The sequence below is a fragment of the Bradyrhizobium sp. TM233 genome (genome assembly GCF_036247965.1).
GTDB classification, from domain to species: domain Bacteria; phylum Pseudomonadota; class Alphaproteobacteria; order Rhizobiales; family Xanthobacteraceae; genus Bradyrhizobium; species Bradyrhizobium ottawaense.
Window position 1 is genome coordinate 54,459 of the sequence record NZ_BTIG01000002.1, and the last position, 56,539, is coordinate 110,997.

47 protein-coding genes (1 of these 47 running past the window's edge) are annotated in these 56,539 nt (G+C 65.6%); 27 read left to right on the forward strand and 20 right to left on the reverse strand.

What is annotated here, in order from left to right; all coding sequences use genetic code 11:
• The 17 genes from AABA86_RS06200 to ligA form a co-directional block, all read left to right on the forward strand.
• Positions 1 to 1,362, forward strand: partial view of a peptidoglycan D,D-transpeptidase FtsI family protein gene (locus tag AABA86_RS06200; protein WP_338306191.1) — the 3' portion only. Its footprint begins 381 nt before the window's first position; 1,362 of the gene's 1,743 nt are visible here — the last part of the coding sequence; the start codon falls outside the window, past its left edge; its stop codon occupies positions 1,360 to 1,362.
• A gap of 80 nt (positions 1,363 to 1,442) precedes the next feature.
• Positions 1,443 to 2,903 (forward strand): UDP-N-acetylmuramoyl-L-alanyl-D-glutamate--2,6-diaminopimelate ligase, encoded by a 1,461-nt coding sequence (locus AABA86_RS06205; protein WP_338306192.1) that lies wholly within the window; start codon positions 1,443 to 1,445, stop codon positions 2,901 to 2,903.
• Positions 2,900 to 4,279, forward strand: coding sequence for a UDP-N-acetylmuramoyl-tripeptide--D-alanyl-D-alanine ligase (locus AABA86_RS06210; protein ID WP_338306193.1), 1,380 nt, complete (start codon positions 2,900 to 2,902; stop codon positions 4,277 to 4,279). The genes AABA86_RS06205 and AABA86_RS06210 overlap by 4 nt, the downstream gene beginning before the upstream one ends.
• A gap of 179 nt (positions 4,280 to 4,458) precedes the next feature.
• Positions 4,459 to 5,562, forward strand: coding sequence for a phospho-N-acetylmuramoyl-pentapeptide-transferase (mraY, locus tag AABA86_RS06215; protein WP_018318673.1), 1,104 nt, complete (start codon positions 4,459 to 4,461; stop codon positions 5,560 to 5,562).
• A gap of 7 nt (positions 5,563 to 5,569) precedes the next feature.
• Positions 5,570 to 6,967: a UDP-N-acetylmuramoyl-L-alanine--D-glutamate ligase gene (gene murD / locus AABA86_RS06220; protein ID WP_338306194.1), complete on the forward strand. Its 1,398-nt coding sequence runs from the start codon at positions 5,570 to 5,572 to the stop codon at positions 6,965 to 6,967.
• Between the two features lie 237 nt (positions 6,968 to 7,204).
• A complete protein-coding gene (ftsW, locus tag AABA86_RS06225) occupies positions 7,205 to 8,356 on the forward strand; it encodes a putative lipid II flippase FtsW (RefSeq protein WP_338306195.1) in 1,152 nt (383 codons plus the stop codon).
• A gap of 207 nt (positions 8,357 to 8,563) precedes the next feature.
• Positions 8,564 to 9,664 (forward strand): undecaprenyldiphospho-muramoylpentapeptide beta-N-acetylglucosaminyltransferase, encoded by a 1,101-nt coding sequence (murG, locus tag AABA86_RS06230; RefSeq protein WP_338306196.1) that lies wholly within the window; start codon positions 8,564 to 8,566, stop codon positions 9,662 to 9,664.
• A 124-nt stretch (positions 9,665 to 9,788) separates the two neighbouring features.
• A complete protein-coding gene (murC, locus tag AABA86_RS06235) occupies positions 9,789 to 11,192 on the forward strand; it encodes a UDP-N-acetylmuramate--L-alanine ligase (RefSeq protein ID WP_338306197.1) in 1,404 nt (467 codons plus the stop codon).
• Positions 11,193 to 11,373: 181 nt separating this feature from the next.
• The gene (gene murB, locus AABA86_RS06240; protein ID WP_338306198.1) at positions 11,374 to 12,294 is read left to right on the forward strand and encodes a UDP-N-acetylmuramate dehydrogenase; all 921 of its coding nucleotides are present in this window, start codon (positions 11,374 to 11,376) and stop codon (positions 12,292 to 12,294) included.
• A gap of 104 nt (positions 12,295 to 12,398) precedes the next feature.
• Positions 12,399 to 13,385, forward strand: coding sequence for a D-alanine--D-alanine ligase family protein (locus AABA86_RS06245; protein ID WP_338306199.1), 987 nt, complete (start codon positions 12,399 to 12,401; stop codon positions 13,383 to 13,385).
• Positions 13,386 to 13,734: 349 nt separating this feature from the next.
• A complete protein-coding gene (locus tag AABA86_RS06250) occupies positions 13,735 to 14,757 on the forward strand; it encodes a cell division protein FtsQ/DivIB (protein WP_212249957.1) in 1,023 nt (340 codons plus the stop codon).
• Entirely contained in the window at positions 14,754 to 16,076 is a 1,323-nt protein-coding gene (gene ftsA, locus AABA86_RS06255) for a cell division protein FtsA (RefSeq protein WP_338306200.1), read from the forward strand. Before AABA86_RS06250 ends, ftsA begins: the two co-directional genes overlap by 4 nt.
• Positions 16,077 to 16,163: 87 nt before the next feature.
• Complete coding sequence (gene ftsZ / locus AABA86_RS06260) at positions 16,164 to 17,954, forward strand: cell division protein FtsZ (protein WP_338306201.1); 1,791 nt, start codon at positions 16,164 to 16,166, stop codon at positions 17,952 to 17,954.
• 363 nt (positions 17,955 to 18,317) lie between these two features.
• Complete coding sequence (lpxC, locus tag AABA86_RS06265) at positions 18,318 to 19,280, forward strand: UDP-3-O-acyl-N-acetylglucosamine deacetylase (protein ID WP_212249951.1); 963 nt, start codon at positions 18,318 to 18,320, stop codon at positions 19,278 to 19,280.
• A 245-nt stretch (positions 19,281 to 19,525) separates the two neighbouring features.
• A complete protein-coding gene (locus AABA86_RS06270) occupies positions 19,526 to 20,416 on the forward strand; it encodes an outer membrane protein assembly factor BamD (RefSeq protein WP_212249948.1) in 891 nt (296 codons plus the stop codon).
• A gap of 13 nt (positions 20,417 to 20,429) precedes the next feature.
• Complete coding sequence (recN, locus tag AABA86_RS06275) at positions 20,430 to 22,100, forward strand: DNA repair protein RecN (RefSeq protein WP_338306202.1); 1,671 nt, start codon at positions 20,430 to 20,432, stop codon at positions 22,098 to 22,100.
• A 161-nt stretch (positions 22,101 to 22,261) separates the two neighbouring features.
• On the forward strand, positions 22,262 to 24,415 hold the full coding sequence (ligA, locus tag AABA86_RS06280; protein ID WP_338306203.1) for an NAD-dependent DNA ligase LigA: 2,154 nt from the start codon (positions 22,262 to 22,264) through the stop codon (positions 24,413 to 24,415).
• Between the two features lie 116 nt (positions 24,416 to 24,531).
• Here ligA and AABA86_RS06285 read toward each other — a convergent pair whose 3' ends face one another.
• Both AABA86_RS06285 and AABA86_RS06290 read right to left on the reverse strand, forming a co-directional pair.
• Positions 24,532 to 25,806 carry a multidrug effflux MFS transporter gene (locus tag AABA86_RS06285; protein WP_338306204.1) on the reverse strand — a complete coding sequence of 425 codons (1,275 nt, stop codon included), beginning with the start codon at positions 25,804 to 25,806 and terminating at the stop codon, positions 24,532 to 24,534.
• A gap of 304 nt (positions 25,807 to 26,110) precedes the next feature.
• Entirely contained in the window at positions 26,111 to 27,937 is a 1,827-nt protein-coding gene (locus AABA86_RS06290; RefSeq protein ID WP_338306205.1) for an aminopeptidase P family protein, read from the reverse strand.
• Between the two features lie 186 nt (positions 27,938 to 28,123).
• Here AABA86_RS06290 and AABA86_RS06295 point away from each other — a divergent pair, with 186 nt between their 5' ends.
• A complete protein-coding gene (locus AABA86_RS06295; RefSeq protein ID WP_028145518.1) occupies positions 28,124 to 28,303 on the forward strand; it encodes a hypothetical protein in 180 nt (59 codons plus the stop codon).
• Between the two features lie 94 nt (positions 28,304 to 28,397).
• Here AABA86_RS06295 and AABA86_RS06300 read toward each other — a convergent pair whose 3' ends face one another.
• Positions 28,398 to 29,285 (reverse strand): 50S ribosomal protein L11 methyltransferase, encoded by an 888-nt coding sequence (locus AABA86_RS06300; protein ID WP_338306206.1) that lies wholly within the window; start codon positions 29,283 to 29,285, stop codon positions 28,398 to 28,400.
• A gap of 162 nt (positions 29,286 to 29,447) precedes the next feature.
• Between AABA86_RS06300 and AABA86_RS06305 the strand changes: the two genes are divergently transcribed.
• A complete protein-coding gene (locus AABA86_RS06305) occupies positions 29,448 to 29,603 on the forward strand; it encodes a Flp family type IVb pilin (protein ID WP_094893896.1) in 156 nt (51 codons plus the stop codon).
• Between the two features lie 287 nt (positions 29,604 to 29,890).
• On the opposite strand, the gene AABA86_RS06310 is transcribed toward AABA86_RS06305, so the two are convergent.
• Positions 29,891 to 31,501: a phytoene desaturase family protein gene (locus AABA86_RS06310; RefSeq protein WP_338306207.1), complete on the reverse strand. Its 1,611-nt coding sequence runs from the start codon at positions 31,499 to 31,501 to the stop codon at positions 29,891 to 29,893.
• Between the two features lie 229 nt (positions 31,502 to 31,730).
• Between AABA86_RS06310 and AABA86_RS06315 the strand changes: the two genes are divergently transcribed.
• Entirely contained in the window at positions 31,731 to 34,010 is a 2,280-nt protein-coding gene (locus AABA86_RS06315) for a spermidine synthase (RefSeq protein WP_338306208.1), read from the forward strand.
• Between the two features lie 169 nt (positions 34,011 to 34,179).
• Here the strand turns inward: AABA86_RS06315 and AABA86_RS06320 are convergent, their stop codons facing one another.
• A complete protein-coding gene (locus tag AABA86_RS06320; RefSeq protein ID WP_338306209.1) occupies positions 34,180 to 35,175 on the reverse strand; it encodes a glycerophosphodiester phosphodiesterase in 996 nt (331 codons plus the stop codon).
• A 130-nt stretch (positions 35,176 to 35,305) separates the two neighbouring features.
• Here AABA86_RS06320 and AABA86_RS06325 point away from each other — a divergent pair, with 130 nt between their 5' ends.
• Positions 35,306 to 36,568 (forward strand): hypothetical protein, encoded by a 1,263-nt coding sequence (locus AABA86_RS06325; protein ID WP_338306210.1) that lies wholly within the window; start codon positions 35,306 to 35,308, stop codon positions 36,566 to 36,568.
• A gap of 2 nt (positions 36,569 to 36,570) precedes the next feature.
• Here the strand turns inward: AABA86_RS06325 and AABA86_RS06330 are convergent, their stop codons facing one another.
• Complete coding sequence (locus AABA86_RS06330) at positions 36,571 to 37,368, reverse strand: L,D-transpeptidase (protein WP_445083403.1); 798 nt, start codon at positions 37,366 to 37,368, stop codon at positions 36,571 to 36,573.
• Between the two features lie 303 nt (positions 37,369 to 37,671).
• Between AABA86_RS06330 and AABA86_RS06335 the strand changes: the two genes are divergently transcribed.
• Positions 37,672 to 37,995: a hypothetical protein gene (locus tag AABA86_RS06335; protein ID WP_212249930.1), complete on the forward strand. Its 324-nt coding sequence runs from the start codon at positions 37,672 to 37,674 to the stop codon at positions 37,993 to 37,995.
• Between the two features lie 55 nt (positions 37,996 to 38,050).
• Here the strand turns inward: AABA86_RS06335 and AABA86_RS06340 are convergent, their stop codons facing one another.
• Both AABA86_RS06340 and AABA86_RS06345 read right to left on the reverse strand, forming a co-directional pair.
• Entirely contained in the window at positions 38,051 to 38,812 is a 762-nt protein-coding gene (locus AABA86_RS06340; protein ID WP_338306212.1) for an ABC transporter permease, read from the reverse strand.
• On the reverse strand, positions 38,809 to 39,732 hold the full coding sequence (locus AABA86_RS06345) for an ABC transporter ATP-binding protein (RefSeq protein ID WP_212249927.1): 924 nt from the start codon (positions 39,730 to 39,732) through the stop codon (positions 38,809 to 38,811). The genes AABA86_RS06340 and AABA86_RS06345 overlap by 4 nt, the downstream gene beginning before the upstream one ends.
• Before the next feature lie 286 nt (positions 39,733 to 40,018).
• Between AABA86_RS06345 and AABA86_RS06350 the strand changes: the two genes are divergently transcribed.
• Positions 40,019 to 40,738, forward strand: coding sequence for a hypothetical protein (locus AABA86_RS06350; protein WP_338306213.1), 720 nt, complete (start codon positions 40,019 to 40,021; stop codon positions 40,736 to 40,738).
• Between the two features lie 28 nt (positions 40,739 to 40,766).
• Here AABA86_RS06350 and AABA86_RS06355 read toward each other — a convergent pair whose 3' ends face one another.
• Both AABA86_RS06355 and AABA86_RS06360 read right to left on the reverse strand, forming a co-directional pair.
• Entirely contained in the window at positions 40,767 to 41,945 is a 1,179-nt protein-coding gene (locus AABA86_RS06355; protein WP_338306214.1) for a cytochrome P450, read from the reverse strand.
• A 14-nt stretch (positions 41,946 to 41,959) separates the two neighbouring features.
• Positions 41,960 to 43,168, reverse strand: coding sequence for an ABC transporter substrate-binding protein (locus AABA86_RS06360; RefSeq protein ID WP_338306215.1), 1,209 nt, complete (start codon positions 43,166 to 43,168; stop codon positions 41,960 to 41,962).
• 101 nt (positions 43,169 to 43,269) lie between these two features.
• Here AABA86_RS06360 and AABA86_RS06365 point away from each other — a divergent pair, with 101 nt between their 5' ends.
• Positions 43,270 to 43,764, forward strand: a complete 495-nt coding sequence (locus AABA86_RS06365) for a MarR family winged helix-turn-helix transcriptional regulator (protein WP_338306216.1) — start codon at positions 43,270 to 43,272, stop codon at positions 43,762 to 43,764.
• A gap of 180 nt (positions 43,765 to 43,944) precedes the next feature.
• Positions 43,945 to 44,883 (forward strand): LysM peptidoglycan-binding domain-containing protein, encoded by a 939-nt coding sequence (locus AABA86_RS06370; RefSeq protein ID WP_338306217.1) that lies wholly within the window; start codon positions 43,945 to 43,947, stop codon positions 44,881 to 44,883.
• Positions 44,884 to 44,933: 50 nt separating this feature from the next.
• Here the strand turns inward: AABA86_RS06370 and AABA86_RS06375 are convergent, their stop codons facing one another.
• Positions 44,934 to 46,007, reverse strand: coding sequence for a tartrate dehydrogenase (locus AABA86_RS06375; protein WP_338306218.1), 1,074 nt, complete (start codon positions 46,005 to 46,007; stop codon positions 44,934 to 44,936).
• Positions 46,008 to 46,153: 146 nt separating this feature from the next.
• Between AABA86_RS06375 and AABA86_RS06380 the strand changes: the two genes are divergently transcribed.
• Both AABA86_RS06380 and AABA86_RS06385 read left to right on the forward strand, forming a co-directional pair.
• Entirely contained in the window at positions 46,154 to 47,071 is a 918-nt protein-coding gene (locus AABA86_RS06380) for a LysR substrate-binding domain-containing protein (protein ID WP_338306219.1), read from the forward strand.
• 37 nt (positions 47,072 to 47,108) lie between these two features.
• Positions 47,109 to 47,933: an aspartate dehydrogenase gene (locus AABA86_RS06385; protein WP_338306220.1), complete on the forward strand. Its 825-nt coding sequence runs from the start codon at positions 47,109 to 47,111 to the stop codon at positions 47,931 to 47,933.
• Between the two features lie 4 nt (positions 47,934 to 47,937).
• Here the strand turns inward: AABA86_RS06385 and AABA86_RS06390 are convergent, their stop codons facing one another.
• The 9 genes from AABA86_RS06390 to AABA86_RS06430 all read right to left on the reverse strand — a co-directional run bounded on the left by AABA86_RS06390 (position 47,938) and on the right by AABA86_RS06430 (position 56,392).
• The gene (locus tag AABA86_RS06390; RefSeq protein WP_338306221.1) at positions 47,938 to 49,242 is read right to left on the reverse strand and encodes a PQQ-dependent sugar dehydrogenase; all 1,305 of its coding nucleotides are present in this window, start codon (positions 49,240 to 49,242) and stop codon (positions 47,938 to 47,940) included.
• 391 nt (positions 49,243 to 49,633) lie between these two features.
• Complete coding sequence (locus AABA86_RS06395) at positions 49,634 to 50,260, reverse strand: methyltransferase family protein (protein ID WP_212249914.1); 627 nt, start codon at positions 50,258 to 50,260, stop codon at positions 49,634 to 49,636.
• A 27-nt stretch (positions 50,261 to 50,287) separates the two neighbouring features.
• Positions 50,288 to 51,319, reverse strand: a complete 1,032-nt coding sequence (locus AABA86_RS06400; protein WP_212249913.1) for an NAD-dependent epimerase/dehydratase family protein — start codon at positions 51,317 to 51,319, stop codon at positions 50,288 to 50,290.
• Positions 51,320 to 51,347: 28 nt separating this feature from the next.
• Positions 51,348 to 51,866, reverse strand: coding sequence for an Mpo1 family 2-hydroxy fatty acid dioxygenase (locus tag AABA86_RS06405; RefSeq protein WP_212249912.1), 519 nt, complete (start codon positions 51,864 to 51,866; stop codon positions 51,348 to 51,350).
• 172 nt (positions 51,867 to 52,038) lie between these two features.
• Entirely contained in the window at positions 52,039 to 52,710 is a 672-nt protein-coding gene (locus AABA86_RS06410) for an OmpA family protein (RefSeq protein WP_212249911.1), read from the reverse strand.
• A complete protein-coding gene (locus AABA86_RS06415; RefSeq protein ID WP_212250091.1) occupies positions 52,710 to 53,123 on the reverse strand; it encodes a hypothetical protein in 414 nt (137 codons plus the stop codon). The genes AABA86_RS06410 and AABA86_RS06415 overlap by 1 nt, the downstream gene beginning before the upstream one ends.
• Positions 53,124 to 53,211: 88 nt before the next feature.
• A complete protein-coding gene (locus AABA86_RS06420) occupies positions 53,212 to 53,502 on the reverse strand; it encodes a type II toxin-antitoxin system HicB family antitoxin (protein ID WP_212249910.1) in 291 nt (96 codons plus the stop codon).
• A gap of 7 nt (positions 53,503 to 53,509) precedes the next feature.
• The gene (locus AABA86_RS06425) at positions 53,510 to 53,704 is read right to left on the reverse strand and encodes a type II toxin-antitoxin system HicA family toxin (RefSeq protein ID WP_212249909.1); all 195 of its coding nucleotides are present in this window, start codon (positions 53,702 to 53,704) and stop codon (positions 53,510 to 53,512) included.
• Between the two features lie 75 nt (positions 53,705 to 53,779).
• On the reverse strand, positions 53,780 to 56,392 hold the full coding sequence (locus AABA86_RS06430; RefSeq protein ID WP_338306222.1) for an ATP-dependent helicase: 2,613 nt from the start codon (positions 56,390 to 56,392) through the stop codon (positions 53,780 to 53,782).
• Positions 56,393 to 56,539 lie beyond the last annotated feature (147 nt).

Here is a 56,539-nt window from a genome sequence, read left to right on the forward strand (position 1 = left end):
GAGGTGCGCGAGCGCCTGAGGACGCGCAAGGGCTTCGTCTGGCTCAAGCGCGAGGTCACGGCCAAGCAGCAGCAGGCCATCCACAAGCTCGGCATTCCCGGCATCGGCTTCCTGCGCGAGAACAAGCGCGTCTATCCGACCGGCAACGAGGTCGCCCACCTCATCGGTCTGGTCAACATCGACAACCAGGGCATCGCCGGCATGGAGAAGTGGCTCGACAATCAGGGCCTCGCCGATCTCCATCGCGCCGGCTTTGCCACCGACCGGCTGCAGAAGCCGATCGAGCTTTCGATCGATCTGCGCGTCGAGCACGCGCTGCGCGACGAGCTGTTGAAGGCCAAGGAGAAGTACCACACCAAGGCCGCCTCCGGCATCGTCTCCAACGTCAAGACCGGCGAGATCGTGGCAATGGTCTCGCTTCCGGATTTCGATCCCAACAATCCGAAGGAAGCGCATGACCCCGACCGCATCAATCGCCTGACCACCGGCGTCTACGAGATGGGCTCGACCTTCAAGGCGTTCACGCTGGCGATGGCGCTCGATTCCGGCAAGATCAATTTGAACACGTCGTGGGATGCCCGTGGAAACCTGCACTACGGCAAGTTCACCATCCACGACAGCCATCCGCTCGGGCGTTTCATCAACACCAAGGAAGTGTTCACCTTCTCGTCCAACATCGGCGCCGCGCGGATCGCGCTCGGTCAGGGCGTCGAGGCGCACAAGGCGTTCCTGGCCAAGATGGGCCAGCTGACGCGGCTGCGCACCGAGCTGCCGGAGAGCGCGGCTCCTTTGATCCCGCGCCGGTGGGGTGAGCTGAACACGGTCACCATCGCGTTCGGCCAGGGCATGTCGGTGGCGCCACTGCAGGCGGTGATGGGCATCAACGCGCTGGTGAACGGCGGCTATCTGATTCCGCCGACCTTCATGAAGCGCAGCGAATCCGAAGCGGCGGCGATGGCCAAGCGCGTGATCAAGACGGAGACCAGCGACAAGATGCGGTTCCTGATGCGGCTCAACGCCGAAATCGGCACCGCCAAGACCGCTGACGTCAAGGGCTACTATGTCGGCGGCAAGACCGGCACGTCCGAAAAGGTCATCAACGGCCGCTATGCCAAGAAGCGCGTGCTCAACTCCTTCACCGCCATCATGCCCTGCGACGATCCGAAATATCAGATCCTGATCATGCTGGACGAGCCGCAGGCGATTCCTGAAACGAAGGGCTTCATCACCTCGGGCTGGAACACGGTGCCGACCGGCGGCAAGGTGATCGAGCGGATCGCGCCGCTTCTGGGCGTCGAGCCGCGGTTCGACCTGCCGCCTGCGGAGCGCCTTATTCTTGCAGCATCCAGGACAACCCAGTAATCAATCGGGTGGGCCGTAGCCGCTGCTGAGTCGGGGATTTTCCTCAAGATTCGGCTTTCCGGTACGGCGACTGGAAGACCATGAAGCTGCGCGACCTCTTAGGCAATGATGCCGCGATCGAGCCCGCCGTCGCGGCGCTCGAGGCGACGGGCATTGCGCTCGACAGCCGCGTGGTCAAGGCCGGCGATCTCTTCTTCGCACTCGCGGGCAGCAAGACCGACGGCGCACGCTTCATTGATGCCGCGGCGGCCGCAGGCGCGGTGGCCGTCGTCGGCGACCATGCGCCTGATGGCGGCGGCAAGGTGCCGTTCGTCACGGTTGCCAATCCACGCCGCGCGCTGGCGCTGGCCGCGGCAAGATTCTTCCCGTCGCAGCCCGCGACCATTGCCGCGGTGACCGGCACCAGCGGCAAGACCTCGGTCGCAGCCTTCACACGCCAGATCTGGGAGCGGCTGGGGCATGCCTCCGCCAGCATCGGCACCATCGGCCTGGTCTCGCCCAAGCGCACCGTCTATGGCTCGCTGACGACGCCGGATCCGATCGCGCTGCACCGGCAGCTCGATGAGATCGCGCGCGAGGGCGTGACCCATCTCGCCTTCGAAGCGTCCTCGCACGGGCTCGACCAGTATCGCCTCGATGGCGTACGCGTCGCCGCCGGCGGCTTCACCAATCTCTCCCGCGATCACATGGACTACCATCCGACCGTCGCGCATTATCTTGCAGCGAAACTCCGCCTGTTCCGGGAACTCGTGTCCCCGGGCGGTGTCGCGGTGATCTCGGCCGATCACGATTGCTCGGCGGAAGCGATCGATGCCGCGAAGTCGCGCGGCCTGCGCGTGATGGCGGTCGGTCGCAACGGCGACGGGGCAGGCGAGGGTATTCGTCTCACTGAGGCCGTGGTCGAAGGCTTCTCGCAAAGGCTGACAGTCGAACATCGCGGCAAGCGCTATGCGATCCGGCTGCCGCTGGTCGGCGAATTCCAGATCGAGAACGCGCTGGTGTCGGCTGGCCTTGCGATCGGGACCGGCAGCGATGCTGCCAATGTGTTCGCAAGCCTCGAACATCTCGAAGGCGCCAAGGGACGACTCGAGCGCGTCGGCGAGCGCAACGGCGCGCCGATCTTCGTCGACTATGCGCACAAGCCCGATGCGCTCGCCAAGGCGCTGCAGGCGCTACGGCCCTATGCGAAACGAAAGCTGGTCGTCGTGTTCGGCGCAGGTGGCGACCGTGATGCCGGCAAACGTCCGATCATGGGCGAGATCGCGGCCGAGAACGCCGACGGAATCATTATCACCGACGACAATCCGCGCAGCGAGAAGCCGGAAGCGATCCGCGCCGCGATCCTTGCCACCGCCAAGGGCGCCCGCGAGATCGGCGACCGCGCTGCGGCGATCCGCGCCGCGGTCGAGGAATTGCAGGAGGGCGATGCGCTGCTCGTCGCCGGCAAGGGGCATGAGACCGGGCAGATCGTCGGCGGAGAGGTTTTGCCCTTCAGTGATCACGAGGCGGTTGCCGCCGCATTAGCGTCGAGGGTTGCATGAGCGCGCCGATATGGACGGTTGCCGAAGTGGCGCACGCACTGGGTGCGGACGGATCGTTCCCGGACACGCCGATCGACTTCGTCACCCAGGACAGCCGGCTGGTGAAGCCGGGCAGCCTGTTCGTCGCGCTCAGCGGTACGCCGAGCGGCGGCTTCATCTCGGCCTTCGCCAGTGCGCGCGACGGCTGGGAGTTCGCCGACAAGGCGGAAGCTTCCGGCGCGGTTGCGATGATCGTGCCGCACGAGATCGCGGGCATCCGCATTCCCCAGATCGTCGTGAAGGACACGCTGATCAACGGCCTCTGGGGCCTCGCACGCGCCGCCCGCGCCCGCTTCCGCGGGCCTGTGATCGGGCTCACCGGCAGCGCCGGCAAGACCAGCACCAAGGAATTCCTGGCGGCCTATCCGAATGCCTATGCTAGCCCGTCCAGCTTCAACAATTTCTGGGGCGTGCCGCTGACGCTGTGCAATGCCAGGCCCGATGCCAGCCTCTGGGTCGTCGAGATGGGCATGAACCAGACGGGCGAGATCGCGCGGCTCAGCGAATTGACGCGGCCCACCGTCGCACTCGTTGTCAATGTCCAGCCGGTGCATCTGGAAAAGCTCGGCTCGCTCGAAGCCATCCGCCGCGAGAAGGTGTCGATCGCGCTCGGCCTGCCCGACGACGGCGTGTTGGTGCTGCCCGCCGGGCTGAAGGCATCCGAATGGAAGGGGAAGGTGGTGCGCTTCGGCGAGCATGCCGAGGTGCATGAGGTCACGCACGCGCCGCATGGCGAGAGCTGGCAGGTCGTGGCCATGATCGGCAAGAAGCAGATCGCCTTCAGCCTGACGCCGGGCGCGCCGCACCGCGTGCAGAACGCGCTGGCCGCGCTCGCCGCCATCCGTGCGGCAAATCTCGATGCGTCGACGCTGGCGATCAAGCTCGACCGGGTCGGCATCATGACCGGCCGCGGCGTCGAGCAGGCGGTCGGCGGTATCACCGTGATCGACGACAGTTTCAACGGCAATCCGGCCAGCGTGGCCGCTGCGCTGCAGAGCCTGCAGGCGCGCAATGTGACCGGCGGCCGCCGCGTCGCGGTGCTCGGTGACATGCTGGAGCTGGGCGATGATGCACCAGGCTATCACACCGGCCTTGCCAAGCATCTCGACGGGATTGACGGGATCTACTGCGTCGGCCCTCTGATGCGCCACCTCTATGATGTGCTCCCGGCCGGCAAGGGCCTCGGCTGGCACGACGATCCCGCCACCTTAAAGCCGAGTGAGGTCGCGAACCTGCTGAAGGCAGGCGACGTCGTGGTTGTCAAGGGCAGCAAGAAGATGTTCTGGGTCAACAAGTTTGTGCCGGGCCTGGTGGCCGCCTTGCAGGCAAAGGCGTAAACTGCTTGGAAGGCGCCGTTCCCGAATCCCACCCCTTTGCGGAGCGAAGCCGTCCGGTTTACCGGAGGTCGCGACCCATGATGAAGACCAGCGAATGCGCGTGAGGCACGTTGAGGCCAAGGTAAAGACCAAGATCAAGGCCGAGACCGCGTGTGCAAAGGCGCCATAGGACCGTCTGAATGTTTTACTGGCTGATAGAGCTCTCCAACACATTTCCGGGCTTCGGTGCCGTTCGCACCTTCCTGAACGTCTTCCGCTACATCACCTTCCGCACCGGCGGCGCCGTCGTCACCGGCGCGCTGTTCGTGTTCCTGTTCGGGCCCTGGATCATCGATCACTTGCGCATCCGTCAGGGCAAGGGTCAGCCGATCCGGACCGACGGTCCGCAATCGCATCTCGCCAAGAAGGGCACGCCCACCATGGGCGGGCTGATGATCCTGTCCGGCCTCACGGTCGGCACGGTGCTGTGGGCCAATCCGCTCAACCCCTATGTCTGGATCGTGCTGGCGGTGACGCTCGGCTTCGGCTTCGTCGGTTTCTATGACGACTACCTCAAGGTGACCAAGCAGACCACGACCGGGTTCGGCAGCAAGCTTCGGCTGCTGATCGAGGCGGCGATCGCGCTGGTGGCCTGCTATGCGCTGGTGCGGCTGAACCGCGATCCCGCATCGACCGCGCTGACGATTCCGTTCCTCAAGGACACTGTGCTGCATTTCGGCTGGTTCTTCGTCATCTTCGGCGCCTTCGTCATCGTCGGCTCCGGCAATGCGGTGAACCTCACCGACGGGCTCGACGGCCTCGCCATCGTTCCCGTGATGATCGCGACCGCGAGCTTCGCGATGATCGCCTATCTCGCCGGCAACGCCGTGTTCGCCGAATATCTGCAGATCAAATATGTCGCCGGCACCGGCGAGCTCGCGGTGCTCTGCGGCGCGCTGCTGGGCGCCGGCCTCGGCTTCCTCTGGTTCAACGCGCCGCCGGCCTCGATCTTCATGGGCGACACCGGCTCGCTCGCGCTCGGCGGCATGCTGGGTGCCATCGCGGTCGCGGTGAAGCACGAGATCGTGCTCGCGGTGATCGGCGGCCTGTTCGTGCTCGAGGCGGTCTCCGTCATCGTGCAGGTCGTGTCGTTCAAGCTGACGGGCAAGCGCATCTTCCGGATGGCGCCGATTCATCACCATTTCGAGCAGCTCGGCTGGACCGAGCCGCAGATCGTGATCCGCTTCTGGATCATCTCGGTGATGCTGGCGCTTGCCGGCCTGTCCACGCTGAAGCTGCGGTGATCAATCGATGATCCCCGTCACGTCCTTTGCCGGCAAGACCGTCGCGGTGTTCGGCCTCGGCGGCTCGGGGCTCGCCTCCTGCCACGCGCTGAAGGCCGGCGGCGCCGAGGTGATCGCCGCCGACGACAGTGCCGAGAACGTCGCCAAGGCCGCGCAGGCCGGCTTCATCACCGCAGATTTGCGCAACGTGTCCTGGGCGAATTTCGCAGCCCTCGTGCTCGCGCCCGGCGTGCCGCTGACCCATCCGGTGCCGCACTGGAGCGTGCTGAAAGCGCGCGAGGCAGGCGTTGAGGTGATCGGCGACATCGAGCTGTTCTGCCGCGAGCGGCGACGCCATGCGCCGGATGCGCCGTTCGTCGCCATCACCGGCACCAACGGCAAGTCCACCACGACGGCGCTGATCGCGCATCTCACAAAAGTGGCCGGCTACGACACCCAGATGGGCGGCAATATCGGCACCGCGATCCTGTCGCTGGAGCCGCCGCGCATGGGCCGCGTCCACGTCATCGAGATGTCGTCCTACCAAATCGACCTCACGCCCTCGCTCGATCCCTCCGTCGGCATTTTGCTCAATGTCAGCGAGGACCACATCGATCGTCACGGCACCATCGCGCACTACGCTGCGGTGAAGGGGCGCCTCGTTGCAGGCGTGCAAGGGGGCGGCACTGCGATCGTCGGCGTCGACGACGGGTTCTGCCGCGACATCGCCGACCGGCTCGACCGCGCCGGCAAGACCGTGGTGCGCATCTCCGTCAAGAACCCGCTGGCGTCGGGCATTCATGTCGAGCACGGCAATATCGTGCGCACCTCGGGCGGCGCCCGCAGCGAGATCGCCGCGCTCGGCGGCATTGGCTCGCTGCGCGGCCAGCACAACGCGCAGAACGCGGCTTGCGCCGCCGCAGCTGCGCTCGCAATGGGCATCAGCCAGGATGTGCTGCAGAACGGCCTGCGCAGCTTTCCCGGCCTTGCGCATCGCATGGAGCAGGTCGGCCGCCGTGGCAACGTGCTGTTCGTCAATGACTCCAAGGGTACCAACGCCGACGCCACCGCGCATGCGCTGTCGTCCTTCGCCGACATCTTCTGGATCGCCGGCGGCAAGCCGAAGGCCGGCGGCATCACTGGCCTGACCGGCTACTTCCCGCGCATCCGAAAAGCCTATCTGATCGGCGAAGCCGCGCAGGAGTTTTCGGGAACGCTGGGCCCAGTCGCGCACGAGATCAGCCAGACGCTGGACGTCGCCGTCGAGCACGCCGCGCGCGATGCGGAAGCATCGGGTTTGCAGGACGCGGTCGTGCTGCTGTCGCCGGCCTGCGCCTCCTTCGACCAGTACCGCAACTTCGAAATCCGCGGCACCAAGTTCCGCGAACTGGTGCAGGCGCTGCCGGGCGTGAAGCCGGTGGTGTAGGGCGCGTCAGTCCCCAATCTCCGCTGTCGTCGCCCGGCTTGACCGGGCGACCCAGTATTCCAGAGACCGCGCTTGAGCCGAGGGGCCGCGGCGTACTGGATGCCCCGGTCAAGCCGGGGCATGACAGTGAGTTGTGTGGCGGCGGGCGATCATCGCAAAACATCTCCACTTCCTTAACCCCCCGGTAACCAACCTGGGCGACCAATGGACCGACCTCTGTCCGAAAGCGGCCGCCCCATGCTCTCCCGTGAAGAACGCACCCCCTTTTCCGAGTGGTGGTGGACCGTCGACAAGCCGCTGATGGGCGCCATCCTGGCGCTGATGCTGACCGGGGTGATCCTGTCGCTCGCGGCGAGCCCGCCGGTTGCGACCCGCATCGGGCTCGATCCCTTCCATTTCTTCAGCCGCCACGTGATGTTCCTCCTCCCGTCCTGCCTGGTGCTGCTCGGGGTCTCCTTCCTGTCGCCGCGCGCGATCCGCCGCTCGGCGCTGATCATCTTCGCGGCCAGCATCATCCTGATCGTGCTGACACTCGCGATCGGGCCCGAAGTGAAGGGCTCGCGGCGCTGGATCACGCTGCTCGGCGTCAACATCCAGGCCTCCGAAATCGCAAAGCCGTCGTTCGTCGTCATCGCGGCCTGGCTGTTCGCGGAATCGACCAAGCGGCCGGAGATGCCGGCGACCTCGATGGCCTTGGTGCTGCTTCTGATGCTGGTGTCGCTGCTGGTGATGGAGCCGGATTTCGGCCAGACCATGCTGATCCTGATGGTGTGGGGCTCGCTGTTCTTCATCGCGGGCATGCGCATGATCTGGGTATTCGGCCTTGCGGGCGCGGCCGCCGCCGGCCTGTTCAGCGCCTATCTCTTCGTCCCGCACGTGGCCGGACGCATCAAGCGCTTCATGAACCCGGCCTCGGGCGACACCTTCCAGGTCGATACCGCCATGGAGGCCTTCTACAACGGCGGCTGGTTCGGGCTCGGACCGGGCGAGGGAATCGCCAAGCGCAGCCTGCCGGACAGTCACACCGACTTCGTGTTCGCGGTCGCGGCCGAAGAGTTCGGCATCATCCTGTGTCTTGCGATGCTGACGCTGTTTGCCTTCGTCGTCATCCGCACGCTGTCGCGCGCCTACGCCACCGAGGACATGTTCTCGCGCTTCGCCGCCTCGGGCCTTGCGATCCTGTTCGGCGTGCAGGCCGCGATCAACATGTCGGTGAACCTCCAGCTCATCCCCGCCAAGGGCATGACGCTGCCGTTCATCTCCTATGGCGGCTCCTCGATCGTGTCGCTCGCCTATGGTGTCGGCATGATGCTGGCGCTGACGCGGCTGCGCCCGCGCACCGAGGTCGAAGCCAGCGGCCACGCCGACGCGATGCGGAGCTACGCGTAACGGCTCTCGTGTCCCGGACCAGCTCCGCGAAGCGGAGCGCAGAGCCGGGACCCAGAATGCGCACCAATGGGCCCCGGTTCAGCAGCGCACCACGCTGAACTGGACGATGCTTCGCATCGCCAGGAGCGCGCTGCGCTGCGCCCGGGGCACGAACACCTTCGTAGCCGGCTCGCAATGACGGAAAACTCCCTGTAAAACTCCCCCACCATGGACAATTCCCCTCTGATTCTTCTCGCCGCGGGCGGCACCGGCGGCCATCTGTTTCCGGCCGAGGCGCTCGGCGTCGAATTGATCCGGCGCGGCTTTCGCGTTCGTCTCATCACGGACGAGCGCGCGCTGCGCTACAGCGGGTTGTTCACCAAGGACATGATCGACGTCGTCGCGAGCGAGACCGCGCGGGGCCGCAACCCGCTCCAGCTCGCCTATGCCGGCCTCACGCTCGCCGCCGGCACGCTGTCCGCCTACGCCCTGATCAAGCGCTTGAAGCCTGTCGCCGTCGTCGGCTTCGGCGGCTATCCGACGCTGCCGCCGCTGGTCGCTGCGAAATTCGCCGGGGTGCCCGGCATCATCCACGACGCCAACGCCGTGCTCGGCCGCGCCAACCGGTTCCTGTCGAGCCGCGTGCGCGCCATCGCGACGTCGCTGCCCGGCGTGCTTGATCGCGATCCGGCGCTCTCTGGAAAGACCACGACGGTCGGCACGCCGATGCGGCCGGCGGTGCTCGCCGCGGCTGCCGTGCCTTACGCCGCGCCCGAGGTGAACGGACCGCTGCGCCTGCTCGTCGTCGGCGGCAGCCAGGGCGCACGCATCATGGCGGACGTCGTGCCGGGCGCGATCGAGCGGCTCGAGCCTGCGCTGTGGGGCCGGCTCGTCCTCACTCAGCAGGTGCGCGACGAGGACATGGCGCGTGTGCGCGCGGTCTATGACAAGCTCAAGATCAAGGTGGAGCTGGCGCCGTTCTTCACCGATTTGCCGGCACGGCTCGCTTCAAATCATCTCGTGGTATCGCGCTCCGGCGCCGGCACGGTCGCCGAGCTCGCGGCGATTGGCCGGCCCTCGATCCTGGTGCCGCTGCCTGGCTCGATCGACCAGGACCAGTTCGCCAATGCCGGCGTGCTGGTCAAGGTGGATGGCGCGATCCGCATCCCGCAGGCCGAGTTCACCTCCGACCGGTTGGCGTCCGAAATCTCCGCTTTCGCCGCCGAGCCTGCGCGCCTTGCCGCCATGGCGCAGGCCGCCCGCGGTGCCGGCCGGCTCGACGCCGCCGAGCGACTGGCCGATCTGGTGGTCAAGGTCGCGGGAATCTGACGCGAAAAAGCCCTTGTCTTCGCCTTCTAAAGCGGGGCATCCAGTAGGAAAGGCGCGCGGCTGATTTGGCCGCGACCTTCGCCAGACGCCGCCTGCGCAAGGCGGCGAGGTCAGGGAACACAGCATGAGACTGCCGCGCGAGATCGGACCCATCCACTTCGTCGGGATCGGCGGGATCGGCATGAGCGGCATCGCCGAGGTGCTGGTCAATCTCGGCTATGCCGTGCAGGGCTCGGACGCTTCCGACAATTACAATCTCGACCGCCTCCGCAAGAAGGGCGCAAAAGTCTCGGTCGGCCACAAGGCCGATAATGTCGACGGTGCCGAGGTCGTGGTCGTGTCCACCGCGATCAAGCGCGACAATCCGGAACTGATGGCGGCGCGCGAACGGCGCATTCCCGTGGTGCGCCGCGCCGAGATGCTGGCCGAGCTGATGCGGCTGAAGAGCTGCGTCGCGATCGCCGGCACCCATGGTAAGACCACGACGACCACGATGGTCGCGACACTGCTCGATGCCGGCGGGCTCGATCCCACCGTCATCAATGGCGGCATCATCAATGCCTATGGCTCCAACGCGCGCCTTGGCGCGGGCGACTGGATGGTGGTGGAAGCCGACGAGAGCGACGGCACGTTCCTGAAGCTGCCGACGGATGTCGCGATCGTCACCAATGTCGACCCCGAGCATCTCGATCACTTCAAGACCTTCGAGGCCGTGCAGGACGCCTTCCGCCATTTCGTCGAGAATTTGCCGTTTTACGGCTTTTCCGTGATGTGCATCGATCATCCCGTGGTGCAGAGCCTCGTCGGCAAGATCGAGGACCGCCGCATCATCACGTACGGCGAAAATCCGCAGGCCGATGTGCGGCTGGTCGATCTGACCCCGATGGGCGGCGGATCGAAGTTCAAGGTCGCGTTCCGCGATCGCAAGACGGGCGCCGTGCACGAGATCGCCGACCTCATGCTGCCGATGCCGGGACGCCACAACGCCTCCAACGCGACGGCCGCGATTGCGGTCGCGCGCGAGCTCGGCGTGTCCGACGAGGCGATCCGCAAGGCGATCGCCGGCTTCGGCGGCGTCAAGCGCCGCTTCACCAAGACCGGCGAATGGAACGGCGTCACCGTGATCGACGATTACGGTCATCACCCCGTGGAAATCGCGGCGGTGTTGAAGGCGGCGCGCGATTCCTACACTGGCAAGATCATCGCCGTGGTGCAGCCGCATCGCTACACCCGCCTGCAATCGCTGTTCGAGGAATTCTGCACCTGCTTCAATGATGCCGATGCGGTTGTTGTCGCCGACGTCTATGCCGCCGGCGAAGCGCCGATCGACGGCATCGACCGCGACCATTTCGTCGTTGGCCTGCGCGCCCACGGCCATCGCGAGGTGGTCCCGCTGCCGGCGGCCTCGGAGCTTGCGGGCATCGTCAAGGGATTGGCGAAGTCCGGCGATCTCGTCGTGTGCTTAGGTGCCGGCAACATCACGCAATGGGCGTATGCGCTGCCGGACCAATTGAAGGCGCTGGGGTGAGGCCTCTGATGAGAGTCTCACAGGCAGCCACACGGCAAACTGCGCTCCCTCCCCCCTTGCGGGGGAGGGCGGGGGAGAGGAGTGGCCCCGGGCGAGCTCTGAGTTCGTGGCTATCCCATTCCCTCCCCCGCAAGGGGGGAGGGAATGGAGAGATTGTGCCTTCTTCACTTGAGGAAGTGGCATGAGCTTTCCCGACATCACGCCCGAGCTCAAAGCCGCGATGCCGGAGTTGCGCGGTCGGCTGCTGGCGAACCAGTCGCTGGCCGAGCTGACCTGGTTTCGCGTCGGCGGCCCTGCCCAGGTGCTGTTCACGCCGGCGGATGAAGATGATCTTGCCTACTTCCTCGCGCATCTCGCCGCCGACATTCCCGTCTATGTCGTTGGCGTCGGCTCCAATTTGATCGTGCGCGACGGCGGCATTGCCGGCGTGGTGATCCGTCTCGCGCCGCGCGCCTTTGGCGAGGCGATTGCGAGCGGCGATGTCGTCACCGCCGGTGCTGCCACGCTCGACAAGCGCGTGGCGGAAGTGGCGGCCTCCGCCAATATCGGCGGGCTCGAATTCTACTTCGGCATTCCCGGCACGATCGGCGGCGCGCTGCGCATGAATGCCGGCGCCAATGGCGGCGAGACCAAGGACGTGCTGATCGAGGCGCGCGGTGTCGGGCGCGACGGCACGAAGCACACCTTCTCCAATGCCGACATGAAGTTCGTCTACCGCAACAGCGGCGTCGATCCCTCCATCATCTTCACCTCTGCGCGCTTTCGCGGCGAGATCAAGGATGCTGATGCGATCCGCGCGCGCATGGCGGAGGTGCAGACGCATCGCGAGACCGCGCAGCCGATCCGCGAAAAGACCGGCGGCTCGACCTTCAAGAATCCGCCCGGCCATTCCGCCTGGAAGCTGGTGGATGGCGCCGGCTGCCGCGGCTTGCGCGTCGGCGGCGCACAGGTCTCCGAGATGCACTGCAATTTCCTGATCAACACGGGCGATGCCACCGCGCACGACATCGAGACGCTGGGCGAGACCGTGCGCGAACGCGTGAAGGCAAATTCCGGAATTGAGCTACACTGGGAAATCAAGCGGATCGGGGTTTCCCCATAGGTGTCGTTCCGGGGCGGTGCGAAGCGCCGAACCCGGAACCTCGAGATTCCGGGTTCGCGCTTTGCGCGCTCCGGAATGACAAAAGACAGAGGCGACGAGAGACCATGCGCATCACCATCCTCTTCGGCGGCTCCAACCGCGAGCGTCTGGTTTCGGTCGCCTCGGCCCAGGCCCTGCATCAGGCATTGCCCGAGGCCGATCTGTGGTGGTGGGACGTCGAGGACAAGGTGCATGTCGTGCAGTCCAAGCAGCTGCTCGAACATGCCCGCCCCTTCGAGGACGAGTTCGAGCCCGGCACATCAGGCATCCCGTTGGAGCAGGCGCTCGACCAGGCCAGGGCCGAGGATCGGGTGCTGGTGCTCGGTCTGCATGGCGGGCGCGCCGAGAACGGCGAATTGCAGGCGATGTGCGAAGCGCGCGGGGTGCCGTTCACCGGCTCTGGCTCGGCCTCCTCGCATCTGGCCTTCGACAAGATCGCGGCCAAGCATTTCGCCGCGCTCGGCGGCGTGACGTCGCCGGCAAACATAGCGCTCGACGACATCGACGAGGCCTTCGCCGAATACGGAAGGCTGATCGCAAAGCCGGCGCGTGACGGCTCGAGCTATGGCCTGATCTTCGTCAACGCCAAGCAGGACCTCGTCGCCGTCCGCAACGCGGCGAAGCACGAGGAATACGTCATCGAGCCCTATATCGCCGGCGTCGAGGCGACCTGCGGCGTGCTGGAGCGCACCGATGGCTCGATCATCGCGCTGCCGCCGATCGAGATCATTCCGGGCGAGGGCAGCTTCGACTACGCCGCAAAATATTTGTTGAAGTCGACCCAGGAGATCTGCCCCGGGCGTTTCGCGCCCGAGATCACCGCCGCGCTGAAGGCGCAGGCGATGCTGGCGCACCGCGCGATGTCCTGCACCGGCTATTCCCGGTCGGACTTCATCGTCTCGGACAGGGGCCTCGTCTATCTCGAGACCAACACGCTGCCCGGGCTGACCAAGTCCTCGCTCTACCCCAAGGCGCTGAAAGCCGAGGGTATTGAGTTCGTCGACTTCCTGCGGGGCCAAGTGGAGCTCGCCGGGCGGGGCGTGCGGAAATAATTAGGACTGGTTAACGGCCGGAAGGGCGAAACGGGCCGATTTGGTGCCCAAAACCGGTAAAATGCCGGACATCGCGGCATAAATGCCTCACATAGCGGGGCAAAATGCGCCGGACGTTAACGAACTTTACCTTTTGTTTACCAGGACGTCCGAAGGTTAACGCTGGCGGCGCATATGGCGCTTTGGCTGCCGGCGGGTGAGCTGTCGCGGGTGATGTCACCTCCAGCGAACGCTTTGAAGGGGAGAGGCTTCTTCTGCTGAAGACCAGCACCCGGCCCGGCACGTCGAAGACGTCATGTTCGCCAGGATCCGCGCGATGTCGCGGGCAAACTGTTGACGAGCTCGTGCAATGGATGGAGCAGGAAGCCTCACCCGGTCGCTTTTCAGATCGCTGAGGCCCCAAGCCGACCTGAAGGCGGCCGCTGTCGGAGCGGTCGTGCTTCTGCGCGAGTGGCTCCAGGACAAGCGCCAGGAAAGACTTCATGCCGCGCGTGCTGCCGCCAAGATCAAGGCCAAGGCCGTCGTCGAGCGCGAGCCTCCGCCGCGCGTGGTCGCGCTGATCGAGCGCTATCTGCCGCGCAGGGTCGGGATCAGCATGACCGTGCTGCTGCTGATCGGAAGCTGCGGTTTCGGCATCGTCAAGGGCGGCCACCTCCAGGATTTCATCACCGCGGTCAGCGATGCCCGCAACGCGCTGGCCAATTCCGCCGGCTTCCGCATCACCTCCGTCGTGATCAACGGCCGCAAGCAGCTCAGCCAGGACGAGATCCTGGCGATCGGCGGCGTCAGCGGCCGTTCCTCGCTACTGTTCCTCGATGCTGACGCGGTGCGCGACAAGCTCAAGGCCAATCCGTGGATCGCCGATGCGACCGTGCTGAAGCTCTATCCGGGCCAGCTCATGATCGAGCTCACCGAGCGCAAGGCGTTCGCGCTGTGGCAGGAGGCCGGCCGGCTCTCCGTCATCGCCGATGACGGCGCCGTGCTCGAACCCTATGTTTCTCGGCGCTTCCTGTCGCTGCCGCTCGTGGTCGGCAAGGGCGCCGAGACCCAGGCTCGCGATTTCCTCGCTTTGCTAGCGCGCTATCCGCAGGTCAACTCGATCACCAAGGCCGCGATCTTCGTCGGCGAGCGCCGCTGGAACCTGAGGCTCAAGGACGGCCTCGACATCCGCCTGCCCGAGCAGGACGTCGGCAACGCGCTGGCGATGCTGTCCAAGCTCGACAAGGAGGACAGGCTGTTCTCGCGCGACATCGTCGCCGTCGACATGCGCCTGCCCGATCGCCTGGTGGTGCAGCTGTCCGAGGACGCCGCCAAGGCGCGCGAGGAGCTGTTCAAGGACAAGAAGAAAAAGAAGGCCGGGGACGCCGCATGACCGGTCTTGATCGCACCCAGACGCCGAAGACGCGCCCGATGCCGCACAAGCGCGGCGGCCTCGTCGCCTGCCTCGACATCGGCACCAGCAAGATCGCCTGCATGATCGCGCGGCTGAAGCCGTCGGCGCCGAGCGAGGCGCTGCGCGGCCGCACCCATGCAGTCGAATTGATCGGATACAGCCAGATCCAGTCGCGCGGCATGAAGGCCGGCGCGGTGATCGACCTTACCGAATGCGAGCAGGCCGTGCGCCAGGCCGTCGCGCTCGCGGAGAAAATGGCCAAGGTGCGGGTCGAGTCCGTGCTGCTCTCGGTCTCCGGCGGCCGGCTTTCCGGCCAGCTGGTCGAGGCCGCCGCCGACATCCGTGGTGGCGCCGTGACGCAGGCCGATGTCAGCCGCGTCACCTCCACCGGCATGCGCCATGCCACCGGCGAAGGCCGCACCGTGCTGCACGCACTGCCGGTCGGCTATACGCTCGACGGCGTCAAGGGCATCCGCGATCCCCGCGGCATGGTCGCCCATCAGTTCGGTGTCGACATGAACGTCGTCACCTGCGACGCCACCGTGGCGCGGAACCTGATGCTGGCGGTGGAACGCTGCCACATCAATGTCGAAGCCATGGCGGCGAGCCCTTACGTCGCCGGATTGTCGGTGCTGACCGACGACGAGGCCGATCTCGGCGCGGCCGTTGTCGAGATGGGTGCCGGCACCACGACGATTGCCGTTTATTCGGGCGGCCGTTTCGTTCATGCGGCGGGTTTTGCGGTCGGCGGGCAACACATCACGATGGATCTGGCGCGCGGACTCTCCGCGACCATTGCCGATGCCGAGCGAATCAAGACGTTATACGGGACCGTCATCACCGGCGGATCGGACTCGCGTGAGCTGATGTCTGTGCCGACAGCCGGTGACGAGCAGGATCTGCCGCAGATCGTCTCCCGCGCCACCATCGCCAACATCGTCAAGCACCGTGCCGAGGAAGTCTTCGAAATGGTTCGGGACAAGCTGAAGGATTCGCCCTTCGCCTCAGAGCCCAACGGCCGGGTCGTGCTCTCGGGCGGCGCCTCGCAGCTGACCGGCCTCGTCGAACTCGGCACCCAGATTCTCGGCCGGCCCGTGCGGGTCGGACGTCCGCTCGGCTTCGGCCGGCTGCCCAACGAGGCGAAGAACGCCGCGTTCGCGGTGCCCGCCGGACTCCTCGTCTACCCGCAATATGTTCACCACGAACATGTCGAACCGCGGCATACGCGGCAGCAGGTCAGGACAGGGACCGGCGGCTATTTCGGAAAGGTCGGACGATGGCTACGCGAGGGCTTCTGATGATTCATTTCCGCAATTCCCGACTTTCACCAACTCCCGCGGCCGCCGGCCGGGGCGAACCCACGCGCACGTGATCGAGAGGCAAACATGACCATCAGCATCAACGTTCCTGATATTCACGAGTTGAAGCCCCGGATCACCGTGTTCGGCGTCGGCGGCGCCGGTGGCAACGCCGTCAACAACATGATCACGGCGGGCCTCCAGGGCGTCGACTTCGTGGTCGCCAACACCGATGCGCAGGCGCTGACGATGTCGAAGGCGCAGCGCATCGTGCAGATGGGCACTGCGGTCACGCAAGGCCTCGGCGCCGGCTCGCAGCCGAACGTCGGCGCGGCGGCGGCGGAAGAGGTGATCGACGAGCTGCGCGACCATCTCTCGGGCGCCAACATGGTGTTCGTCACCGCGGGCATGGGCGGCGGCACCGGCACCGGTGCAGCTCCCGTGATCGCCAAGACCGCGCGCGACATGGGCATCCTCACCGTCGGCGTCGTGACCAAGCCCTTCCACTTCGAGGGCGGCCGCCGCATGCGCACGGCCGAAGCCGGCATCAACGAGCTTCACAAGGTCGTGGATACGCTCCTGATCATCCCGAACCAGAACCTGTTCCGGGTCGCCAACGAGAAGACCACCTTCGCCGACGCCTTTGCGATGGCCGACCAGGTGCTGTACTCGGGCGTTGCCTGCATCACCGACCTGATGGTCAAGGAAGGCCTGATCAACCTCGACTTCGCCGACGTGAGGGCGGTGATGAAGGAGATGGGCAAGGCGATGATGGGCACCGGCGAAGCTTCCGGTGACAAGCGCGCGCTGACCGCCGCTGAGGCTGCGATCGCCAACCCGCTGATCGACGACAGCTCGATGAAGGGCGCCAAGGGCCTGCTGATCTCGATCACCGGCGGCAAGGACCTCACGCTGTTCGAGGTCGACGAAGCCGCGACCCGTATCCGCGAGGAAGTCGACCAGGACGCCAACATCATCGTCGGCGCCACCTTCGACGAGGCGCTCGACGGCCTGATCCGCGTCTCCGTCGTCGCCACCGGCATCGAGCAGGCCGCGATCGCCCGCAACACCCAGGCCAGCAGCGCTCCGGTCGCGAACGCCGCGCCGCAGGCTCCCGCAGTCCCGGCCGTCGCCGCCGAGAGCCGTCTTGCCGACCTGACCGCGCGGCTCCGCGCCGACAATCAGCGTATGGCTGAGCGCGCCCAGAAGCTGGAAGGCCAGATTCCGGCCGCAACCCCGGTCGCTGCCGCGCCGATGGCGCCCCGTCCGAATGTCGAGCGCGCCGCGCTCGCCGCCATCGCCGCCGCCGTTGCGGAGGTCCCGCAGGCGCCCGCGCCGATGCAGACCTATGGCGACGTCACCGTGCGCCCGATCGCGCAGAAGCCGACGCTGTTTCCGGAGCCCGACATGGCCCCGGTCGCGATGCAGGAGCCGATGACGCCGGAAAACTTCATCCCGCCGCAGGCCGAGCGTGCGCCGGTCCGTGCGCCGCGGATGCCGCGCCTCGATGAGCTGCCGATGCCGGCCCAGGCCGAGATTCGCCAGGCCCGCGGCGAGGTCGAGGAGGAGACCCCGCAGAAGAGCCGCCTGTCGCTGCTGCAGCGCCTCGCCAATGTCGGCCTCGGCCGTCGTGACGAGGAAAGCGAGCCGCCGGTCGCGGCCCGCACCGCCGGTCCCGCCATGCCGCCGTTGCCCGAGCGCCGGCAGCAGAAGACCGTAGCTCAGCAGATCGCATCAAGTGAGCCGGTATCCGAGTATGCCCGTCGTCCTGCGCCGCAAGGGTTGGATATGCACGGCCGTCCGGCGCCTGTTGCGCCGGCGCCACAGGGTGACGACCATCTCGATATCCCGGCCTTCCTGCGGCGGCAGGCGACCTGAGGATTGTTACAATAAGGCAGACGAAAAAAGGTCCCGGCAACAAGCTTGCCGGGACCTTTCCTTTTGTCCCGTGCATGTCCGGATTGCGCAGACAAGCAACTGATTTTAAATCATTAATTACGTGTTTGGGTGTTCAGTCAAACTGCCGGTAGCGGCCCAAAACCTCGGCGCAATTTGGTTAAGCCTTGGCGCGAATACGGCAGGTTTGGGGTAACAATCGGTAAAAAAGCGTGAGTTGGCGCTGTTTGGGGCAGTGACTATGGTTTGGCGTGACTTGGGGATACGGATTCGCAGGGTCTCGGCAGTGGCCGGCCAAGTGGGTCTAGTATAAGTCGCAGTGGGTCATAGTGGGGCGGGTTCCTGATGAAATTTAGCCGGCAAACAACGCTTCGTGCGCAAGCCTCGGTGGCAGGCGTAGGCGTTCATTCCGGTCTTCCCGTCACTCTCACCCTTGGGCCTGCGCCTGTCGACGCGGGTTTTATTTTTGTCCGCACCGGCCTCGAGGGAAGTGATCGCGAAGTTCAGGCGACCGCCGAGCAGGTGATCGCGACCGATTTCGCCACCGTCCTCGGGGATCGCAATGGTCCGCTGGTGTCCACCGCCGAGCACGTGCTTGCTGCACTGCGGGGTATGGGTGTCGACAACGCCACCATCGAGATCGACGGTCCCGAAGTGCCGATCATGGACGGCAGCGCCGCGGCCTTCATTGCGGCGATCGACCAGGCCGGCATCGTTACCCAGCCGGCACAGCGTCGCTTCATTCAGGTTTTGAAGCCGATCTCGGTCAAGATCGGCGACTCCTTCGGCGAGATCAGGCCCTACGCCAACGGGTTCTGCGTCGAGGTCGAGATCGATTTCACCAATCCCGTCATCGGCCAGCAGAGCTACGCCTTCGACCTCAATCCGGAGCGTTTCCGCCGCGAAGTCGGCCGGGCCCGGACCTTTGGTCTGATGTGCGACGTCGCGCGGCTCTGGAGCGCGGGCTATGCCCTCGGCGCCTCATTCGACAACACCGTCGTGTTCGACGACGAGCGGCTGCTCAACACCGAGGGCCTGCGCTACGCCGATGAATGCGCCCGCCACAAGGTGCTGGACGTGATCGGCGATCTGTCGCTGGCCGGCCTGCCGCTGCTTGGCGCCTACCGCTCGGTGCGTGGCGGCCACAAGCTCAACCACGCCGTCCTGACCGCGCTGCTCGCCGACCGTACCGCCTGGCGGGTGGTCGAGGGCGAGGCAGCCCGCCGCACCACGCGTCCCGTGGGCGAGGTCGGTCGCGGTATCGTCGGCGGCCGGATCGCTGCGGCCTACGGGCCGGACGTGTCCTGAACAGAGTTGTTGCCGCGGGCCTCCGGCAGCGGCTTACCCCGGGAAACTCCTGGTAACCATGATCGGCTAGCATTGCGGCACGTTCGCCTTAATCCGGGCGGAATGCCTGCCTATCCGGTTGGTTAAAGATCGCTTTTCGGATACATCGGCGTGGTCGCATGGCAGGCACCACGGTTACATTTCGCGCCCATGACGGGGTTCATGGGCTGGCGGCACCGCATCACAGGGCGTCAGGGCTTAAACTCATGTCGGCACAGCGTACGACGCGCGGATATTTCTCGGTCTCGTCGCGGGCCCGTGGGCTGCTGCAGGCCGTCACCTTCATGATGCTCGCGCTGCCGCTGGCCGGCTGCGGCACCGGCTCGCTCTGGGACAAGTTCACCGCCAAGGACGACACCTTCGTCGAGGAGCCCGCCGACAAGATCTACAATGAGGGCCTGTACCTCATGAACGAGAAGAAGGACATGAAGGCGGCGAACAGGAAGTTCGAAGAAGTCGACCGCCAGCATCCTTATTCCGACTGGGCCCGCAAATCGCTGCTGATGTCGGCCTATGCGTCCTACCAGGGCGGCGACTTCGACGGCTGCATCGGCGCCGCGACCCGCTATGTCACGCTGCATCCCGGCAGCCCGGACGCGGCCTATGCGCAATATCTGATTGCCGCCTCCCATTACGACCAGATCCCGGACATCAGCCGCGACCAGGCCCGCACCGAGAAGGCGATCGCCGCCCTTGAAGAGGTGGTGCGCAAATATCCGAACTCGGAATACGCCACGTCCGCCAAGGCCAAGATCGAGGGTGCGCGCGACCAGCTTGCCGGCAAGGAAATGAATGTCGGCCGCTATTACGCGCAGAAGCGCGACTACACGGCGGCGATCAACCGCTACAAGACCGTCGTCACGCAGTACCAGACCACCCGCCATGTCGAGGAAGCGCTGTTCCGGCTGACCGAGGCCTATATGGCGATCGGGATCGTTGGCGAGGCGCAGACCGCGGCGGCCGTGCTTGGGCACAATTTTCCTGACAGTCGCTGGTACAAGGACGCCTATAATCTTGTAAAATCCGGCGGTCTCGAACCGAGCGAGAATCAGGGGTCTTGGATCAGCCGGACCTTCAAGAAGATGGGTCTCGGCTAGGAAATTTGGTTCCATGCTGGCGCGTCTGTCGATCCGTGACATCGTCCTGATCGAACGGCTCGATATCGAATTCGCCACCGGCCTCGCGGTTTTGACCGGCGAAACCGGTGCGGGCAAATCCATCCTGCTCGATGCCTTTGCGCTCGCGCTCGGCGGCCGCGGCGACGCCGGCCTCGTGCGCCACGGCGTGGAGCAGGGGCAGGTGACTGCCGTGTTCGATGTCCCCAAGAATCACCCCGCGACGAAGATCCTTGCCGAGAACGGCCTGGAGGACACCGGCGAGATGATCTTGCGCCGCGTGCAACTCGCCGACGGCCGCACCCGGGCCTTCATCAACGACCAGTCGATCAGCGTGCAGACGCTGAAGGCGGTCGGCGCCGCCCTGGTCGAGATCCACGGCCAGCACGACGAACGCGCGCTGGTCGATGCCGCCACCCACCGCCGCCTGCTCGACGCGTTCGCCGGCCTGGAGAAGGACGTTGCCGCGGTCGAATCGCTCTGGGATGCACGCCGGACTGCCAATACCGCGCTGGAGGATCATCGCGCCGGCATGGAGCGCGCTGCGCGCGAGGCCGACTATCTGCGCCATGCTTCCGCCGAGCTGAAGCAGCTTGCGCCCAAGGACGGCGAGGAAACCTCGCTCGCCAACCGCCGCACCACCATGATGCAGGGCGAGAAGATCGCCTCCGATCTGCGCGAGGCGCAGGAGGCTGTCGGTGGCCACCATTCGCCGGTCTCGACGCTGTCGGCGGCGGTGCGCCGGCTGGAGCGCCGCGGCGTCAATTCGCCGGCGCTGGTCGAGCCCGCGGTGAAGGCGATCGATATGGCGATCAACGCGCTGGAGGAGGCCGACCAGCATCTGCAGGCGGCACTCGCCGCGACCGATTTCGATCCGGCCGAGCTCGAACGTATCGAGGAGCGCCTGTTCGCGCTGAGGGCCGCCTCGCGCAAATATTCCACACCGGTCGACGGGCTTGCTGCGCTGGCCGCCAAATATGCCGCCGACGTCGTGCTGATCGATGCCGGCGCCTCACGGCTGAAAAAGCTGGAGCAGGCCGCGATCGAGGCAGATAGCCGCTATGCCGCCGCCGCCAAGAAGCTGTCGCTGGTGCGGCAGAAATCGGCGGAGAAGCTCAACAAGGCGGTCAACGCCGAGCTGGCGCCGCTCAAGCTCGAACGCGCAAAGTTCATGACCCAGGTCGCGACCGATGAGGCAGCTCCGGGACCGCAAGGCTTCGACCGCGTCGAGTTCTGGGTGCAGACCAATCCGGGCACCAAGCCAGGACCGATGATGAAGGTTGCCTCGGGCGGCGAGCTGTCGCGCTTCCTGCTGGCGCTCAAGGTCGTGCTGTCCGACCGCGGCTCGGCGCCGACGCTGGTGTTCGACGAAATCGACACCGGCGTGGGCGGTGCGGTCGCCGACGCCATCGGCGGACGCCTGGCGCGGCTTGCCGGCAAGGTGCAGGTGATGGCCGTGACCCACGCCCCGCAAGTCGCCGCCCGCGCTGACCAGCACCTCCTGATCTCCAAGGACGCCCTCGACAAGGGCAAGCGCGTCGCCACCCGCGTCAATGCGCTGGCCGCCGACCACCGCCGCGAGGAAATCGCCCGCATGCTCGCCGGCGCCGAGATCACGGCCGAGGCGAGGGCGGCGGCGGAACGGCTGCTCAAGGCGGCAAGTTAGACCTCGGGTCCCGGACGCGCATAGCGCGAGCCGGGACCCAGAATGCCGCTGCATGGGCCCCGGCTCAGCAGTGCACCGCTGAAGAAGCGCTGCACTGCGTCCGGGGAACAAGACCTCCGCCCATCTTTACCCTTCCGCCCGCTCCGTCGTATCCAAGCACCATGGCCAGAGCAGCAAAATCCAAAGCAACACCGCTTCGCGACGTCGCCGACCTCACCAAGGCGCAGGCCAAGGTCGAGCACATGCGGCTGGCGCTCGAGATCGAGGGGCATAACGAGCGCTACTACCAGGAGGACGCGCCCACTGTCACCGACGCCGAGTACGACGCGCTGCGCCAGCGCTTCAACGCGATCGAGAAGCGCTTTCCTGAATTCGTCACCGCGGACTCGCCCTCGCAAAAAGTCGGCGCGGCGCCGTCAGGTCGCTTCAGGAAAGTCCGGCATTCCGTTCCGATGCTGTCGCTCGACAACGCCTTTGCGGAAGAGGACGTGCGCGACTTCGTCGGCCGCATCGTGCGCTTCCTGAAGCTCGACGACGACAAGGTCGATTTCTCCGCCGAGCCGAAGATCGACGGCCTCTCGATGTCGCTGCGTTACGAGGGCGGCGAGCTGGTCACCGCCGCGACGCGCGGGGACGGTGCGGTCGGCGAGGATGTCACCGCGAACATCCGCACCCTCGAAGACGTGCCGCAGAAGCTGAAGGGCCGGAACATCCCCGATATCTGCGAGGTGCGCGGCGAGGTCTACATGACCAAGAAGGCGTTCCTCGCGCTCAACGAGCGGCAGAAGGCGGCGGGCGACACCATCTTCGCCAATCCGCGCAATTCGGCTGCGGGCTCGCTCCGGCAGAAGGACCCGACCATCACCGCCTCGCGCCCTCTCGGCTTCTTCGCCTATGCCTGGGGCGAGATGAGCACGATGCCGGAAGCGACGCAGAGCGGCATGATCGGCTGGTTCGAGCGCTGCGGCTTCAAGACCAATCCGCTGACCAGGCTGTGCCACTCCGTCGAGGAGCTGGTCGCGTTTCACCAGAGCATCGAGGAAGAGCGCGCCGAGCTCGACTACGACATCGATGGCGTCGTCTACAAGGTCGACCGCATCGACTGGCAGGAACGGCTCGGCTTCGTCTCGCGCACGCCGCGCTGGGGCATCGCGCACAAATTCCCGGCCGAGCGGGCCATGACGGTGCTGCGCGACATCGAGATCCAGGTCGGCCGCACCGGCTCGTTCACGCCGGTCGGCAAGCTCGAGCCGGTCGGCGTCGGCGGCGTGATCGTGCAGAACGTCACGCTGCACAACGAGGATTACATCAAGGGCATCGGCAACAAGGGCGAGGTGCTGCGCGAGGGACGCGATATCAGGATCGGCGACACCGTCGTGGTCCAGCGCGCCGGCGACGTGATCCCGCAGATCGTCGACGTCGTCCTCGACAAGCGACCGAAGAGCGCCAAGGAGTTCTCTTTCCCGAAGAAGTGCCCGTGCCCGCTGCACACCGACGTCGTACGCGGCGAGACCGCCGCCGGCGAAGAGGAATCCCGCGCCCGCTGCAGCGGCGAGTTCGCCTGCCCCTATCAGAAGATCGAGCATCTCAAGTTGTTCGTCTCGCGCCGTGCTTTCGACATCGACGGTCTCGGCGAGAAGCAGCTGCAGTATTTCTTCGACGAGGGATGGGTCAAGGAGCCCGCCGACATCTTCACGCTGGAGAAGCGCAACTCGAAGCTCAAGCTCGAGGAGATCGAGGGCTACGGCGCCACCTCGGTGCGCAACCTGTTCGGTGCCATCGAGAGCCGGCGAAAAATCGCGCTGGAGCGCTTCGTCTATGCGCTCGGCATGCGCCATGTCGGCGAGACCACGGCGCTGGCGCTGGCACGTGGCTACGGTTCGTGGGACGCCTTCCACGACGCCTGCCTCAAGGTCGCCAAGGGCGACGAGGAGGCGATGGCCGAGATGGACGCGCTGGACCAGATCGGCGACACCGTGATCAAGAGCATCGCCGATTATTTCGGCGAGAGCCACAACCGCGGCATCGTCGAGCGGCTGACCAAGGAAGTCGAGATCGTCGACGCCGAGAAGCCGAAGAGCAATTCCGCCGTCGCCGGCAAGACCGTGGTGTTCACGGGCTCGCTGGAGAAGATGACGCGCGACGAGGCCAAGGCCACTGCCGAGCGGCTCGGGGCAAAGGTGTCGGGCTCGGTCTCGAAGAAGACCGATCTCGTGGTCGCCGGCCCCGGCGCGGGCTCGAAACTGGCGGAGGCCAACAAGCACGGCGTCAAGGTGCTGACCGAGGACGAGTGGCTGACGCTGATCGGAGAGTGAGGTCTCTCCCCGTCATTGCGAGGAGCCCTTGCGACGAAGCAATCCAGGATCTTTCCGCGGTAACAGCCTGGATTGCTTCGCTGCGCTCGCAATGACGGGGAGAGGGCGCGCCGACCTCACATCATCCCGCTCTCTTCCTCCTCCGCCTGCTCGATCAGTGCCTCGCTCACCACCACTTCGCGGCGGGGGACGACGAAGATCATCACGCAGGCGCAGAGCAGCGAGATCGCGAGGACTGCGGCGGTGAGCGGCAACGTCGTTGCGGAGTGGCCGCCGAGATAGGCGCCGAATTGCGACATCAGTGCGCCGATGCCCTGCTGGAGAAAGCCCATCGTGCCGGAGGCGGTGCCGGCGGCCTCGGGGCGGATGCTGATGGCGCCGGCGGCTGAATTCGCCATCACGAAGGCATTGCCGGCCATCACGATCATCTGCGTGCCGAACAGCCAGGCCGGGGCCTCGTTCCAGCCGATCAAACTCCACAGCAGGTTCGCAAGGCTGCCGGCGAGCTGGAGGGCGAGCCCGAACCAGATCAGCTTTTCCAGCGAATGCCGCGGCGCAAAGCGTACGCAGAGCAGATTTCCGACGAGAAACGCAAAGCCTGTGGTCGCGAACCAGGCGCCGTATTCGGCGCTGGTCCGGCCCATCTGCGTCACCACGATGTAGGGGCCGCCGCCTGCGAAAGTGAAGATGATCTGCGAGGCCAGCACCTGGCACATCACATAGCCGACGAAGGCGCGGTTGCGGATCAGGATGCCGACGTCGCCACGGAAGCCGCTGCCGGCGGCACGGCTGCGCCGCGTTTCGGGCAGCGCCACCGCGATGCCGGCGGCGACAATGATCGCGGCGATGGTGATGGCGTAGAAGATCGCGCGCCAGCCGAACGCGGTCTCGATCAGGCCGCCGGTGAGCGGGGACACCATCTGCCCGATCATCAGCGCGGCGACCACGAGGCTGATCATCGAGGCGACGCGGTCGCGCTCGTAGATGTCGCGGATGATGGCGCGGCTGACCACCATGCCGGAGGCGCCGCCGAGCGCCTGGAAAAAGCGCGCGGCAATCAATTGCGGCAAGGTCTCGGCGAAGAGGCACGCGACGCTGGCCACGACCATCAGCGCCAGCCCTCCGAGCAGCACCGGACGCCGTCCGAACCGGTCCGACAGCGGTCCCATGATGAGCTGCGACAGCGCGATGCCGACCATGTAGAGCGACACCGTCATCTGCGCGATCGAGATGTCGCTGCCGAAATTCGTCGCCAGCACCGGCAGCGCCGGAACCAGGATGTAAAGCGAGATCGGCGCGATCCCGGTCATCACGACCAGCAACAGCAGCACCAGGCGCGACGTCGCGAGGTTGGTCGCCGCACCCGGCGGTTTGCTGATCATGCCGTGCATGCGTGTCCATCTTTCGAGTTCGAATCGACTGTAGCGCGCTCGCGCAAGACGGATATCGGCGTTTCGGAATGCGGCTATACGGATTCCGGGATGGTTATGATGAGGGTGCGATGGTGGCCGATCGGCGCATTGCTCGCGCTACAAAAGCGGTGTCATTCCCCGCGAAGGCGGGGAATCCAGTATTCCAGAGGCAGCAGCTTCATACGGGGGGGGCCACGGCGTACTGGATGCCCCGCCTTCTCGCGGGGCATGACAGCTGTTGTGGGGGAAGCAGCCTTGCGCAAATCGCGTAGCGCCATGCGCGCTACGTCAGCTCCGCCGTCGCCTGATCGAGCCAGGTCCCGGTTGCTTCGTCCAGCGCCGGCCGCACCTCGGCCCGGACGCGCGCGTGATAGGCATTGAGCCAGCCGAGCTCGTCGCGGCTCAGCATCGCCACATCGATCAGCCGCCGGTCGATCGGCGCCAGCGTCAGCGTCTCGAACGCGTTCATGGGCTTCTCGGCGCCCTTGATGTCGGCGGCCACCACCAGCTCGAGGTTCTCGATGCGGATGCCGAAACCGTCGGTCTTGTAGTAGCCGGGCTCGTTGGAGAGGATCATGCCGCGCTTCAGCGGCGTGGTACCGAGCTTCGAGATCCGCGCCGGCCCTTCGTGCACCGAGAGATAGCTGCCGACGCCGTGACCGGTGCCGTGCTCGAAATCGACGCCGGCGGCCCAGAGATATTGCCGCGCCAGCGTGTCGAGCTGCGCGCCGGTAGTGCCGTCCGGAAAGACCGCGCGCGCGATCGCGATATGGCCGCGCAGCACGCGGGTGAAGCGGTCGCGCATCTCGTCCGTCGGCTCGCCCACGGCCATGGTCCGGGTGACGTCCGTGGTGCCGTCTTCGTACTGCGCGCCGGAATCGATCAGCAGCAGGTCGCCGGGTGCGATCCGTCGGTTGCTCTTGCGGGTGACGCGGTAGTGCACGATGGCGCCGTTCGGGCCGGTGCCCGAGATGGTGGGAAACGACACGTCCCTGAGCGCGCCGGTGTCGCGGCGGAATGTCTCCAGCGCCTCGACCGCGTCGATCTCGGTGAGCTTGCCGCTTGCGGCCTCGCGGTCGATGAAGGCGAGAAAGCGCGCCAGCGCCACGGCGTCGCGCCGATGCGCCGTCTGCGTGCCCTTGATCTCGGTCGCGTTCTTGACCGCCTTGAGCAGTGCAATCGGATCGCTGCCGCGCACCGGCTTGCCGCCGGCGCCCGAGATCAACCGGCTGAGCGCGTCGGCTGCGGTGGCGCTGTCGAGTGCAATCGATCCGCCGCTCTTGGCGAGCGCCATCAGCGTCGGCGCCATCGCATCGGGCTCGCGCACGTCGGCGGACTGCTCGAGATGGTCGCGCGTCAGGTTGGAGAGTTTTCGGTGGTCGATGAAGATGGTTGGGCGGCCGTCCTTCGGCACCAGCGCATAGGACAGCGGCAGCGGCGTGTGGGCGACGTCGGCGCCGCGGATGTTGAAGGTCCAGGCCACCGCGTGGCTGTCTGACAGCACCAGCGCGTCGGCGCCGAGCTTGCCGATCTCGGTTCTGATCTGCGTCAGCTTCTCGGCTTCAGTGACGCCGGCATTCTGCAGGCTGTGCACGGCGACGGGGGCAAGCGGCGGCTGCGGCCGGTCCTGCCAGATTGCATCCACCGGATTGCTGTCGACCGCGACCAACTCGGCGCCGGCCTTGGCGCAGGCGGCGGACAGGCGCTCGGCTGCCACAAAAGTGTGCAGCCACGGATCAAATCCGAGGCGGTCACCGGCTTTCAGATGCGCGGACACCCAGCTCTCCGGCGGCGGGTCGATCAGCGATTCCACGGCCCAGGCCTTTGCATCGACCTGCTTGGCGGCCTGAAGCGTGTAGCGGCCGTCGACGAACAATGCGGCCTCCTGGGTCAGCACCACCGCGAGGCCCGCCGAGCCCGTGAAACCGGTCAGCCAGGCCAGCCGCTCTTCCGATGGCGGCACATATTCGTTCTGCTGCTGATCGGCGCGCGGGATCACGAAGCCGGTCAGCTTGCGGCGGGCGAGTTCTTCGCGAAGTGCGGCGAGCCGTGCCGTCAATGCGACGCCAGCCTCCGGCTCCTCGAATGTCTGGAAGTGTGCTTCGAACATGGTGGATCACTTTAGGATCATGGGGACGAGTCCGCAATCTGGACGCATTCGAGTCGCATCTGGCATGGACTGTGCTTGAATGGTTCCATTCGAATTGAGTGGAGTAAAGGATGCGGCAGTTGCGCTTCGTCCGGATGACAGGGAAATTCGAGCAGGTGGTTCATCTCAATGGCGAGGGGACACACGATGCCAGCGTTCACGTTTGAGAAGATTACGCCGCCGGTGCGTCGCACCCCGACTGCGGCGGCTCCGAAGAAGCCGCGCGGCGTCATGCGCCAGATGATCGATCGTATCGCCGAGCGCCGCGCGAAGCGTACCTTGCAGGATGAGCGCGCGCTGCAGCGGGATGAGAAGGCAGCAGAGTAGCGGCATCGATGATGCCGTAGGGTGGGTTAGCCGAAGGCGTAACCCACCGCTTTGGTGCCGCATGCATTGGCGGATTACGCTTCGCTAATCCGCCCTACGAGATATTCCGCAGCAACAGGCTGCTCCACCCCTCGATCCGCAGATGCTTCAACGGCACGAGGCCGCGCGCGCGATAGGCGGCGATGACGGCGGGGGCCTGGTGCGTCAACAGGCCGGAGAGGATGACGTGGGCGCCGGACGCGAGATGCCGCACCATCGGGCCCGCCAATTGCCTGAGCGGGTTGGCGAGGATGTTGGCCAGCACCAGGTCGAACGGACCGGCCTTTCCGAAATCCGGCGCGGCGAAGCCGGTGGCGCGGATGACCCGGACCTGGTTGCCGACCTCGTTCAGCACCGCGTTCTCGGCCGCCACCCGCACCGACGGCGGGTCGATGTCGGAGGCGAGCACCGCGCGATGCAGCGCCTTCGCCGCCGCGATGCCGAGGACGCCGGTTCCAGTGCCGAGGTCGAGCAGGTTCCTCGGGCGGGAACTCTTCAGGACATGGTCAAGCAGCAGTAAACAGCCACGGGTGGTGCCGTGGTGGCCGGTGCCGAAGGCAAGCGCCGCCTCGATCTCGATGGCGAGCTTGTTCGGCGCCACACGGTCGCGGTCATGGCTGCCGTGCACGACGAAGCGCCCGGCCGGCACCGGGACGAGATCTTCCAAGCTGGCCTTGACCCAGTCCTTGGCCTCGACGGTGTCGAACAGAAGCGTCGCGGCAATCGCATTTCCTGCTGAATTTGCAACGAGTTCGCGGAGCCAAGCCTGATCGGGCGCCTCGGCGAAATGGAGCGTGACGTCCCATGGTCCGTCCGGCCGCTCGAAGGCGGCAACCGCCGCATCGCCGTCGAAAAACACCTCGGTGAGCACGTCGACGACGCGCCTGGCGTCGGCCTCGCTGCCGATCGAAAAGCTGGCGCGATGGGTAGGAGAAGGCTGCATTCAGGGTTCCGTTGAGTTCAATTTTTGGAACTTTCGTCGCCAATTTTCCGCATAAGTTGCGGTTCCCGGGTTAACCGGGCTGCAGGTTGCGCCCGTATATTTTCGGGTGTCGAAGCCAACCAACACAGCTTGGAATTGAAACGGAGACGAGTTTTGAAGAGCATGGTTCAAAAGTTCTGGTCGGACGAGTCCGGTGCAACCGCGATCGAGTACGGCCTGATTGCCGCAGGTATCGCTCTGGCGATCATCACCGTGGTGAACAGCCTGGGCGTCACCCTGAACGACAAGTTCACGTCGATTAGCACCTCCTTGAAGTAATTTCCGCCTCCATCTCCCAGCGGGGGCTGTTTTTCTTCAAAGGCTATTCCTGATCACCGCCCGCAAGGGGTTTCCCCTCGCGGGCGAGGTCGTTTTCGGGCGCGCGTTCTCAGTGGATTTTCACAAATTGTCCACCGCTTGCCGGGATGCCATCCACCCGCTTTTCCCGCGATTTGCCCTGCGATTTTCCACCGCCTTTCCCCAAGGCTCGGTCCGACGTTCTGGCCCGTGCATCCTCGGTCTGACCCCAGGCCGTTCAACAGCCAGTCCACAGCTCATCCACAGACCTATCCACGGCTTCCGAACAGCGACCGGTGATCTCTCAAGATCACCTGCGCGGCGTTATGGCCGGGCGCGCCGGTGACGCCGCCGCCGGGATGGGCGCCGGAGCCGCAATGGTAGAGGCCCCTCAACGGCCCGCGATAATCGGCATGGCCGAGCATCGGCCGCGCCGAGAACAGTTGGTTCAGCGTCAGCGCGCCATGGAAGATATCGCCACCGAGAAGGCCGAACTGCCGTTCGAGATCGAGGGGGGACAGGATCTGGCGGCCCAGCACGCTCGCCGCAAAACCCGGCGCGTATTTATCCACCGTCGCGATCATGAGATCGGCGACCTCTTCGCGATGGTCGTCCCAAGACTTTCCGTCGGGAAGCTCCGGCGCGACGTGCTGGCAGAACAGGCTGGCGACGTGCTTTCCCGCAGGCGCCAGCGTGTCGTCGAGCGTCGAGGGGATCAGCATCTCGACGACGGGTGACCTGCTCCAGCCCTGCGCCCGCGCATCGAGCCAGGCGCGGTCCATGTAGCCGAGGCTTGGCGCCAGGATGATGCCGGAGCTGAGATGATCGCCGTCGCCCGGCAGCGCCGTGAAGGAGGGCAGGCGGTCCAGCGCAACGTTCATGCGGAAGGTGCCGGAGCCGTTCTTCCAGTGCCGGATGCGAGCGAGGAAGTCCGCAGGAAGGGCGTCGGCTGCGATCAGGTGCGTGTAGAGCAGCTTTGGATTGACATTGGCCGCGACATATTTGGCGCGGATGGCTGAGCCGTTCTCCAGCACGACGCCGACGGCGCGGTCGCGCTCGACGATGATCTCGCGGACGCCCGCGTCGGTGTCGATCACAACGCCCCGATCGCGTGCCGTGCGCGCCATCGCCTGCGTGATCGCGCCCATGCCGCCGATGGCGTGGCCCCAGACCCCCTTCTTGCCGTTCACCTCGCCGAAGGCGTGATGCAGCATCACATAGGCCGAGCCGGCGGCGTAGGGGCTGGCATAGTTGCCGACGATGGCGTCGAAGCCGAACAGGGCCTTGACCAGATCATGCTCGAAGCGCTCGTCCAGCATCTCGCCGGCCGAGCGGGTGAAGAGATCGAGCAGGCTGCGGCTCTGTTCCAGCGTGAGGCCGCGCAGAATGTTGGCGGTCTTCCAGGCGTTGACGCCTTCACGGACGGCCGCTGTGCCAAAACCGTCGACGAGGTTCGGCGGCGGGCGGAGCACGAACTGCCTGAGCACGTCGGCGATGTCCTCCAGCTCGCGCGAAAATCCGTCGAGCGCACCTGCGTCATGCGCGCTCAGCCGCGCGACTGATGCTTTCGTCCGTCCTTCGCCGGTCAAGAGATAGCTGCCGTCCGGCGCGGGCAGGAAATTCTGGGCGCGCCGTTCGACGATGCGCAGGCCCTGCTCGGCGAGCTTGAGATCACGGGTCACCTGCGGATTGAGCAGGCTCACAGTGTAGGCTGCGACCGAATTGCGGAATCCGGGGTGAAACTCCTCAGTCACCGCGGCGCCGCCGACCACCTTGCGGCGCTCGACCACGCGCACGCGCAGGCCCGCGCTCGCGAGATAGGCCGCGCAGGTGAGGCCGTTGTGGCCAGCGCCGATGATGAGGACGTCGGTTTCGCTCATAATTCCCTGGTGTCATTCCGGGGCGATGCAAAGCATCGAACTATGGTGCGGGCTCCGCACCGGAGAATCTCGAGGTTCCGGGTTCGCCTCTTCGAGGCGCCCCGGAATGACATCTCTATATCAAGCAATCGCCGCTGCAACATCACGCGTGCCTTTATTGCCCGTTCAGGCGCCTTGTGCTCCATTGCGCGCGTCCGGCGCCCGCCGGAGAATGTAGGCTGGAGCTTCCATGGATTCGATCGTGCAACCTGCCGCCACGGAGCAGCCGTCGTCCTCGCGCAACCGGCTGCTGCTGACGGTCTACACCGCTGCGATCTTCGTCAGCGCGCTGCTGCTGTTCTCGGTGCAGCCGCTGTTCACGAAGATGGTGCTGCCGCGGCTCGGCGGCTCGCCGGCGGTGTGGTCGGTGGCGATGGTGTTCTTTCAGTCGCTGCTGCTGGCAGGCTACGCCTATGCCCATCTGTTGATGCACGCGAAGAGCCGCGTCGTTCCCGTGGCGGTGCATCTGGTGTTGCTCGTGCTGGCCTTCGCCACGCTGCCGCTCGGCATTGCCTCCGCCTATGGCGAGCCCCCCGCTTCGGGCTATGCGTTCTGGCTGCTCGGTCTGTTCGTGGTCTCGATCGGCCTGCCGTTCTTTGCGCTTGCCGCCAACAATCCGCTGCTGCAGGCCTGGTTCGTCCGCACCGGCCATCCCGCTGGGCACGATCCCTACTTCCTCTACGCCTCCTCCAACATCGGCAGCTTCCTCGCGCTGTTGTCCTATCCGTTCCTGCTCGAGCCGATGTTCACGCTGCACACGCAGAATCGGTTCTGGACCGGTGGTTATGGCCTGCTGATCCTCCTGATCGCCGCCTGTGGCGTGCTGTTGTTGCGCTCGCCGAAGCTCGCAATGGCCGATGCGCGGACCGAGGAGATCAATGCGCCGGCGCCTGATATCGTGACGCGGCTGCGCTGGATCTTCCTCGCCGCGGTGCCTTCGGGTCTGCTCATCGCTGTCACCGCACACATCTCGACCGACGTCGCGGCGGCGCCGCTGCTGTGGGTGTTGCCGCTGTCGCTGTATCTGCTCACCTGGGTCGTGGTGTTCCAGTCGCGACCGCTGCTGCCGCACAAATGGATGCTGATGCTGCAGCCGGTCGCGATCGCGGGCGTCATCGTCCTGCTCGCCTTCGGCGGCGAGCAGAATTTGCTGCTGACACTCGGTGGCCACCAACTCTGCTTCTTCGTCATTGCCATGGCCTGCCACGGCGAGCTGGCGCGGACCCGGCCGGCGGCCAGATATCTCACCGGCTTCTATGTAGCATTGTCGTTCGGCGGTATGGTCGGCGGTCTCTTTGCTGGCCTCGTTGCTCCCTTCACCTTCTCGTGGATCGCCGAATACCCGATCCTGATCGCGCTCGCCGCTCTGTGCCGGCCGTCCGCGAACGAGCGTCTCGCCGGCATCGTCAAATGGTACTGGCTGGTGCTCGCCGCGCTCGCGGTGGCGCTCGTCGCGCCGTCCTATACCACTGGCAGCGCCTCGACCTGGCTGGAGGATCACCGCGTCTGGGTCGCCGGCGCCGTCGGCGTGCTCGCCGCGCTGCTCGCGCTGGCGCTCAATGCCGGCCGCTGGAAGATCTTCGCCACCGTCGCGCTCGCGCTGACGTTGATCCGGGTTTATCCCGCGGACGAGGGCCGGGTCACGACGGTGCGCAGCTTCTTCGGCGTGCACAAGATCGTGGTGACGCCCGGCGGATATTTCCACGTGCTGATGCACGGCACCACCATCCACGGCGCCGAACGCTTCCGCAACAATGACGGCACGCCGGTCACCGGCCGGCCCGAGCCGATCACCTACTATCACAAGGACGGCGGCATCGGTCAGGCCGTCAGCGCGATCCGCGAGCGCAAGGGCGCGCCGCTCAAGGTCGCCGCGATCGGCGTCGGATCGGGCACGCTCGCCTGTGCTGCCGAACCCGGCGAGGACTGGAAATTCTTCGAGATCGACCAGTCGATGGTGGATGCCGCGCGTGACCCCAAGAATTTCCGCTACATCTCGAGCTGCCTACCGGACATGAAACCGGTGATCGGCGATGCTCGCCTCACCTTCGCAAAGGAGCCCGACGGCGCCTACGACCTCATCATCGTCGATGCCTATTCCTCGGATGCGATCCCGATCCATCTCGCCACCGAGGAGGCGATGAAGATCTACAAGGACAAGCTCGCCCCGCACGGCGCCGTGGTGATGCACGTCTCCAACCGGCATCTCGATCTCGAGACCGTCGTGGTCGGCATCGCCGACGCCAACGATCTCAAGAGCTGGGTCTTCAACGAGGATTCCGGGCGCGATGGCGACTACATCTTCTCGACCGACGTCGTCATCTCCGCGCGTGAGGAGGCCGATGTCGGCAAGCTCGCGTCCTCCAAGGTCTGGGAGCTGACCGAAGCCGACGACAGGGTGCGGGTCTGGACCGACGACTATTCCAACATCCTGGGCGCCCTGTACCGGCGATTGAAGAATGGGGAGTAGGGCGGCACGACAACCGTCTCCGTGCCTCGGATGCAGCGCAGCGCTTCCCTGGCGATGCGAAGCATCGTCCAGTTCAGCGGTGCGCTGCTGAGCCGGGGCCCAAACTCTGGGTCCCGGCTCTGCGTCGCGTCATTTCATGCCGCGCCGCGTCCGGGACACGAGACGGGAGCTACGGCGCGACCGGCGTCCCCGCCGGCAGCGTCATGCCCTTCTCGCCGGCAACGTCGCGCAGCAGGTCCGGCCTGTCGGAAATGATCCCGTCGACGCCAAGCTCGATCATCCGCACCATGTCTTCGCGCTTGTTGACCGTCCACACCACGACGCGCAATCCGAGCTCGTGGGCTTCCGCGATGAGCGCGGCGGTCACGTCACCGAAATAGGGCGACCAGATCGCACCGCCCACCGCCTTGATCGTCCGCGGCAGCGAACCACCGTGTTCGGCCGGGCTGAAGCCCGCCGTCCAGTTGGTGGCCTTGTCCAGCGCGACTGTCTGGCCCAAGCCGCGCTGCAGCGTCAGGTACACCGTCGGGATCTTCGGTGCCTGCTTCTGGACGAGCTGCAGGGTTCTCCAGTCGAAGGACTGGATCATGACCCTGTCGGAAAGCGTTTCGGCCTCGATCAGTCCCAGCAGTTTCGTGACAAAAGCTTGCGGATCGAGCGTTTCGTCCGGGTGGTTCGGATCGATCTTGGTCTCGATGTTGAAGCGCACACGTGAGTTGCCGGATTTTCGCACCAGCGCGAACAGTTCGCTCAGCGTGGGGATGCGGGTCCCCGGCACGGCGCGCTGGTCGGGGAACTGTTTCGCATAGGCACTGTCCGGGCGGATCTGGCCGACGTCATAGGTCCTGATCTCGTCCAGCCGCAGTTTGACGAAGGGCGTGCCGGGCGGAGCAATGTAAGTCCCGCCAGCGCCGCGTGCGAGATCGGGATTGAGTCCGCGCTCATGCGACACGATAACCTCGCCGTCCGCGGTCACGCCGACGTCGAGCTCCAGCGTGTCCACGCCCATCGACAGCGCGTTGGCGAAGGCCGGCAGGGTGTTTTCCGGCAACAGCGCCCGCCCGCCGCGATGCGCCTCGAGATCAAAAGCCATATCCAGAGCCTTGGCTTGTCCTGCAATGAGAACCGAGAGCAGGGTCAGGATTGTCGTGGCACGTGACGGCATCGGGGATCACAGCGCTCGCGAAAACAGCAGCTTATGAAATCTTGGCGCGTTTCGTCCAGCCTCACGGTTGACGGCGGCCGCGGAAGGCGGAAACTGCGCCTCAAAAAGCAGGGTTCAGGGAGCCACTCATATGCGGCTTGTCTTCATCGGAGCGATGGCGGTTCTCATGGTCGGACAGGTGGCAGCCAGGGACGTGCTTTCGGGCGCGAGTCTTTATGAGGATGTGGCGCGCTATGCCTCCTTCGGTCTGCACCGCTTCGGTTCTGCGGGCGATCGGGCGACCGCCGACTGGATTGCCGGCGAGCTTTCGGCCGCGGGCTTTGTGATCAGCTTTCAATCAGTCGTGTTAGGCCGGCAATATGTCGTCGAGCAGGCCAGCGCCGAAGCCGCCGGCACCAGTGTCGAGGCAACGCCATTCTGGTGGCCGCCGGAAGACCGGGCGAGCTTCCATCTCAGCGCGCCGCTTGCGCGGGACGGTGATGTCGCCGGCAAGATCCTCTGGTTGGAGCTGCCGTTCGATCGCGGTGCCTATCTGGGGCCGACCCATCGTGCGGCCATCGCTGAAGCGGCGGCGAAAAAGCCGGCAGCGATCCTGCTGATGATCGGCAATCCCGCCGATGATCGCTTCGCTTACAATGTCACACAGGAGGATGCGCCCTGGCCGGTGCCGGTGATCGTGGTCGGCGCCAGGTCGAAAGCGACGTTCGAGCGCGCGCTCGCCGAGGGCACGCCCGTCACCCTCGACGTCAAGGGCCACTACGAACGCGATGTCACGGGCCGTAACGTCATCGCCGAGACTGGCGTCGGCCGCGGGCCGACTGTCGTGGTCTCCACGCCGATGACCGGCTGGTATAGCTGCGTCTGCGAGCGTGGCCCCGGCATTGCCAACTTCCTCGCGCTGGCACGCACCATCGTTGCCGAGAAATGGCCGGCGCATTTTGTCTTCATCGCCACCGCCGGCCACGAGATCGGCCATGGCGGCATGGAGCTGTTCCTGAAGCACGGCGCGCCTGCGCCGAAGGACACGCTGGCGTGGATTCACTTCGGTTCGTCGAACGCGTGCTACGCTTTTGCAGAAGGTGCCCGCACCGATCGGCCCGAGGAAGAGCGCTATCTCGTGCTCAGCAAATCCGCGGTCGCGCTGACCGATGAGGCCTTTGCCAAGGTCGCGGCAAAACGCCTGGTGACGGAGAAGCAGGCGGTCGGTGAGCTCCGCGATGTGCACGCGGCGGGCTACGCCAACTTCCTCGGCATGGCCGGCCGCCATCGTACCTTCCACGCGCCCTCGGATGATCTTACGGCGACCGGGCCCGAGATCCTCGAGCCGGTCGCGCGGGCCTTCGTCGATGCGGCACGAAAGATCGTCGAACGCGGCGACGCCGCGTTCAGATAGCGTCAGTTCTGGTAGTAATAATTGCGTGGCTGATAATACTGGCGAGGTTGCTGCTGCTGATAATAGGTGCCCTGCTGGCCATAGCCCTGGTCGTAGGTCGGCTGCGGCAGTTGCTGATAGGCCTGCGTGCCATAGGGGCGTGTGATCGGGCGCGGTGCCGGATAGCGCGCGCCGGTGTCGCTGCCGTCGGCGGGATAGATGTAATTGTCGTCCTGCGGCATGTAGCGACGGGCTGGCTGCTGCGGCGGCGTCAGGTTCACGGGATCGCCAGTGGTCGCGTACTGCTCTTCGGCAGGCTGCTGCGGCGCGCGGGCGACTGCATTGTTGGTGCGGCCGCGCGGATTGCGGGCGAGCGCCACCTGCGCCGAGCCGGTCAGCGTCACGGTGGTGTTGAGCACGCCTTGCTGCTGAACCAGCGCATAGAGCGTCGTGGCATTCTGGCGCGACAGCCGCACGCAACCATGGGACGCCGGCGAGCCGAGACGGCCGACCGAGTCGGTGCCGTGGATGGCGTGCCCGACCTTGGTGAAGAAGATGGCGTGCGGCATCGGCGCGTCGTCGAATTCCTTGGAATAGTGATCCTCTTCCATGCGGAAGGCGCGGAAGCCGCCGTTCGGCGTTTCGCGCGAGGGGATGCCGGTCGACACCGGCCAGTGATACCGCGCGACGCCGTCGACCGCGACGGTCATCTGCTGATTGTCCTTGTCGACGGTGATTTCGACCTTGGCCTGCGCGCTGCCTGCGCTCAAAAGCATCAGTGAGGTGAAAGCGATAAAAAATGAACGCATCTGGAAACGCATTTGAATCCTGGCCTCCGGCCTGTTCACGCTAGGCGCCGCGGCTCTCCGTCCCCGACGTGCAATATGCCTGCAATCCGGCTTTCGTTCCAGCGGCCTGCCTGCCCATCGTTAACGTGGCGCGGGGCGTAAGCAAGGCCGCTTTGTGCCGCGCCGCGAGCGGTGGCGCTGACATTTTCGCGAGCGGCGCCCCGTTCACAACGTCGACAATTCGTCACAAAGGCGCAACCATTTGGCCGCCCGGTGCGTTGACGGTCACCTGCCTCGACAGGCGGCGCTCGCCGCCATTCACCTTTGGGATCGAAGATGAACAAAGCCCGCATCGCCGCCGCGCCGTCGCCGGCCGGTTCAGCCGTCCGCCTGCTGTTCGCAGCCGCCGCCATCCTGCTCGCGCTGTTGTCGCTGCCGCAAGCCGGCCACGCCCAGGGCATCGTCCGCGGCGCCCAGGAAGGCTCTTATGAGGGCAACCGGATTGCCGGCCCCGTGGGCGGTGCGGTCGGAGGCGTCGTCGGCGCCGGTGTCGGTGGCGCCGTGGGCGCGGTCGAGGGCGTGTTCGGCATTCCTCACCGTGGCCATCGCCGCTGCCGCGGCTATTACGACGGCTATCACCGCTTCCATTGTTATCGGTGACGCAAAATCCGTAGCGCGGATTACGGTTCGCTCCATCCGGGCTACAGGCCGGCGGTCAATTCTTCAGCCGATACCCGGTGCGAAAAATCCACCAGATCACGGCCAGGCAGATCGCCAGGAACGCCGTCGTCATGCCGATGCTGACGGACATGCTGACGTCCGCGATCTCGTAAAAGCTCCAGCGGAAGCCGGAGATCAGATAGACGACGGGGTTGAGCAGCGCCACCGTGCGCCAGGTGGGCGGCAGCATGTCGATGGAATAGAAGCTGCCGCCGAGGAAGGTCAGCGGCGTCACCACCAGCATCGGGATCATCTGCAGCTTCTCGAAGCCGTCGGCCCAGATGCCGATGATGAAGCCGAACAGGCTGAACGTCACTGCCGTCAGCACCAGGAAGGCCAGCATCCAGACCGGATGGTGGATATGCAGCGGCACGAACAGCCCGGCTGTCGCCAGGATGATCAGGCCCAAAATGATCGACTTGGTCGCGGCGGCGCCGACATAGCCGAGCACGATCTCGAAGTAGGAGATCGGCGCCGACAGGATCTCGTAGATGGTGCCGGTGAATTTCGGGAAGTAGATGCCGAACGAGGCGTTGGCGATGCTCTGGGTCAGCACCGAAAGCATGATCAGGCCCGGCACGATGAAGGTGCCGTAGCTGACGCCCTCGACCTGGCTGATGCGAGAGCCGATCGCGGCGCCGAACACCACGAAATAGAGCGAAGTGGAGACCACGGGCGAGACGATGCTTTGCAGCAGCGTGCGCCAGGTGCGCGCCATTTCGAACAGGTAGATGGCGCGGATGGCGCGATGGTTCATGACGTCCTCACGAGATCGACGAAGATGTCCTCGAGCGACGATTGCGTCGTGTCGAGATCGTTGAAGCGGATGCCCGCGGTGCGGAGATCGCCGAGCAGGCTGGTGATGCCGGTGCGCTCGCCCTTGGTGTCGTAATCGTAGACCAGCGTCGCGCCGTTATCGCAGAGCTCCAGCTCGTAATGCCCCAGGCTCTCCGGCAGCGCGTCGAGCTTGCCCTGCAGATGCAGCGTCAGCCGCTTCTTTCCGAGCTTCTGCATCAACGTCGCCTTGTCCTCGATCAGCACGATCTCGCCCTTGTTGATGACGCCGATGCGGTCGGCCATCTCCTCGGCTTCCTCGATGTAATGCGTGGTGAGGATGATGGTGACGCCGGACTGCTGGAGGGTGCGCACCACTTCCCACATGCCCTTGCGCAGCTCGACGTCGACGCCGGCGGTGGGCTCGTCCAGGAACAGGATCTGCGGTTCGTGCGACAGCGCTTTGGCGATCATCACGCGACGCTTCATGCCGCCGGAGAGCGTGATGATCTTGTTGTCCTTCTTGTCCCAGAGCGAGAGGTCCTTCAGCACCTTTTCGATATGATCAGGATTCTTGGGCTTGCCGAACAGGCCGCGGGAGAAGCTCACGGTCGCCCACACGCTCTCGAAGGCGTCGGTGTGCAATTCCTGCGGCACGAGGCCGATCAGCGAGCGCGCCTTGCGGTAGGAGGTCTGGATGTTCTCGCCACCGACCAGAACCTTGCCTTCGCTGGGGTTGGCGATGCCGCAGATGATGGAGATCAGCGTGGTCTTGCCGGCGCCGTTCGGGCCGAGCAGCGCGAAGATCTCGCCCCGCTTGATGTCGAGATTGATGTTCTTGAGCGCCTTGAAGCCGGACCCATAGGTCTTCGACAGATTGGCGACGGAGATGATGGAGGACATGGATGGCCGTAAGGCTGAGGGGCAAAGGCTGGGGAGGGGCCGGAACCTACCGGGAACGGCGGCTCAGCGGAGCCCTGAGATAGGAATGCCTTTGCCGAGCCGCAATTGGCGAAAGAAAAATGGTCTCAAAACAGGCCCTTCGGTGGCAGGTTTCGGGCAGGTGTTGCGCGATGGTCACGGGCTGTGGCTAAGATTGCCATTCACGCGGCTCTTTATTGCGTCTGCGAGCAGGCCATGGCTACGATTCCGGCCAATCGCAAAGCGTATGTCCCCAGGGAAAACACCGATGAGACCGAACGGCCGTCACACCGCCGGCGCCAGCCAGTTGTCCGCCCTCCGTGTATGGGCGATCTGCCTGCTCCTGCTGTCAGCTGTTGCCATCAGCCCGACCACGGCCCGGGCGGCCCCGAGCCAGGCCCAGGTCGCGACCACCCACGTCTATCTGCTCCGTGGCGTGCTCAACATCTTCTCGCTCGGCCTCGACACGATCGGCGCCCGACTCCAGGCGCAGGGCATCCCGGTGACGGTCGCCAACTTCGTCTCCTGGTCCTCGCTCGCCGATGAAGCCGCGACCGCCTACAAGGCCGGCCGGCTCAAGACCATCGTCCTGGTCGGCCATTCCTCCGGCGCGACCGCGCTGCCGGACATGATCGCGAAGCTCAACCATCTCGGCGTGCCCGTGAAGCTCGCGGTCGGCCTCGACTCCGTGTTCAAGACCAAGCTCACCACCGGCGCCGAGCGCTACATCAACATCTATATCGGCGACGGCCCCGGCGAGCCGGTGAAGCGCGCCGACGGTTTCCGCGGCAAGCTCGACAATGTCGATGTCCGCGGCACCGGCGTCGGCCACATCTCGATCGACAAGAACGAGGCGATCCAGCGCCGCGTCATCGCCGAGATCGACGCCGCCATCATGCGCTCGCGCGCGCCGGCGGTCCCGGTCGCCGAGCCCGGCGCACCGCGGCAGGCGCGCTCGGCGGCGGCAACGGCTCCGGCAAGGAACTGAGCCGTCGCATCCTCCCGCGTGATGCCGCCTAAGCGGGCGTCACGCGGACCGGCATGCTCTCCAGGCCGCGCAGGGAATTGTTGAGTCTGCGTTTCGGCTCTGCGGTGAGCTCGATGGTCTTCACGCGCCTCGCAAGCTCGCCGAAGATCAATTCGCCTTCCAGACGCGCGATCATCTGACCGACGCAGGCGTGGATGCCTGCGCCGAAGCCGACATGGCCGGTCGCGGTCCGTTCGACCTCGAAGCGATCGGCTCCGTCCCATCGTGCCGGATCGCGGTTGGCGGAGGCCATGAACAGCAGCACCTTGCGGTGTGCCGGGATCACGCCGCCGCCGATCTCGACGTCGCGCGAGGTGGTGCGAAAGAACGTCTGCACCGGTGAATCATAGCGCAGGCCTTCCTCGAACGCATTGCGCGCCAGCTCCGGCCTGTGGTGGAGCTTGCGGTATTCATCCGGATGGGTGGCGAGAGCGAGCAGGGTGTTGCCGATGCCGTTGACGGTGGTGTCGATCCCGGCGGTGAGGAACGGCCGCACAAGATGGGTCGCTTCGTGCTCGGTGATCTCGCCGTCGTCGGCCGCCTGGTAGATCATCATGCCGAGGCTGTCGGGCCGCAACGCATCCCGCGCACAGCAGTCCATGATCCAGCTCTGGGCGGCGAGGCCTTCCTTGCGTGAAGCCGCTAGCATCTCGTTCTCGGGGCCAAAGCTGTCGAACACGAATGTGCTCCAGGCCAGCAGCTTCTCGCGGCCGTCCGCCCGGATGCCGATCGCATCCGGAAACACCTTCATCGGATAGGCTTCGGCAAGATCGGTGACGGCATCGAACGTGCCTTTGTCGATCAGCTCCGTGACCTTCTTCTCCGCCTCCTGCTGAAACGTCTCGCGCAGCTTCCTCGCGACGCCCGGAGACAGCGTGCGGCCGAGGACCCGCCGGCCCTTGTCGTGATCGGGCGGATCGATCTGGAGCGTCAGCGGCTTTGGCAGCGCAGGGTTCATCCCGTTGAGCCCGACGCCCTCGCCACTGATGAAGGTCTTCCAGTCCTTCAAGGCCGGCTCGACCTCGCCATAGCCGGCCATCGCCCACACGCCGTAGCGCTCCAGCGCGAATACGGGCCCGAGCGCGCGCAGCGCCGCGTAGGCAGGATAGGGGTCCAACAGGAAGTCAGGCGCAAACGGGTCGACCTGACTGGAGGCGATGCCGCTCATGATCTGCTCCGCTTCTATGGCTTGCCGAGCGGGCACTGGCCATCGCTCTCGGAGCGGAACGCGTCCTCGCCCTTGATCGTGGCGACGACCTTCAGCAGATCCCAGCTGGATGTCGATTCCTCCGGCGACTTGACCTGCAACAGGTAGAGCGGGTGGATCTTGCGACCGTCCTTGCGGATATAGCCCTTGCCGAACAGAACATCATCGGTCGGCATCTCCTTCATCGCGGCGACGACGGCCTTGCCGTCCTTGGCGCCGCCGACCTTGTCGACCGCCTTGAGATAGTGAATGACCGAGGCATAGACGCCAGCCTGCATGTCGTTCGGATAGGCCTTTGAGGGAATGCGCTCGGCGAAGCGCTTTGCGAAAGCCCGCGTGCCGTCGTTCAGATCCCAGTAGAACGGATTCATGATCTGCGCGCCCTGCGCGAATTTCAGGCCGAGCGCGGGAAGCCCATTCATGCCCAGGATCAATCCGACCAGCTTGTGGTCCTTGGTCAGCCCGAACTCGGCGGCCTGCTTCATCGATGTGATGGTGTCGTCACCGGCATTGGCGAAGCCGACGACGTTCGCGCCCGAAGCCTGGGCCTGCAGCAGGAAAGAGGCGTAATCGGCCGTTCCCAGCGGATGCCGCACGCTGCCGAGCACCTCGCCGCCGGACGCCTTCACGGCCTCCGCAGCCTGCTTTTCCAGATCATGACCGAAGGCGTAGTCGGCGGTGATGAAGAACCATTTCTTGCCGCCCTGCCGCACGATCGCCTTGCCGAGACCGCGTCCGTAGGCATAGGTGTCGTAGGTCCAGTGCACGGTGTTCGGCGTGCACTTCTCGCCGGTCAGCAGCACTGTTCCGGCGCCCGACCCGACGAAGACCTTGTTCTTCTCGGCGCTCATGCCGGCCACCGCAAGCGCGATCGACGAGTTCGGAAGGTCGAAGATCGCATCGACGCTGTCGTTCTCGTACCAGCGCCGCGCGATGCCGATCCCGATGTCGGTCTTGTTCTGGTGGTCGGCCGCGACGACCTCGACCGGCTTGCCGGCGGCCTTTCCGCCAAAATCCTCGACGGCCATTTTGGCGGCGACGACCGAGCCGATGCCCTGGTAGCTCGCGAACGGACCGGACTGGTCATTCAGGACGCCGATCTTCACAACGTCCTGGGCGAACGTCGGCGCCGTGGCCAGCGTTGCGGCCAAAATGCATAATTTGTGCAGGAATTTGCTGTTCATTGTGTCCCTCCCATAGGCGGTCTTGGTGCCGCTGAATAATAGTTATATTTTATAGCTATTTTTGAGAGTGTCAATTCGGCCGGCCCTTTGGATTGAGAATCATGAGCCCGAAGCCTCTAAGACCCGGAGCCAAATCCGCTCCGCAAAAGTCCGCTCAGCAGACGGAGAAATCGCTGGACCTGCGCGCGCTCCAGCGCACGCCCGGCTTCATGCTGCGCCTGGCGCAGCTGAAGTTCTTCGAAGGCTTCTACGAGGAGTTCGCCGCTTTGGGCCTGACGCCCGCGACCTATGCGATCTTCGCCGTCATTCGCGACAATCCGGGCGTTCCGCCGAGCGGCCTCGCCAGCCTGCTCCGGCTCCGGCTGCCGAACCTGATCAAGATCCTGAACGAGCTGGAATCATCCGGCTTCATCAAGCGCAACCGCTCGAAGTCCGATCGCCGCGCCGTCGAGCTCATGCTGACGCCGAAGGGCGCAAAGCTCATTGCGGAGGGAGCAAGGCTGACGGAGCCCTATAATCGGAAGATGCTGGCACCGCTCAGCGAGGCCGAGCAGCGCACGCTGCTCGAATTGCTGAACCGGATGCTGCCGCTTTAGCCGTTCGCGTGCGAGGACCGAGGCCAATCGTCGCAAAGTCCGGTCGCGCCGCCAAACGTGCGCGGGACATCGAGCCCGGGAGGGATGGAGGCGGGTTCCGTGCCCCAAATTCCACCCAATCGGCCGTCACTAAGCCCCCGGAGGGGGCCCTCGCCTCCCGTGGTGGGACTGCTTGGACTGATGATGGATCTGAGGCGGCTAGTCGTGCTGGCAGCGGTTGCGCTGCTCGCCTTGAACCCTGTCATGACCGCGGCGTCCCCGGCCAAGTCGAAGCCGGCAGCGATCCCGGCCGCACCGCCGCCTCCGCCGTTCGAGCCGTTGCCGCCGCCGAACGTCTACCTGTTCCGCGGCGCCATGGGCCCGATCTTCTCGACCGGCATGGACCGGCTCGGCGAGAAGCTGACACAGGCCGGCTTTTCCGCCGATGTCTATGAATTCACCCTCTGCCGGTTCATCGGCAACCGCGTCATCGCCAGCTACAAGGAGAAGGCGGCGCCGATCGTGCTGATCGGGCACTCCATGGGCGGGCTGTGCTCGATCGTCATCTCCGAGATGGCGGCCAAGGAGAGCATCCCGATCAGCCTCGTCATCGCCATCGATCCCGCGCATGCGACAGGCGACGTGCCGCTCAATGTCGAGCGCTTCATCAACATCTTCCTGTCCGACAGCGTGCTCGGCGGCGGCGACGTCGTCGCGGTCCCCGGCTTTCGCGGTCATTATGCGAGCTACGACTTGAAGGAAAACAGCCGCGTCTCGCACATCAACATCGAAAAGTCCGACGACATCCATCGCCAGATCGTCGAGATGGTGACCCAGCTGCCGCGCATTCCGCCGCAGACCCAGGCCGGTGCCGTGCCGCTGCGCTATCTGGTGCCTGCGGATACGCTGGTCGAATTGTGGGATAGCGGCGTGCGGGTGCCGGTGCGGCGCGGCGATACCATGGAGAGCATAGCCGCCGCCAATCGCGTGCCGCTGTGGACGCTCGCGCAGAGCAACTCGCTTGCAGAGAACGCGCAGCTCACGCCCGGACAGACCATCATCGTGCCGCGCCATCTGGCACCGCCGGAGCCGGCCGCAGCGATGGCGACGCCGCCGGCTCCTCCGGCGGGGCGGAGGTAGTTAATTCACACCTGTCATGCCCGGGCTTGTCCCGGGCATCCGAGGGGCGATCACACGTTCGAGCCGTTGATCGCGTCGATCACGGCGTCCGTCACTTCCTTCGTCGTCGCCTTGCCGCCGACATCCGGCGTCAGCACGCCGGCCGCGCAGACGCGCTCGACCGCCGCCATCAGCCTTGAAGCGGCGTCCTTCTCACCGAGATGCTCGAGCATCTGCGCGCCGGTCCAGAAGGTCGCGACCGGATTGGCGATGCCCTTGCCGGTGATGTCGAAGGCCGAGCCGTGGATCGGCTCGAACATCGAGGGGAAGCGGCGCTGCGGATCGATGTTGCCGGTCGGCGCCACGCCGAGGCTGCCGGCCAGCGCGCCGGCGAGGTCCGAGAGGATGTCGGCGTGCAGGTTGGTCGCGACGATAGTGTCGAGGCTCCTCGGATGCAGCGTCATGCGCACCGTCATGGCATCGACCAGCATCTTGTCCCAGGTCACGTCGGGGAATTCGGTCGCGACCTCGGCCGCGATCTCGTCCCACATCACCATGCCGTGGCGCTGCGCGTTCGACTTGGTCACGACGGTCAGGAATTTGCGCGGGCGCGACTGTGCGAGCTGGAACGCATAGCGCATGATGCGAGTGACGCCGACGCGGGTGAAGACCGCGACCTCGGTGCCGACCTCCTCCGGCAGGCCCTTGTGGGCGCGGCCGCCCATGCCGGCATATTCGCCTTCCGAATTCTCACGCACGATCACCCAGTCGAGATCGCCGACACCGACATTGCGCAGCGGCGAGGCGACGCCGGGCAAAATCTTGGTCGGCCGCACATTGGCGTATTGGTCAAACCCCTGGCAGATCGGCAGGCGCAGGCCCCACAGCGTGATGTGGTCGGGCACATCGGGCGCGCCGACCGCACCGAAATAGATCGCGTCGAACTTCTTCAGCTCGGCGAGGCCGTCGGCCGGCATCATCACGCCGTGCTTCTTGTAATAATCCGAGCCCCAGTCGAACGTCCTGACGTTGAAGGCGAGATCGCCGCTGCGTTTGGCCAGTGCCTCCAGCACGCGCAGGCCGGCCGAAATCACCTCGGGGCCGATGCCGTCGGCGGGAATGGCTGCGATCGAATGAGTGCGCATGAGAATGCTCCGTGTGAGAGATCGCGCCGGCATAGCTGGCCGTCTGCGTCGTCGGCGAATCTAGACGGGAGTGCAGGGCGAACTCAATTGGCGCTGGTTTATACAAAAAAATGATATAATCCTCGGGAGAGGAGAGGATTTGCGGGATGGAATTGCATCAGTTGCGGTGCTTCGTGGCGGCGGCCGAGCAGCTGCATTTCGGCCGGGCCGCGCAGCAGCTCCAGATGCTGCCTTCCGCGCTCGGCCGCCAGATCAGGCTGCTGGAGGAGGATCTGGGCACGCGGCTGTTCGCGCGCACGACGCGTGCAGTGTCGCTCACCGAGGACGGCGCGACGCTGCTGCGCGATGCCCGCTCCATCCTCGCCAAGGTCGAGGCGGTCGAGAGCAATCTGCGCAACCGCTCCCGGGCGGGGACTGCGCGGCGGCTCCGGATCGGCGCCATCGACAGCGCAGCCGCCGGGTTGCTGCCGCCGCTCCTGCGCGACTTCCGCGCCAGGCATCCTGACATCGCGTTGCAGCTGCTCGAGGACAAGACCATCCGGTTGCTGCCGAAGATCCTCACCGGCGCGCTGGATCTCGCCTTCGTTCGCCGGCCCGATCGTGCGGACAAGCGGCTCGAATTCCGCGATCTGCTCCAGGAGACCGCGATCGTGGCGTTCCCGCAGCGGCACGCGCTGGCCGCGCGCAAGTCGATCACGCTGGCCGACATCGCCGACGAGGCGATGCTGGTACCGGACCGCCGCTCGCGGCCGCACAGCCATGATCTCACGATCAAGCTGTTCGAGCAGGCAGGCCTGACGCCGCGTATCGTGCAGGTCGCCGACGAGAAGCAGACCATCATCAACCTGGTGGCCACGAGGCTCGGGGTTGCGATCGTGCCGCGCTGGACGGCGCGCATGGCGGTCACGGGCGTGCGCTTCGTGCCGCTGCGGCCAAGGCAGAGCGGGCCGGTCGGCCGGCTGCCGCTCGCCGCCGCGTGGTTGCGCGGCTCGCGCGATCCGGCCCGCGATGCCATGCTGGCGGTGCTCGAGGCGCGCCTGCGCAGCTATGCGCGGGAGGCGTGAGGGGCTATGACGGAAGCTCGGACCAGAGGTGAGTGCGATGACTGAACAGAGAGCTTCGAGCGAGTGGCGGGTCGCCATTGCCGGTCTGGGCTCGATCGGCACGAAGATCGCGACCGCGCTCGATCAGGGCATCGAGGGGCTGGCGCTGTCGGCCGTGGCCGTGCGCGATCCCGCCAAGCATCAGGCCTTCATCGGCGGTCTGCGTCATTCGCCGAAGATCCTGCCGATCGATCAGCTCGGCGAGGTCGCCGACATCGTGGTCGAGTGCGCACCGAGCAGCCAGTTGCGCGCGATCGTCGAGCCCGCTGTGAAGCGCGGCAAGGCCGCGGTCGTGGTCAGCGTCGGTGGATTGCTCGACAATTTCGATCTCGTCGATCTCGCGCGTGCCAATGGCGGCCGCATCATCGTGCCGACCGGCGCGCTGATCGGGCTCGACGCCGTCAACGCCGCCGCAATCGGCAGCATCCAATCCGTGAAGATGGTGACGCGCAAGCCGATCGACGGGCTGAAGGGCGCGCCGTTCATCGTTCAGAACAACATCGACATCGACAATCTGCGCGAGCCGCTCAAACTGTTCGAGGGCAGCGCGCGCGAAGCGGCGAAGGGCTTTCCGGCGAACGTCAACGTCGCCGTTGCGCTGTCGCTGGCGGGAATAGGGCCCGATCGCACCCAGATCCAGGTTTGGGCCGACCCGACCGTGACGCGCAACGTTCACCGCATCGAGGTCGAGGCGGATTCGGCGCGGTTCTCGATGGGCATCGAGAACATCCCGTCCGAAAATCCAAAGACCGGCCTGATCACCGCGCTGTCGGTGATCGCGCTGCTGAAGAAGCAGCGCGCCACGCTGTGTGTGGGGACGTGATCCTTCACGCGCCCGTGACGCGCCAGATCACGTTGCCGACGTCGTCGGCCATCAGCAGCGACTTCTTGTCGGGGCCGATCGCGACGCCGACCGGGCGGCCGTAGGATTCCTTCTCGTCTGGGGACAGGAAGCCCGACAGGATGTCGCGACCGGGGCCGGACGGCTTGCCGTTCTCGAACGGGATGAACACCAGCTTGTAACCGGACAGCGTGCTGCGATTCCACGAGCCGTGCTGGCCGATGACCATGCCGTCGGGGAAGCCCGGCAGCGTGCCCGCGGGCATCCAGCACAGGCCGAGCGAGGCGGTGTGGCCGCCGAGCGCGTAGTCCGGTTGAAGCGCCTTGGCGACCATCGCCGGATCCTGCGGCACGCGGTCGTCCACCGTCTTGCCCCAATAGCAATAGGGCCAGCCGTAGAAGCCGCCGTCGCGCACCGAGGTGAGATAGTCCGGCGGCGTCTCGTCGCCGAGGCCGTCGCGCTCGTTGACGACGGTCCAGAGCACACCCGTATTTGGCTCCCACGCAAGACCGACTGGATTGCGCAGGCCGGCGCCGAAAATGCGATGCGTGCCGGCGGCGAGATCGAGCTCGTAGACCGCGGCGCGGCCTTCCTCGACCTCCATGCCCATCTCGGCGATGTTGCTGAGCGAGCCGACGCCGGCATAGAGCTTGTTGCCGTCGGGGCTTGCGAGCAGGCTGCGGGTCCAGTGGCCGCTTGGCTTGAACGTCGTGAGCCGCTTGCCCGGCGCGGTGATGCGGTCGGCATTGGCGGCGTATGGGAAAGCCATCACGCCGTCGGTATTGCCGACGTAAAAAGTGTCGCCGACCAGCGCCATGCCGAACGGCTGGCTGAGGTTTTCCATGAAGGCGCCGCGGTGTTCGGCGACGCCGTCGCCGTCCTTGTCGCGCAGCAGCGTGATGCGGTCGGCGGACACGCCGAGCGCCGCGGCGCGCCGCATCGTCGCCTGCATCGCATAGTGAAACACGCTGCGCGGCGCGCCGGCGATCTGCGTGGCCTCCGCAATCAGCACGTCACCGTTCGGCAGCACCTCGATCCAGCGCGGATGGTCGAGCCCGGTTGCGAACGCATTGACCTTGAGCCCGGGCGCCACGGTCGGCTTCTGGCCCTCGCTCCAGCCGCGCGCGGACGGCATCTTCAAGGTCGGGATCGCGCCTTGCGGCTTGGCTTCGGGGATCGCCGGCGTTTGGCCCCAGGCCGGCGCAGGTGTGTTGCCCGAGAGCTTCCGCCATTGCAGCGCAATGCCGCCGAGGAGCGCGACGAACTGCGCAAAGATGCTGGAAAAGGTCATGTAAATCCCCTGTTGAACGTGCGGCACAGTCCAACGGATCGCCCAATGCCCCGCGCGGGCTCAGGCCTGATCGCCGATCTCTCCAGATCCACGATGGAATGTCGCCGTGCCTCGTTGCGCGCGCATCCAACGTGCTGGCGGTAAAAAGGTCAACGCCGGGGAACTCGACGGACGTCCATTCCCATGGAATGGCAGCCGACTAAATTTGCATGGAGAGGGGCCGCGGCGGTTCCTGACCCGAGCCTCGAAGGATGGAGGGCTCGGATGCATCGCGGCTGTGCATCCTTCGAGGCTCAGCCAGCGATGCGTTCGCATCGCCGGCTGAGCGCCTCAGGATGACGGGATTAGCCGCAAACGTTACGCGAGAGAGCGATAGGCGAGCTGCTAGCCCTTACCGCGGCGACAGGAACGGGATGATCATCGGCACGCGGCGGCAATAGGCGCCGTAGGCGTCCTCGCCGAGCTCCTTGGACAAAAACACCTCTTCCATTCGGCCCTTCTGCCACATGCCGAGCGAGATCAGGACGGCGCCGAGGATCGTCGTTATGAGGCCGATCGCGATGCCGGTGACGAGCATGCCGAAGATCAACCCGGTGTAGATCGGGTGACGCACGATGCCGTAGGGGCCGGTGTCGATCACACGATGGTCTTCCTTGTGGGTGATGGTGTTGGACCAGAATTTTCCGAGATGCAGCCGGCCCCACCAGGCGAAGGCGATGCCGGCGGCCGAGAGGACCGCGGCGATGATGATGCCGGTGTTGCCGAGCACCCAGAGCGGCTTCCAGCCCAGCAGCTGTGCAATCCAAGGCGTGTACAGGATGCCGCCGACCAGGATCGGGATGCGATAGCGGCCGGACTCCAGCGTCATGACCTGCTTCTTGGTCTGCCCCTGCCAGAACGAGGCGCCGACCCAGCTGGCGAGAAAGGCAAGCCAGATCAGGGCCAGGAGTTCGGTCGGCCAGGCCGTGGTCCAGCCACCCCAGGCCACAGAAAGAAGCTTGCTGAAATCGAAGGACATGAAGGTTCTTTGCGTTGGGCGGCGGCTTCAGCTCGCGCGCGAGGAGAGCGCGTGATGCTTGATGGCGCCGGAGGGCTGCTGGCCGTTGCGGGCGAGCAGATGGGTGATGGTTTCACGCAGCACGGGCTCGATCGGACGCGGCGCGTAGCCGAGCTCGGTGCGCGCCTTGCCGATCGAGAGGTCGCTTGCGGCGAGCGCAATGCGCACGCCCTCGGCGGTGCCGTTGGGTGGCCGCCGCGTGACGCGATCGGCGAGATATTCGAGCATGATGCCCGAGAGCTCGGCGATCTTGCCGGGCACGACGACCGGGAACTGCCGGCGGCCGCTCATCGCCGACATCATCCGCAGGATGTTGCCGAGCGGGACGCAGTCGCCGCCGAGGATGTAGCGCTGGCCGATGCGACCGCGCTCCATGGTCAGCACGAGGCCCATGGCCACGTCGCGGACGTCGACGAGGTTGACCAGGAAGTTGAGATGCGGCTGCACCTTCTTCTGGAGGAAGTACCACAGCATCGCCGTCGGCGGCGTCAGATTATGGTCGGCCGCGCCGATCGGCATGGTCGGCGTGCCGATCACGAGCGGAAAGCCGCTGGCCGCCGCTTTCGCGGCATGATGCTCGGCGAGCGACTTCGAGCGCGTATAGGCACCCGGCATGGCGTCGGCCGGCTGCAGCGTCTCTTCGGCGGCAGCGCCTTTGAGGTCGGAATAGGGGAACAGGATCGATTCCGTCGAGCAGTGCAAAAAGCGCGACACGCCGCGCTTCATTGCGGCCGCGAGCACGATTTCGGTGCCGCGACAGTTGACGTCGTGAAAGTCCTGCTTGTTGGCGACCCACATGCCGGGCAGGCCGGCGAGGTGATAGACCTGATCGACCCCGGCGATTGCAGCATCGACCGCGGCGCCGTCGAGCACCGAGCCGTGGACGTATTCAACATCCGCGTTCGCCGCGGACGGCGCGCGGACATCGAGAACGCGCACCCGCTGCCCACGGGCGCGGAGCGCTTCGACGAGGTGATGTCCGATGAAGCCACTGCCACCGGTAACCAGTACGAGAGCCATGCAGAAGGTTGCTGTTTCGCGTCTAGAGCTATCGGGTTGAAAGGGAATTGGTCGGAAGAGGCGCCAGAATCGCGGCAAGGTCGCGACGGAAGCCCAATGCAATGAATAATTTTGCCATCACGAACATCGGTCCAAGCAAAAGATGCGAAGGAAAAGTGAACAACGAGGCTTCGCGGCCCTCAAAAACCTTGTGGCCGATGGTCTGCGCGGCGAGGCCGAGCACCACCAGCGCGGCGAAAATCGCCCACATCGTCGCGGTGCCGACTTGCGCCGCAACGGCCGTCGCAACCGAAAATAGCACGATCGAGACTGCCAGAATGCCGATCCCGAGCGCCACATCGAGCAGCAGCCAATACATCAGGACCGGCAAGGCCAGGATCACGGCGAGGCTGACATCGAAACCGAACAGCGGAAGCCTGACCAGCGTCAGCGGCATCACGGCGCCGGTGAACAACAGGAGAATGCCGACCACATGCATCGCCGTGTTCCGGGGGTCGCGATGGTACTCGACATAAACGGCAAGTTGGCGCTGGAAATAGCCACCCATTTCGGTCTCATGCAGCACGGGGTCGGGGAAGGGCGAACAGAGGCTATAGCACTGGACCGGGCGGTGCACAAACCGGCGCTTTTGTCGCGTGAAACCGTATTTGTGCGCCCCGGACAGGTTACAAAACGATCGGGACTTCAAAGGGTTCCGTCGGGTGCGAAGCTGCGTTCGCTCAGCGCTTCTTGGCGGGCTTTTTCGCCGCAGGCGCAGGCGCCGCAGCCGGATGCGCAGGCGCCTCCTCTGGCACCTTGGCGTAGGTCAGGATCTGCAACTGGCCGTTGACGGCCGAGGTCGGCTTGGCCCGGTCGAGAAACTGCTCCTCGCCGAGGCCGATCGGATGCAGACGCTTGGTCGAGATCTTGAACGTGTTCACCAGCACGTCGCGGATCGCGTCGGCGCGGCGCTGGCTCAGGATCGCATTGGCCTCGCGCGTCTTCGAGTTCGATTCGACGTGGCCGACGATCAGGAACGTGTAGGGCAGCAGCGAGGAATGAACCAGCGCGTCCGCGATGCGGCCGACGGTCTGGTAGGAGGCCGGCTGGATGATCGGCGTGTCGGCATCGAACTGGATCTGCGCGTTGAAGGCGGGCAGCTTGGCGAGGTCAGGCGCGATCGGCGGCCGGTTCACCGGACCCGGATCGTTCTTGATCCTGGCCTTGGCGCGCTCCATCACCTGCTGCTTCAGCGCGGGAAGGTCGACCTCGGCGGCTTCTTCGAAATGGTTGAGCTTGCCGACGATGTCGTCGCGGGTCGGCGCCGCCGTCTGGGCACCGGCAGCGCCCGCGAGCAAAGCGAGGCCGAGCGCGACCGCAGTTCCGGCAATGAAAAGCCTGTTCGCGCGCATCAGCGGTACCCCGCGTCGTCGACGGCTTTCAGGCAGTTGTTGCTGATGCCCTTGGGCGTCGAAACCAGGCAGGGGATCGACTTGCTGGTCTCCTTGGTCGAGCCGCCGCAGACCTTGACGATCTCGCGCTGGCAGGCGTTCGCCACCGTGACGCGCGCGGCGACGCGCTTCTGGATGGCGTCGAACGCGCCGAGATAGTCGCTCTGGCACTGCTGGGACAGCACGTCGCGGTTGCGCGACAGGCACTCCTTCAGGCGGGTCGAATCCGGGTTGACGCCGCGGCAATTGGCGACGATTTCCGCACCGCAACTTTTGGCCAGGAGCCCGATCGAATCGCCAAAGCTCATAGTCTCCGCCGCGCTAAGCGACGGCATCCCCAATGCCAGCAAGATCAGTGCGATGCCCCGGACCATGGCGGCATCTGATACGGGGAAGTTCGGGCGGGTCAAGGGCTGTTCGGGGGAGATCTGTTGAACGCCAGGCGAGTGCGGCGAACAGTCCTCACTCGGCAGCGTGGGCGCGGGTAGGTAGTTCGATCAGGGCGACCATGTATTTCCTGAGGTCGTCAGCGACCTCCGGATCGGCCTTAAGTTCGGTCAACGTCCTTGGCGAGGGAAGCTGGCGGCCGTCCCCAATCAGCTCCTGCGCATAGAGTTCAAGCGCTTCTGGCGCATTCTCCAAGGCTTCGTCGATGTCGTCGCCGCCGGAAATGCAGCCGGGCAGGTCCGGAAACCACACTCCAACGGCATGGTCCGGCCCAGCGTCCTCAATGATGGCAATGTAATGAGCCATATCGACCTCAGTCGGGCTTCCAACCCGCCCCCTTATAGATGGCACGGACCAAGCCCTTTCCCAAGTCCTTCTTAGGATGCGGAACGACGATCGCTTCGCCCGAAGCGGGACTTTTGAATACGTGATGCGAGCCGGTCACACGCACGAGTTTCCAACCCTCTTGCTCCAGGCGCCGAATTATGTCGCGGCTCGCGGTCAGCATGATGTCCTCCAAGAGAATCACCTGACCACAAACTAATCCGGGGTAACTAGTGTTTGGTGAGCGGAGCGGCTTTGCTCACGCCCGCTGCACGAAGCTGTCCACGACCTTCTTCTCGCCGGCCTTGTCGAAGTGGATCGTGAGCTTGTTTCCGTCGATCTTGGTGACGTGGCCGTAGCCGAATTTCTGGTGGAAGACGCGGTCGGAGAGCGAGAAGTCCGAGATCGTGCCGGTGGATTTGGCAACCAACTCGCCCTCGATGGTCATCGGACCGCGGCGGCGCGAGGAGAAGCTGCCGAAGTCGGGGCCTGATGACGAGGACGAGGAGAACGTTGCTGCCTCTTCCTCGAAGCCGCCGCTTCTGCCGCCGCCACCGCCGCCATTGCGGCCGCCGCCCCGGTTGCGGTTGGCCTGGGCGCGCTGCCAGCCCGGCGTCGAATAGGTGGAGCCGAACGCCTCCATGTCGTCGAAGCGTGAGGCGCCGTAGCCGCCGGTGCCGCCCCAGGCCGAGCCGCCCTTGGATTCGGTGATCTCGACATTGGCCGCCGGCAGTTCGTCGAGGAAGCGCGACGGGATCGTGGTCGACCATGTCCCGTGGATCCGGCGGTTGGTGGCGAAATAGATCATGGCGCGGCGGCGGGCGCGGGTCAGGCCGACATGGCCGAGCCGGCGCTCCTCTTCGAGGCCGGCGCGGCCCTGTTCGTCCAGCGTGCGCTGGCTCGGGAACAGGCCTTCCTCCCAGCCGGGCAGGAACACGTTGTCGAATTCGAGCCCCTTGGCCGAATGCAGCGTCATCAGCGACACCGCGTCCTCATCGGCGCCGCTGTCGCGGTCCATCACCAGCGAGATGTGCTCGAGGAATCCTTGCAGGTTCTCGAACTCCTCCATCGAGCGCACCAGCTCTTTCAAATTCTCCAGCCGGCCTGCGGCGTCCGCCGAACGGTCCTTCTGCCACATCTCGGTATAGCCGCTCTCGTCGAGCACGATCTGGGCGAGGTCGGTGTGCGCGGTGACCTCGCGCTGGGCGCGCCAGCGGTCGAACTGGGCGACGACCTCGCGAAGCGAGCCGCGCGCCTTCGGCTTCAGCTCGTCGGTCTCGACTACGGCGCGCGCCGCTTCGAACAAGGGAATGCGGCGCTTGCGGGCGTGGTCGTGCAGCATCTGCACGGTGGCGTCGCCGAGTCCTCGTTTGGGCACATTGACGATACGCTCGAAGGCGAGGTCGTCGGCCGGCGAGTTGATGACGCGCAAGTACGCCAGCGCATCGCGGATTTCGGCGCGCTCGTAGAAGCGAGGGCCGCCGATGACGCGGTAGGGCAGGCCGAGCGTGACGAAGCGGTCTTCGAACTCGCGCATCTGATAGGAGGCGCGCACCAGGATCGCGATCTCGTTGAGCTTCTCGCCCTTGCGCTGGATCTGCTCGATCTCCTCGCCGATGCCGCGGGCTTCCTCTTCCGAATCCCACGAGCCCGTCACCGTGACCTTCTCGCCGTCCTGGTCCTCGGTGCGCAGCGTCTTGCCGAGCCGGCCTTCATTGTGCGCGATCAGGTGCGAGGCGGCGGCGAGGATGTGGCCGGTCGAGCGATAGTTGCGCTCGAGGCGGATGACCTTGGCGCCGGGGAAATCGTGGTCGAAGCGCAGGATGTTGTCGACCTCGGCACCGCGCCAGCCATAGATCGACTGGTCGTCGTCGCCGACGCAGCAGATGTTCTTGGTGGGGGGCGTCTGCTCCCTCGCCCCGCTTGCGGGGAGAGGGTCGGGGTGAGGGGGAGTCTCCACGAGCGCGGTGCTCGGAGAGTCCCCCTCACCCGCCGCGCTTTGCGCGTCGGCCTCTCCCCGCAAGCGGGGAGAGGCGAAGGACGGGGACGACGGCGCCTGCGACAGCAGCCGCAGCCACAGATATTGAGCGACGTTCGTGTCCTGATACTCGTCCACCAGGATGAATTTGAAACGCTGCTGGTACTGCCGCAGAATATCCGGATGCTCGCGGAAGATGCGGATATCTTCCAAAAGCAGATCGCCGAAATCCGCCGCGTTCAAAATCTTCAGCCGCTCCTGATAGCTCGCATAGAGCTTGCCGCCCTTGCCGTTGCCGAACATGGCGGCTTCGCCTGACGGCACCTGCGACGGCATCAGGCCGCGGTTCTTCCAGCCGTCGATCAGGCCGGCGAGCATGCGTGCTGGCCAGCGCTTGTCGTCGATGTTCTCGGCCTGCAGCAGCTGCTTCAGCAGCCGCACCTGGTCGTCGGTGTCGAGCACGGTGAAGTTGGACTTGAGCTGCGCCAGCTCGGCATGGGTGCGCAGGATGCGGCCGCCGATGGAGTGGAAGGTGCCGAGCCACGGCATGCCCTCGACGGCATGGCCGAGCATCTGGCCGAGCCGGTGCTTCATCTCGCGCGCGGCCTTGTTGGTGAAGGTCACCGACAGGATCTCGGCGGGGCGGGCGCGGCCCTGGCTCAGGATATGGGCGATCCGCGTCGTCAGCACGCGCGTCTTGCCGGTGCCGGCGCCGGCCAGCACCAGGACCGGGCCGTCCAGCGTCTCCACGGCCTCGCGCTGCTCCGGATTGAGCCCGGACAGATATTTCGGGCCCACCGAGGCGCGCGCACGCGCGGCGATGCCGCCGGCTGCGGGCTGGTGATCGGGGACGTTCTGGGACGTGATCTTGCTCGGCTCGGTCATGCGAATCATAGGCCCCACGATGGCACCGGGGGGTGGCGGAAGGGAGCCTTCTAACAGGGATTGGTGTCTATATGGGGCGGCGGAATGAGGTTTTCCACGTGCGCGGCAGGCCAATTTGTTCCTGCGGGCCTTTCGAATTTCCACCCTGCGCGGATC

What these genes read in the sequence shown, in the direction of transcription:
- ftsZ (WP_338306201.1), top strand. Translation starts at nt 16,164, where the DNA reads ATGACCATCAGCATCAACGTTCCTGATATTCACGAGTTGAAGCCCCGG.
- AABA86_RS06375 (WP_338306218.1), bottom strand. Translation starts at nt 46,007, where the DNA reads ATGCGCACTCATTCGATCGCAGCCATTCCCGCCGACGGCATCGGCCCC.
- AABA86_RS06330 (WP_445083403.1), bottom strand. Translation starts at nt 37,368, where the DNA reads ATGCGTTTCCAGATGCGTTCATTTTTTATCGCTTTCACCTCACTGATG.
- AABA86_RS06370 (WP_338306217.1), top strand. Translation starts at nt 43,945, where the DNA reads ATGATGGATCTGAGGCGGCTAGTCGTGCTGGCAGCGGTTGCGCTGCTC.
- AABA86_RS06205 (WP_338306192.1), top strand. Translation starts at nt 1,443, where the DNA reads ATGAAGCTGCGCGACCTCTTAGGCAATGATGCCGCGATCGAGCCCGCC.
- AABA86_RS06415 (WP_212250091.1), bottom strand. Translation starts at nt 53,123, where the DNA reads ATGGTCCGGGGCATCGCACTGATCTTGCTGGCATTGGGGATGCCGTCG.
- recN (WP_338306202.1), top strand. Translation starts at nt 20,430, where the DNA reads ATGCTGGCGCGTCTGTCGATCCGTGACATCGTCCTGATCGAACGGCTC.
- AABA86_RS06270 (WP_212249948.1), top strand. Translation starts at nt 19,526, where the DNA reads ATGTCGGCACAGCGTACGACGCGCGGATATTTCTCGGTCTCGTCGCGG.
- murG (WP_338306196.1), top strand. Translation starts at nt 8,564, where the DNA reads ATGGACAATTCCCCTCTGATTCTTCTCGCCGCGGGCGGCACCGGCGGC.
- AABA86_RS06210 (WP_338306193.1), top strand. Translation starts at nt 2,900, where the DNA reads ATGAGCGCGCCGATATGGACGGTTGCCGAAGTGGCGCACGCACTGGGT.
- AABA86_RS06335 (WP_212249930.1), top strand. Translation starts at nt 37,672, where the DNA reads ATGAACAAAGCCCGCATCGCCGCCGCGCCGTCGCCGGCCGGTTCAGCC.
- AABA86_RS06320 (WP_338306209.1), bottom strand. Translation starts at nt 35,175, where the DNA reads ATGCCGTCACGTGCCACGACAATCCTGACCCTGCTCTCGGTTCTCATT.
- AABA86_RS06420 (WP_212249910.1), bottom strand. Translation starts at nt 53,502, where the DNA reads ATGGCTCATTACATTGCCATCATTGAGGACGCTGGGCCGGACCATGCC.
- AABA86_RS06390 (WP_338306221.1), bottom strand. Translation starts at nt 49,242, where the DNA reads ATGACCTTTTCCAGCATCTTTGCGCAGTTCGTCGCGCTCCTCGGCGGC.
- AABA86_RS06295 (WP_028145518.1), top strand. Translation starts at nt 28,124, where the DNA reads ATGCCAGCGTTCACGTTTGAGAAGATTACGCCGCCGGTGCGTCGCACC.
- AABA86_RS06360 (WP_338306215.1), bottom strand. Translation starts at nt 43,168, where the DNA reads ATGAACAGCAAATTCCTGCACAAATTATGCATTTTGGCCGCAACGCTG.
- AABA86_RS06300 (WP_338306206.1), bottom strand. Translation starts at nt 29,285, where the DNA reads ATGCAGCCTTCTCCTACCCATCGCGCCAGCTTTTCGATCGGCAGCGAG.
- murB (WP_338306198.1), top strand. Translation starts at nt 11,374, where the DNA reads ATGAGCTTTCCCGACATCACGCCCGAGCTCAAAGCCGCGATGCCGGAG.
- murD (WP_338306194.1), top strand. Translation starts at nt 5,570, where the DNA reads ATGATCCCCGTCACGTCCTTTGCCGGCAAGACCGTCGCGGTGTTCGGC.
- AABA86_RS06325 (WP_338306210.1), top strand. Translation starts at nt 35,306, where the DNA reads ATGCGGCTTGTCTTCATCGGAGCGATGGCGGTTCTCATGGTCGGACAG.
- AABA86_RS06385 (WP_338306220.1), top strand. Translation starts at nt 47,109, where the DNA reads ATGACTGAACAGAGAGCTTCGAGCGAGTGGCGGGTCGCCATTGCCGGT.
- AABA86_RS06380 (WP_338306219.1), top strand. Translation starts at nt 46,154, where the DNA reads ATGGAATTGCATCAGTTGCGGTGCTTCGTGGCGGCGGCCGAGCAGCTG.
- ftsA (WP_338306200.1), top strand. Translation starts at nt 14,754, where the DNA reads ATGACCGGTCTTGATCGCACCCAGACGCCGAAGACGCGCCCGATGCCG.
- AABA86_RS06250 (WP_212249957.1), top strand. Translation starts at nt 13,735, where the DNA reads ATGGATGGAGCAGGAAGCCTCACCCGGTCGCTTTTCAGATCGCTGAGG.
- AABA86_RS06395 (WP_212249914.1), bottom strand. Translation starts at nt 50,260, where the DNA reads ATGTCCTTCGATTTCAGCAAGCTTCTTTCTGTGGCCTGGGGTGGCTGG.
- AABA86_RS06290 (WP_338306205.1), bottom strand. Translation starts at nt 27,937, where the DNA reads ATGTTCGAAGCACACTTCCAGACATTCGAGGAGCCGGAGGCTGGCGTC.
- AABA86_RS06405 (WP_212249912.1), bottom strand. Translation starts at nt 51,866, where the DNA reads ATGGGTGGCTATTTCCAGCGCCAACTTGCCGTTTATGTCGAGTACCAT.
- AABA86_RS06285 (WP_338306204.1), bottom strand. Translation starts at nt 25,806, where the DNA reads ATGCACGGCATGATCAGCAAACCGCCGGGTGCGGCGACCAACCTCGCG.
- AABA86_RS06345 (WP_212249927.1), bottom strand. Translation starts at nt 39,732, where the DNA reads ATGTCCTCCATCATCTCCGTCGCCAATCTGTCGAAGACCTATGGGTCC.
- AABA86_RS06245 (WP_338306199.1), top strand. Translation starts at nt 12,399, where the DNA reads ATGCGCATCACCATCCTCTTCGGCGGCTCCAACCGCGAGCGTCTGGTT.
- mraY (WP_018318673.1), top strand. Translation starts at nt 4,459, where the DNA reads ATGTTTTACTGGCTGATAGAGCTCTCCAACACATTTCCGGGCTTCGGT.
- AABA86_RS06355 (WP_338306214.1), bottom strand. Translation starts at nt 41,945, where the DNA reads ATGAGCGGCATCGCCTCCAGTCAGGTCGACCCGTTTGCGCCTGACTTC.
- AABA86_RS06400 (WP_212249913.1), bottom strand. Translation starts at nt 51,319, where the DNA reads ATGGCTCTCGTACTGGTTACCGGTGGCAGTGGCTTCATCGGACATCAC.
- murC (WP_338306197.1), top strand. Translation starts at nt 9,789, where the DNA reads ATGAGACTGCCGCGCGAGATCGGACCCATCCACTTCGTCGGGATCGGC.
- AABA86_RS06350 (WP_338306213.1), top strand. Translation starts at nt 40,019, where the DNA reads ATGAGACCGAACGGCCGTCACACCGCCGGCGCCAGCCAGTTGTCCGCC.
- AABA86_RS06365 (WP_338306216.1), top strand. Translation starts at nt 43,270, where the DNA reads ATGAGCCCGAAGCCTCTAAGACCCGGAGCCAAATCCGCTCCGCAAAAG.
- AABA86_RS06430 (WP_338306222.1), bottom strand. Translation starts at nt 56,392, where the DNA reads ATGATTCGCATGACCGAGCCGAGCAAGATCACGTCCCAGAACGTCCCC.
- ftsW (WP_338306195.1), top strand. Translation starts at nt 7,205, where the DNA reads ATGCTCTCCCGTGAAGAACGCACCCCCTTTTCCGAGTGGTGGTGGACC.
- AABA86_RS06305 (WP_094893896.1), top strand. Translation starts at nt 29,448, where the DNA reads ATGGTTCAAAAGTTCTGGTCGGACGAGTCCGGTGCAACCGCGATCGAG.
- AABA86_RS06315 (WP_338306208.1), top strand. Translation starts at nt 31,731, where the DNA reads ATGGATTCGATCGTGCAACCTGCCGCCACGGAGCAGCCGTCGTCCTCG.
- AABA86_RS06425 (WP_212249909.1), bottom strand. Translation starts at nt 53,704, where the DNA reads ATGCTGACCGCGAGCCGCGACATAATTCGGCGCCTGGAGCAAGAGGGT.
- AABA86_RS06340 (WP_338306212.1), bottom strand. Translation starts at nt 38,812, where the DNA reads ATGAACCATCGCGCCATCCGCGCCATCTACCTGTTCGAAATGGCGCGC.
- AABA86_RS06310 (WP_338306207.1), bottom strand. Translation starts at nt 31,501, where the DNA reads ATGAGCGAAACCGACGTCCTCATCATCGGCGCTGGCCACAACGGCCTC.
- ligA (WP_338306203.1), top strand. Translation starts at nt 22,262, where the DNA reads ATGGCCAGAGCAGCAAAATCCAAAGCAACACCGCTTCGCGACGTCGCC.
- AABA86_RS06410 (WP_212249911.1), bottom strand. Translation starts at nt 52,710, where the DNA reads ATGCGCGCGAACAGGCTTTTCATTGCCGGAACTGCGGTCGCGCTCGGC.
- lpxC (WP_212249951.1), top strand. Translation starts at nt 18,318, where the DNA reads ATGAAATTTAGCCGGCAAACAACGCTTCGTGCGCAAGCCTCGGTGGCA.